We start from the raw sequence: 47923 nt of genomic DNA, 5'->3' as shown, positions 1-47923 counted from the left end.
TGGAAGCTCCTGCGCCAAACCGACAAGCCCGCCAGTCAGCAGGCCGCTTGACCTTCACCCAACCGATCATAGAGCTCGCTCTGCCCGCGCGCATGCGTCAATCTGGCGGTCTTCATCGTATGCGTACAGCGCCGTCGCCAGTCTGTCTCCAGCAACGTCAAGCCATTCGACTGGGGCACTGCGCCTATCCCTGTCCATAAGGACAGTACTCAACAACACGCCGCATTCGGCAAGGCGGCCTTCACCGAGCCGGATACTCATCATCAACCGAGCGAAAATGTGATCGCTCGCAAGCAGCCAGTTGCCGGAAATATGGGAAGGGATCGGCTTAGGTAAAGCGGCACGGGCGATGAGTGCTTGCGCGACAGTACCCAGGCGCTACAAAAAATTCGAGCACGAAAAATTATTGCGAAGTCAGTCGGTTTGACGCGGCAGATTTATGTCACTGCATGAATGATTGATCAAGGCCACCCGAATTTGTCCAACCCTGCATATGTCATCCACTGGCCTCTTAAACGGCAGCTGGTCCGCAAACAGTGGGTATGAGCTCACAACTGCTATGCATGCGTCAACCGGTATCACGCTATTTACGTCACGCATGTCGCCGGGAATGAAGACGGCCCTGTTGAAATAATCGTAGTTAAACAAGACACGACCAAACGAGAGGCGAATTGCATCATCGTAGAACGCCACCTGATCATCGTTTCTATTGGCGTACAGAAAGCCGAAGATAATCGGATACTCAAATATTCCGACGCTGTAGCTCGGCAACACATAGCAAGTTGAGCGCAAAGCTATAAGCGGCTTCTCAACCGTCGCCTCAGCCTCCTTCAGGGCATTTGCATCAGAGTAAAATTGATAGGTAGTCCAAACCCGCCCAGCGACAAGATGAATGATAACAACTCCAATGCAAATGGAAGAAAAGCGAACATAAGAGCAAATCTTGCGCTCTATCCGCGAATAAGTGAGCGCCACCCCCAACATGAATGGCGCAATGCTGATAGCTGGAACTAAATAATATGCATAATACTGTTTGGTAACTATCGCAATTGAAGCGAATAACACCAACACCATTGCAAAGACCGTGCGACCGATCAAACTTCCCTCAACTGACCCGAGGGGGCGCCTCAAAATGAGTAATGAGATAGCAGCAGTAAGGAGATCGACCCAGTAATCCCGTCCTATCCTTGAAAGAGCTAAGAACGCAGCTCCGTAGTCAATAAATCCAGGCTCTCCACTCCCATAAGCCCCCTTGGCGTGCGCAATGCTGTCGATATAGCCTGTAAATATTTGCAGCTCCTTCCAAGCGGGAAACAGCGCCAAAATCAATGATATGCTCGTAGCAGCCAGGTACGTAACTTGGGGGCTCGCGCGGAATCCTGCTGCGACAGGATAGATCAGGATAAACGGCAGAAAGAGGATCTTTGTGGCCAATCCGATGGCCGCAAGAACTCCTGCAACGATACTCAATCGCATCGAGGCGAAGTTTTTCAAAGCGGCGCAAAATGTAACGGCGACGAGAAGTGACGCAATGCCGACCAAAAAGGGCTCGGGCATCAAACGTGCACCGAAAGTCACGGCTTGAGCTGAAGAGAATAGCCCTGCTTGGAGAACCAATCCTAGCGGAACCGACCCGCTTGCCCGCGCAACCATGATTCCCGCAATAAGACTGCAGGAGCTCGTAAAGAGAGCCACAGAGAAGCGTGCGATTAGCATCAGCGAATCGAAATGAAGCAACGCGTTCGCACCGAATGAACCGGGATAAAGAAGCTTGCTCGCCCCTCCGATCACTGCGCCGCCAAACACAATGAGACTCACGCCTGGATGGAAGAGAAACCGAATGCTAATGCCCGCATCGAGATTGATTGCAGCAAAATAGTACGCGGCGTCAGGATCAATGAAGGGCCCAAACGACCCGCCCAGCCAAATCAATCCGACTGCTTGTACGCTAAGAAAGACAGTCGGAAGGCTTATTAGAATAAGCCAGCAGCGCATTCCCAACCGAAGAGTCTGCCTCGAGGTAGTCAACGGCGCTCACCTTTGACGTTTCCAACGCGGAGTCTTTGGGCGAAATGAGTAACGAACAACCTTCATCTCGTTTTTTCAACTACGATCAGGACACGGAAGCCAAAAAGCCGCCCGAGCCAAGGCTCCAGACGACGTTCCAATCCAAGCGTCCATTTCGCGACTGGTTCGCTGATTAGCGACCAAGATTTGAACCCACCACTTAGGGGATATGCGGCGAGCGAAAACCAACAAATTCGCGCTATTCGTAGTGTAGGAAAGGCGTCGTGGAATTGCGCGCGATATCGAGTCACCAAAAGAGTAGGAATCGCCTGGTTGGCATCGTAGGGGTCGCGTCTAGGGTCAGGCACGCCAATGGCCAAAGGATCATGTTTCATCCTGACCGGCTCCTGATGAAACAATCGCAAGAACAAAGTGCTTCCTAAGGTGACCGCAGGCTCCGCCATCACGATCCTTCCACCAACCCTCAGCACTCTGTCGGCCTCGCGGAAGAACAGTGACGGAAACTCCAAATGATGTAAGACATCGAGCATGACGAGATTATCGAACGTGGCTTCGGCGAACGGCAGTCGCTGGGCATCCGCAACGGCATCCAGCCACGGCGCAAACTGAACATCCGTAGAAATCACATCGGCAAGCTTTTCCTTCAGATTGCCAATCCCTCCCCCAATCTCCAGCGTATTGCCCGGCCCGGTCGACGCTGCGATTCGATCAAAAAAATCGCCATAAACCAGTCTCAGACTGGGCTTGCGCTTCCATACCGCTTGATAGTCTTTGAGTAACTCCATATGCTATAGTCACCGCCCTCGTGATTACTTGCTGCCGACTCTTGCTTCCGGCCACCAACATGTGATCAAGCTAGTTGTGTCTGGCCAAGCGATAAGTTTAAGATGAGTCGAGCGAGACTGCAATTGACGTGTGTCCCAATGGTCACCCGCCAATGCCAACTGTTTGACTGACCCACACGTTTCCGCTGAAGATGAAAACAGCCGACAAAATACGTTTGGCACGCGCTGCCTACAAGTTTGTCCGATTCGGCTTGCGATTGGTCGGCAAGGACGATCGTGCGAGCGTAGTCCGCGGGCAAGTTAGGTTCGATCTTGAACTTTCCGAAGGCATAGACTTTGCGATTTTCATCGGCGCGTTCGAACGCGCCACGCAACGAGCACTTATCCAGCTCGTCAAATCCTCAAGTACTGTGCTGGATATTGGAGCCAACGTGGGAGCGCATACGCTTCTTCTCGCAAAGCTGGTGGGTGAGAAAGGGAGAGTATTGGCTTTCGAACCCACTGACTTCGCCTACGGTAAGCTCCGTCACAATCTCGCACTCAACCCGGAGCTTGCGGCGCGCGTGAGAACCTTCCAATGTTTTCTAACGAGAGAAAACAACGTCGCTGTTCCGTCGACAATCTATTCGAGTTGGCCGCTAGTTGCGAGAGGTGAAACTCACGCAAAGCACCTGGGGAGAGAGATGCCAACGACATCGGCCTCATCGCGCAGCCTGGACAGCGTTCTAGTGGAAGCCGGCGTGAAGAAGGTGGATCTTGTCAAGCTGGATGTCGATGGATATGAGTGTGACGTACTTCGGGGGGCATCGACGTTATTGACGAAGATGCGTCCGATCTTCGTGATGGAGTTGGCGCCTTACGTGTTGCAGGAACGTGGAGCTTCACTCGAGGAACTGATGTCAATCTTCATTGGATGTGGGTATCAGTTTTTTGATGAACGCACCGGTCAAGCTCTACCGTCAACCGCAGCTCAACTGCGGAACCTCATCGGCGATGGCGAAAGCAAGAACGTGATCGCTAGAATCTGAGCTTTGAGGGCGCCGACATATTGATCATGTTATCTAATCCAGGCGCAGTTGCGCGCCAAGCAGCGGATTCCAGGCTACAATATCAAGCTAACGCGCAGATGGCTTTGAAGTGACTGGCAGAAGCATACGATCATAATCGATTCATCCGAATGGACATTTGAAGGATCGTTGTCCACTGGCCAAGGTATGGTTTTGGTATGCCCAGCACTGCTATTTCTTCAAGGAAGGCGTCTATCCATAAATTCTCGGAGCGGTACGCCGGTTCACGCGACCACTGGCGGAGCAAAGCGAGCTTTTTCCATCGGGAAGACCAGATCTATTTGCGATTTCTGATTCCGCCGGCGTCAAGGGTCCTCGAGATCGGTTGTGGGACAGGTGATACGTTGGCCAGCCTCGAACCGTCATACGGCGTGGGCGTGGACTTCAGCGAAGCGATGATCGCCAAAGCAAAAGAGCGGCATCCTGCACTGACTTTCCAATTGGGCGATGCTGAAGACCTGGAGACCATAGATGCCATCGAAGGCCCCTTCGACTTCATTTTAATTCTCGACACGATAGGTTCGTTTGACGATTGCCAAGAAAGCATCTTTCATCTTCATAAATTGTGCTCGCGTGAAACGCGGCTTGTTATCGGCTACTTTTCCCATCTCTGGTGGCCAATCCTTCGGATGGCCGAAATAGTTGGATTGCGGATGCCGTATCCCGAACAGAACGTGCTCTCTCCAGCCGACGTTCGCAGTTTTGCGAGGCTTGCAGACTTCGAGCCCGTCAGGTCAGAACAGCGGGTGCTCTCGCCATTGGCGTTGCTTGGAGTGGGACGCCTCATTAATCGGTTCATAAGCATCCTGCCAGGCATCCGTGCACTGGCGTTACGGCATTTTCTGGTGTGTCGATCGACGCACGTGCATGATCCTGAACTGAAATCCGTGACGGTTGTTGTGCCAGCACGCAATGAGCGCGGGAATATAGAGCCCGCTGTGCGGCGAATCGGGGATTTCTGCAGCGATATTGAGATCTTGTTCGTGGAAGGGCACAGTAAGGACGGAACCTTCGCGGAAATGGAGCGTGTGAGGTCGGCCTATCCAGAGCGAGATATCAAGATTATGTCTCAGCCGGGCAAGGGAAAGGCGGATGCGGTCTTTAGTGCGTTTGATGTCGCACGCGGAGATGTCCTTATGATCTTGGATGCCGACCTGACGATGCCGCCGGAGCAGTTGCCCAAATTCTGGGATGCGATCCGGTCGGGCAAAGGCGAGTTCATCAATGGGTCGCGGCTGGTGTATCGCATGGACGATGGTGCCATGAAATTTCTGAACCTAATTGCAAATAGGCTATTTTCCTATTTGTTTTCGTGGATTCTCAATCAGCGCTACACAGACACACTTTGTGGAACCAAAGTCCTCCGGCGAACTGACTACCTGCGGCTGAAGGCAGGCAAATCCTATTTTGGGGACTTCGATCCGTTCGGCGACTTCGATTTGATCTTTGGTGCTTCTAGGCTCAATTTGAAATCGATCGACTTACCGATTCGATACACTGCACGCAGTTATGGCGAAACGCAGATTTCGCGATTCACGCACGGCTGGATGTTGTTGAAGATGGTGGCGTTCGCTTTTCTTAGAATCAAAGCTCAATAGGCGGCCCGCCAAGTACGCTGCCGACCGAAGCCGCCGCCGTTCGGATCAATACGTCTTGCAGCCTCCGACGTACCAGTGGCTCGCGCGCTTGAGTCACGGGACGGCGCGATCGATGATCGCGACCGGCAAATGATCTCGCTTCTTTCCCGCGAAACGAGGGGTTCTAGACCTAATCGTCCGGTAGCAAGATTCCAAGCTCGTTCCGCCAAGAACGATTGTCGTTCGCTTTAAGTGTCCTGACATCATTCTTGCATCTTTTCGATGCCATCACAGAGTGCGACCTTGGGGAAAATCTCGCCATCACGTGCAACGCAAATATTCCGCTTGCTATTTCGATACTGGAATGACGGCAAGCGGCATATGCCAAATTGAATAACCAGCTCTCCTTGATGTGGAGGGCGCAACGATGCGATAGAAGCCTTCCATCGGCGCCCTTGCGGGCTTTGTTTCGCGCTCGAAGTCAAATGCCGAGTTCGCCTGCGTGATGCCTTCTGAATGAAGATCCCCCCGAATCCAGAGTAGCGTCGATGAAAGGACGCAAGCAGCTCTCGACACTAGTCTTGTTAGAAGATTCGAAAACAACCAACTGCAGAGGGAACAATGCTGCAAAGGCGGTTTACTAAGGACGAGGCGCTTTAGCAGGACGGAGCTTTGCATTCGATCACCATGGAACATAAAAAGCCACAAGCACGAAAAGAGTGATGGCTATGACTGCCCATACGACCGCCTCGAACGATCGCAGCAGCAAAGAAATGGTTTCACGAGAAAATTTCTCCAATCAGTCTCCTCTCTCCTGCAAGCTCGATCCGACTCTGATACATACTTATCTTCACGAGGAACAGCTATCGAATGGGCCGTTATGCGCTGGGTGAACCTGCGAACGATCCTGCTCTTAATGATCGTCGTCAATATTGTTGCCATCGGAGCCGGCGAGATTCAAAGGCGAGCGCTGATGAAATCGCTGTATGGAGCGCAGGTCGATTATACAAAAACACTCGACAAGCGAATTGACCGACTTAATGACGAGCTAAGCGACAAGATCTAAGTTGGAAGTTCTGGCGAGGCGATAGCGATTTCCAGAGATAGCCTAATGAAGCACTAGCGCGAGTTCAAAGGATCCAAACCGATCTCGAGCGCGCAAATGCGCAACTAGTAGAGTTCCAAGGAAATGCGAAGTCGTCGCAAACGATGGCGCGCGAACAACGAGAGCAATTACCCGAAATCGTGGCCAGACTGAATCATCTTGAGCTGCTAGTTCAGCAGGTCTTGGCGCAATTATCAGACCTCCGCCTTAGGATCGGCCACGGAGATGCGGGGCCCTCTCGCTGAAATGACAGAAGCTTACGCATGCGCCAAGGTCTTCGAGCAGCCCCACCGCCGGCGGGTGGTACGCTCAAGAGTGCCAGATCGTAACGACTGCCTAAGCATTCGTCGCGTTACAGATTTGAAGACCCTTTTGGAGCCGAACGGCTGTAAACGATATACAGGGTGCTTTCGTCTTCTTCGTTACCATCGGCGGGGATTGCGCGAGACTACACCATGTTCGGATCGAACGGCTGATGCGTCGGCATGGCATTCGGGCGATCATAGCGCCACCCCGTCGGGTCCGCACCACCGACAGCCGTCACAATCTGCCGATCGCGCCGAACCTGATCGCGCGCGACCTTGCCGCCGCACCCTCAAACCGGGTCTAGCTTGCCGATATCACTTACATCCCGACCGCGGAGGGCTGGCTGTACCTGGCGGCTGTCACGGACCTGATCGTCAGTTGGGCAATGCGCCATCACATGCGGGTCGAACTCGTCTTCTCCGCGCTATCGATGGCGATCCGCCAACAGCGGCCGGGCGCCGGATCGAACCATCATTCCGATCGCGGCGTGCAGTACGCTTCACACGAATATCGCGCGGCACTCGCCGCCACCGGCATCACCGCATCAATGAGCCGCAAGGCTGACTGCTACGGCAATGCCCCGATGGAGAGCTTCTTCCACACCCTCGAGACCGAACTCGTTCATCATCGCCAGTACCAAACCGTGCCGAGGCCCAGCGCGACATCTTCGCCTTCATTGAGGGCTTTTACAATCAAACTGGACTCCATTCTGCCATCGGATATATCCCTCCGATCGAGATGGAGCTAAAAGCCGCTTAAACCCGTCCACTTTTTCGGAGGAAGATCAATTCCACGCCATCCGGGAGCGCATTCCCGACCCGATCCATTCGTTAGCGTACATTCTGTTCGGTGGATTTTTGCTAGCCGCTGGGCTATCCAAGGAGGATGGTGACCGACACCACCGGTCTGAACCCGGGCGGAGACACATAGTATGACAAAGAATGTTAGAGAGAGGCGGGTCGCTCTGATCACCGGAATTACGGGGCAGGACGGCGCTTATCTGGCCGAGTACCTGCTGTCGCTCGGCTATACCGTGCATGGCATCAAGCGGCGTTCGTCCTCGTTCAACACCGCGCGCGTTGATCATCTCTATCAGGATCCGCATGTCGGCAACGTGCCGTTCCAAATGCATTACGGCGACATGACGGATTCGACCAATCTGATCCGCCTGGTGCAGCAGATCCGGCCGACCGAGATCTATAATCTCGCCGCTCAGAGCCACGTCGCAGTCAGCTTCGAGAGCCCGGAATACACCGCCAATGCCGACGCGATCGGCGTGCTGCGGCTGCTGGAAGCGATCCGCATCCTCGGCATGGAGAAAGAGACGCGATTCTACCAGGCCTCTACGTCCGAGCTCTACGGCCTAGTGCAGGAGATTCCGCAGAAGGAGACGACACCGTTTTATCCGCGCTCACCTTACGGCGTGGCAAAGCTCTACGGCTACTGGATCACGGTGAACTACCGCGAAGCCTACGGCATGTTCGCAAGCAACGGCATCCTGTTCAACCATGAGAGCCCGATCCGCGGCGAGACCTTTGTCACCCGCAAGATCACCCGCGGCGTCGCCCGCATCGAAGTCGGTTTGGACAGCACACTCTATCTTGGCAATCTCGAAGCCAAGCGCGACTGGGGTCATGCGAAGGACTACGTCGAGGGCATGCACATGATTCTGCAGGCGGACAAGCCCGACGATTTCGTGCTCGCCACCGGCGAGACGCGTTCGGTGCGCGAGATGGTCGAGCTGTCGTTTGCGCATGTCGGCCGACACATCGAATGGCGAGGCAAGGGCGTCGACGAAATCGGCATTGATGCAAAGAGCGGCAATACGGTCGTGAAGATCGACCCGACCTATTTCCGGCCGACCGAGGTTGACCTCCTGATTGGCGATGCCAGCAAGGCGCGTCAGGTCCTTGGCTGGAAGCCGAAGCGGACCTTTGCCCAACTCGTCGAGGAGATGATGGCGAGCGATCTGGCGGAAGCAAAACGGGATGTGGCCCATGGCAAGCCGGTCGTTTGAACTGAAGGGCAAGAGCGTCTATGTCGCCGGCCATCGCGGCATGGTCGGCAGCGCGCTGGTACGCCGGCTGGCGCGAGAAGACGTCAAACTCGTCACCGTGGACCGGCGCGAGGTCGATCTCTGCAACCAGGCGGTCGTGTTCGACTGGTTTGCGAAGGTCCGGCCGCAGGTCGTGTTTCTCGCCGCGGCAAAAGTCGGCGGCATTGTCGCTAACAACTCGCTGCGCGCCGAGTTCATCTACGACAACATCGCGATTGCGGCCAACGTGATCCACGCTGCGCATCAGAGCGGTGCCGAGAAGCTGATGTTTCTGGGCTCCTCCTGCATATATCCGAAGCTGGCGCCTCAGCCGCTCCGCGAGGAGTCCATACTAACCGGCCCGCTGGAGACGACCAACGAGCCCTACGCGATTGCCAAGATTGCCGGCATCAAGATGGCGGAGGCTTATCGCAGCCAGTACGGCAGCGACTTCATCAGCGTAATGCCAACTAACCTTTACGGCCCCAGCGACAATTATCATCCCGAACTGAGCCACGTGGTCGCTGCCCTGATTCGGCGCTTTCATGAGGCGAAGGTCGCGAGCGCGCAGAACGTCATGGTCTGGGGCACCGGGACGCCGAGGCGTGAGTTCCTCTATGTTGACGACATGGCGGATGCGTGCATGCACCTGATGAAGACCTATTCTGGTGCGGAGCTGATCAACATTGGGACCGGCGAGGATATCGCCATCGCCGAATTTGCGCGTCTCGTGGCTGAAGTCGTCGGTTACCGCGGCGAGATCCGTTTCGACACTTCGCGTCCCGATGGCACGCCACGCAAGCTGCTCGATGTAAGTCGTCTCGAAAAGCTCGGTTGGCGCGCCACCACCTCGCTGGAGGATGGAATTCGGCGCGCCTACTGGGCGTACCTAACGGAGCACGACAACACGCGTTCAGAGCCGCAGAATTGAGTGACGAAGATCAATCTACGCATGGACAAGCCCACAACACTGATCATCGCAGCACAATTCTATCCGCCAGATAAGAGCACGACAGCCGTCTACGTCGGCAGGATCGCCGACGCCCTTGCGGAGGATCACCAGGTGGTCGTCGTTTCCGCAACGCCCGGTTCAAGCGGCGCGAACCTTTCCGGCAAAGCGGTCGTCATCGAAGTCGACACCTGGAATCCGCCAAAGTCCGCGCTAGTACGACGCGCCGTAGCCATCTGTCTGCTCGCGGCCCGGATGTTCTTTTCCGTTCTTGGGCGAGCAAGGCCGGGCGATCTTGTCTTCTGCGTCACGACACCCTTCACTCTACCCTATTCTGTACTCTTGGCAGCGAAGCTGAGAGGCGCAGCCACGATGCTGCTTATCTACGATCTCTATCCTGAGGCACTTGAGGCGGCCGGCATGGTGCAGTCCAACTCGCTTGCGGTCCGTCTGATTCGCTTTGCCAACACGCTTATGTTTAAGCGCCTGGACGCCATCGTCGTCATTGGACGGGATGTCCCTCCGCTCATCCAGAAGTATCGAGGCGTCGATGCGGGCAAGCTTCACTACATTCCCAACTGGACGCTAGTTCCGATCGGATACCGGGAGTTCGATCGCGACAGTCGATTCCGCGCGCCTGATGGGTCGCGGTTCATCGTTGGCCTTTCGGGCAATCTCGGCTTCACCCACGATCCTGCGACAGTCTTCGAGGCGGCCAGGCTGCTGCGAGACGATAAGAATATCCATTTCCTCCTCTCGGGATGGGGTGTTGGCTGGAAGGACCTGAACGATCTGTTCGCGAAGGACACACTCGAGAACGTCACAATCCTGAAGCCTGTCGCCGAGGATGAGCTCGTCGAGTTCCTGTCAGCCGCTGATCTCTGGATCATACCCTATCGTCGCAACGTCGCTGGCGTTTCCATACCGAGTCGCCTCTACAGCATCCTCGCCGTTGGCCGGCCAGTCATTATAGCCTCTGAAGTAAGTTCGGAGGCAGCTCTGGTGCTCAACGAAGAGGCAATCGGATGGGTCGTTCCGCCGGAAGATCCGGCCGAACTTGCCCGCATCATCCGCGAAGCCGCTAGAAACCGCCAGGCCACGATTGACAAGGGCATACGGGCAGCCGCTGTTGCCGAGAAATATAACGAAGATGTCGCGCTCGCCCGCTATCGCTCGGTCGTCGGTAGTATCAGGAAAGCTTGAACTGATCGAGCGGCGCGTCGCAAGACCGCAATGCGGCTTTCAGATCTTGCACGACAGGCGAGCGTATCGATCAGCCGGTCAGGGTGGAAAGCTCCTTACCAGTCCGTCTTGACACGCCGCGATGGTAATGAGCCGGCTGCTGCGGCGCGCTTGATAGCATCCGCGAAATCTTCGGCGAACTTGGCAACACGCCCCTCGACGGAGGATCCCAACTGCCTTGCATGAAAGGGCTCGTCTCTCGAAGCAGCTTCGGCAAGACATCCGGCGAGAGCCGCGGCATCGTCGACGCTGAAGTAGACAGCCGAGTCACCAGTCTGTTCGCGGTGCACGTCCAAGTCCGATACGATCATGGGTACGTCAAACGACTTCGCTTCTTCCACGGTCGTACTCCAGCCTTCAAACCGTGACGGGTTGATCAGTGCCCGGCATGCCCGGAGCAGCGCGTAGACGTGCGCGAGCGGAATCATCCCCAGGTAACGAAAGCTTTCCCTAAGCCCGCGCTCCTCAACCTGTCGCATGATGCTGTTGAAGGATTTGGGCGGTTCGTCGGGACCACCTGATACCGCGACTACAATCTTTATACCCCGCTCAGCCAAAATCGCTAGTGCATCGATCACCAATTGGTGGTTCTTGTGCCGCCAGAACTGGTTCGGCAGATAGAAGTATCGCTCAGGTAAGTCATAAAGGCTGATAATCTCGCGAGGATCCGCTGCAAGAAGATCGTTAGTAGGGTAACTAGCGAACCTGACGACCGAGATGTGATTTGTCGCGCCCGGATAAAAGCGCCTGCAGTCCTTCAATGCACTTTCGCTGCTCAGAATGATCGCTCGTCCAGCGGCAAGCTGTGCACGAAACCCGAGCTCACGACGCCAACGGGCCGTCATGGAAAACAGGTGAGGCAGGCTCTTGTGCTGCAAATCCGGAAACCAGGCGACGGTCGGCCGTGAAAGGCGCCAACCGAAAAACCGAGCATGCTCGAACACGACGTCAACTCTCTCCGCATCAAAAGCAGCAGCGGCGGCGTGGTCTATTCCGGAAACGAGCGCACTGATCAACCCGGAATGGTCGCGCTCGAACGCCTTATGCTTTACGACTTCGACACCTGGAATCCGCCGAAAACTAGCCAGATCTTGGTCATCGTCCGAAAGGCCAGCAAATGTTACTAGCTCGAGTTCGCCGGGACGATACCTGTGGAGAGCCGCAAATAGGTTTCGGAGGTAGTTGAACCCCCCTGCATGCAACCTGCGGGGAATGAATGTGAAGCCGACGCGGAGGGGCGGCCGAGTCAAAGGAATTGCTCCTTGAACCAGGTGACGTAGTCGGTAATGCCCGTCCGAACGGCAATTTCCCATTCAAAGGATAGCGCGTTGAGCCGACTGGAATCTGCAACCAGGGATAGAGGATCCCCCGGCCGTGCTACACCTGAAAACTCCACCGGAATATTCAAGCCCCAGCCATGCAAGACGTATCGAGCGATATCGACAACGGACGTAGCAATGCCCGAGCCTCCATTGATGATTTCTACTGCTTGATCCGGCGGACTGCACCCAACGTGCGCTAGCAACCTCGCCACGTCACGGACCTCTGTCCAATCGCGCAGTTCTCTCCCGGTACCTCCGAGTGTCAACGCACCAACGCCGTCGCGCAAGCGCATACAAATATCCCAAAGCAACTGCTTGCGCAAATTGGAACCGTAGACCGAAAAGAGACGCACGACTGTGCTTTGCAAGCCGAACGTGGTTGCGTAGCTACGACTGAGCTGCTCGATTATTAGTTTATGATGTCCATAGGGAGATACGGGTTCGGTCGTTGCGCTTTCAGAAATGCGCTCCACATGAGCGGCGCCGTAAACCGCCGCACTAGACACGACCACCAGGTGACACTCCGGCGCAGTTGTACGCAGCCACTCCAGAAGACGAGCCGCGGTTGATACCGTGCGCGAAAAATCCTCGTAGGGCTGCGCGATGGACACTCCAACGGAAGATCCGCCGGCCAAATGGAACACAACGTTTGGTAACCCCGCTCTCGCTGCCAACGCGTTGAGGTTGGCAGGCTCGATCTCACCGTTCAGCCAATTGCGCATTCCGAGATAGTGCCTCTCGGGCTCCTCGAGCGCGCCATGGCCAACGCCATGTACAGCGAGTCCTCGCTGGGCCAGCTCGCGCGCCAGATATCTTCCAATAAAGCCATTGGCACCGGTGATCCAAATGGTCATGGTTATGTCTCACCCATGGCATGCCAACTAGAAGGAGCGAATGCAATCGATAACGATTTCCTGCTGTTCCCTCGTCATCTCGGCATACATTGGAAGTGAGAGAATACTGTTTTGATCACGGTACGCATTCGGAAACTGATGCGCGCTATGACCGAACCGCTTGTAGGCCTCAAGAAACGGCAGCGCGGTCGGATAGTTGATCGCAGTTTGCACCCCGTTGGAACTGAGATGAGCGGCTAGCGCGTCGCGTCGCGGGTGACGGATCGTGTAGAGATGATAGACGTGGCTGCGGCCGGGGGCGACCGGCGGCACCTTTACATCTTCTATCTGATTGAGGCAGGCGTCGTAGATAGCGGCCGCACGTTGTCGCGCCTGGGTCCAAGCAGCGAGATGCGGCAGCTTCGCGGAAAGAATAGCTGCCTGCATCCCATCGAGCCGGCTGTTGATGCCCTCAATGTTATGCTGATGTTTCATGAGGCCGCCGTGGCGCGCCAACATAGTCATGCGCTCTGCAAGTTCAGCATCGTTGGTGACGACGGCGCCAGCATCGCCCATAGCGCCGAGATTCTTGCCGGGATAGAACGAGTACGTCGCAGCCGCGCCGAAAGTTCCGACCATTCGGTCCTTGTAGCACGCCAGATGCGCCTGGGCGCAGTCCTCGACGACCCAGAGGCCATGCTTGCGCGCGATCGCCATGATCGCGTCCATGTCTGCGGGCTGACCGTAGAGATGCACCGGAATGATTCCGACGGTCCGCGGCGTGATCGCGGCTTCGATTGCCGCCGGGTCGATCGTGAAGGTCTCGCCGTCGGTGTCGCAGAACACGACTTGCGCGCCAGCATGCGTAATCATCGCCGATGTTGATATCCAGGAGTGCGCGGTCGTGATGACCTCATCACCCGGCTTGACCTTGAGCCCCGCCATCGCGAGGTATAGTGCATCTGTGCCGTTCGCACAGGATACGCAGTGCTTGACGCTCGCCGCTGCCGCAAACTCCCTCTCGAAGGCATCGACATAGGGCCCCCGGATAAAAGCGCTATCGCGGATAACCGCAACGATAGCGCCATCAATCTCATCCTTGATCGACTCGTACTGAAGCCCGAGATCCGCGTAAGGTACCGGCATGGCTAACCTCTAGTTCTTGCCCTTGAGGAGACGGGCAGGATTTCCCGCATAGCTCCCGGCCCTGGTGATGTCCTTCGTGACGACCGAACCCGCCCCGATTACGACATCATCGGCGATGGTTACGGGCATAATGGTGGCGTTTGAACCGATCGATACCCGATTTCCGATCTTCGTCGCGCGCCACAATTCCCGGCGCCCGCGCGCCGGCCCGCCAGTCGAGAAGGTATCGTTGATGAACATCACGCCATGGCCGATGAAGCAATCCTCCCCGATCGATACGAGCTCGCAAACAAAAGCATGCGACTGCACTCGGGTCCGCGCGCCGATCATGGCGCCGGTTTGGATTTCGGTGAAGGGCCCGACGAAGCAGTCATCCGCGATCTCGCAGCCGTAGAGATTGCAGGGCTCGACCAATTTGATGCGCTCACCGAATTTGACGTCGCGCATGCCGACCTTGTGCACTTGCGGCTTGCCGCTCACGAGAGCACCCCGAGCCGGCTTCGTCGAGGCTCAAAGCGAAGCGCAACCTCCTGCCCGGTCTCGATCGACTCGTACAGGGCCGAGATCAGTTCGAGGCTCTTGCGGCCTTGCAGGCCGTCGACCAGCGCGGCGCGCTGATGCAATAAGCAATCCACGACGTGCTGATAATAGGCCTGATGGCCAAATCCATAAACATTGGGCGGATTGACCGAGAACTTCTCGACGACAACCTTATCGCTTGGCAGCGCATCAACGAAATTCCAGTGCCTGATCTGATTGACCGCGAAGCCCGCGATCTCCACAGTGCCTTTCTCTCCGAGGATAGAGAGGGACCCCTCAAGGTCCTTTGGACGAACCGCTGTTGTCGCCTCGATAATCCCCAGCGCACCGTTGCGAAACTTGAGGGTCGCGACAGCAGTGTCTTCAGTTTCGACCTTCACCAGAGCCGTCGTTGACCGGGCATGAACGCTCACCACGTCACCGAAAAACCACTCCAGCATGTCGATGTGATGGCTGGCTTGATTCGTGAGCACGCCGCCGTCATATGCCCAGGTGCCACGCCAAGCGTCCTGATCGTAATAAGCCTGGTCCCGACACCATCGCACCCGCACGGTGCCGAGGACGAGTTGGCCGAACCTACCGGCGTCCAGCGCCTCACGCGCTTTCACGACCGGGACGTTGAATCGGTTCTGCTTCACGACAAACAGCTTAACGCCGGCCTCGTCGCAGGCGCGGATCATGTCGTCGGCGTCCTGCAACCGAAGCGCCATCGGTTTCTCAACGACGACGTGCTTGCTGGCGCGCGCACAGGCGATGGCGTGCTCGGCATGCATGCCGCTCGGCGTCAGGACCGCGACGGCATCCATGTCGGCTTGCGCGAGAAACTCGTTCAAATCGTCGTAGGCCGGAACTGCAAATTTCGCAGCAACAGCATCGGCGCGAGTTTTGATCGAATCGCAGACCGCAACGAGCCGCGCGCCCTCGATTTGGCCACTCCCCAACAACTCCGAGTGACGCTTGGCGATACGCCCGCATCCGAGCAGGCCAAACCTGATCATTCAGCGATCCTTTCCTTTGCGCCCGGTGGTCGGACCTACGATCGTCTATATTCGAGATACCCCTTTTAGATCAAGTCCTAGGCGTGAAAAGCTGATCCATGTCGCTCCGCGCATTCCGTCAACCCGACCAAATGAATCGGAGCTCAAACTTAGTTTGCCGGACGGCCATTCCAGGATTACTAAATCAGGCTGTGGGCCAAATCATTTTTGTATGTCAAAGGAGCAAATTGATCTCGGAGAGCGGCGGAGTCGCGCTCCTCTGAGCAGCCGTCGCTCAGCCAGAGCGCTCGGACATCGTCAGCCTCCCAAGCTCCAACGACAAGTGCAGGGGGAGAGAGCCATGGGATCCGACAGGACTCATGAAAGCTCGACTGCCACCACACGGACGAGCCTGAGTAGCCATTGGCATTGGCAGTTCGACGCCCCGCATGGTAGCGGCGCTCATGTGCCTGCTATGTCCGTCGGCAATAGCATCGCACTTTGAGATCGGTGGGATTCATGAACTTTTTCCCGACCCCAACAGCTCGTTTGACAGCATAGGCCTTTCCACAGCATTCTCAAGAAGGGATTGGCTCAACAGCGCCGGGCCGCAAACCTCACAGATCCTCGACAGCGCCCATCCTCCAAGGAGGACGAACAAGATTGAGCGCCTACTTATAGGCGACAAACGTATACAGTCGACCGGGTCGATTATCGAAACGGCTAGCAACCGATAAAGTCGCTTCAATCAACATTCGTGGAGTCACAGCCCGCAAGAGTGGGGCAATAGGAAGCTTGCGCGAGCATTTTGTGATGACCTCTTCGCGAATTCGATCGATCGTATAGGGGTAGAGATTGATGGGATTCTTGAGCGGCAAAAGCACCTCAATAGAACGGAATTTTGCTTGTCTTAGCGCGGCCAGATATCGATCTAACCGAAACGCATGTTCTCCCCCATATAGATGGTGCAATGGATGCAGCGCAAGAAACCTAGGCAGGTCCGCATCCTTGGTGATCACGTGTTCTCTTGCAGCTATCAGCAAGCCATCTGGCTTGAGCACCCGATACATCTCGCTGCAAGCGTTCTCAAGGTCACGAGTGTGGTGAAGGACGGCGCGCGCAAACACCACATCAAAAGTTGCGTCGGTGAAGGGTAGGTGCTCCGAAAATTGTTCCACGACTTCGATGCCGAGCCGGCTTTCCGCCGCGAGATTGCGGATAGCGCCAGCCCCAACAATTGCGCTCGGATCAGGCTCGAGCGCAGTGACTTCGAATCCATCGCGAGCCAAGGCATAGCTCGCTATCCCCCGCCCCGCGCCAACATCCAGCGCCCTGCCCGACCTGCCGGACAGGAGGCGTGATATCTCTTGCCACTCGGAAGAATAGAAGTACCGCTCGGCTGCTGCGATGAGCGGATCGTCATAGAAGGCGTCTAAGACGAGCTGCTGTTGCTCCGGTTGTTTGCGGAGCCAGCACACGGCGTCTTCCCAGGTACCTTTTACTGCAGCATTCATGAGCGCGAGCCCGTAGCCAATTTCACTAGACTAGTTCCTGGAAGCGATCCCATTGTCTTGTCTTGCTGTACAGACTCTTCACCATGGCGTGTCCGGCCTCCGCGATCGACAATGCCCAAGATGGATCGGACAGCAGTCGATGAACCAGCGCTGGAATCTCTTCGGGGGCTGAATAGGTCACCATCGTTTCTCCATCCACGAACCCTTCCGGGTAGTTGCCGGCGTCCGTCAGCAGGACTGAACCGCAACCAGTTGCTTCAAAACAGCGCATATTTCCACGGTCGGCTCCCGCCATATCAACCGCCCCGTTCAGGACGATCCTCGCGCTCGCGAATGCCGAGTACATTTCTCGCCCGTAGAGAGGTCTCTTAGCCCGCACTGCGACTTGACGTGGGTACGCGAACTTGCTCAGGAAAGGAACAAACGGCAACGCATTCGCAATACGCGTCAGTCGGCCCTGCTCGAGATGGAAGCGCGACTTAACGCCCTGGAGGTTAGCCGCCACATTCAATATCGCCGACCTCCCGATGTGATGGCGCGAAAAACCTCCAGCGAATATCAAATCCAGCGATTTGATCGTCTCACCCGCATATTCGCTCATCGAAGGATCGTATGCAGGCGCGAAATACGCGACTCGACATCCCCTCCGCTCCCAATCCTTCAGGATCGAGGGAAAATTGCAGACGACAAGGTCGTATTCGCTTAAGTCTACATTGCCTGAGGGTGCCGCACGCCAGCATATCGCTTGTCTGACACACCCCGGCATTTTCTTTACGAAATCGGACCCATATAGCATGGGATCGAGATTGTAGAAGACCTCGGCATTGTGGTGCTCGATCTGAGCAAGAAGTATCTTCGTCAAATCGCTCGTTTGGAAACCTTGCTCTCGCGCCCAAGCTGTCTGCAATCGCTCATCATCGCCGTTTGTATAGAACGCACGTGCATCGCCCTCCAGAACCGGAGACAGAATATGCAAGGCAGCGAACCGAGTGCGCAGGAACTCAAGAATCTGTTGGCGGAACGGATCACGGTTCGGCTTGGAACGGTAGCTTCGGAATCCGCGCGAGAGACCGTTGTTTTGGAAAATCCTCATTGCTAAAGTTCGGCCTTGTCACCGTTACTCAGCATACGAATCACCCGGGCCGGATTTCCCGCAACGAGAGCATAGGGCGGAACATCTCGCGTAACAACGGAACACGCGGCAACAACAGCACCTTCCCCGATCGTCACTCCCTTCAATATTGTGACATTGAATCCCACCCACGCCCTATCGGCGATTGCCACTGGCGCGCTGGGTACGTGAGACCAGTCTTTTCGATTGCGCGACCATTCGCGCACGTCGTTCCGACGCAGATCCCATTCAAGGCTGTGCGAATCGTGGTCAACGATTGTTGCGCCCCAAGAAACGAGCACGTCATTTCCAATGGAAATCTGCCGAAAGCAAATCACGGTGGATGAGCCAACATATGTCCGATCGCCGATTAGAACGTCGCCCCCCCGGTTTTCAAAAATGATGTTCGCGTGGACAATCGAGTCTTCGCCAATCCTAAGTCGATTGCCATGAACACGACGAAGCCGGCGCCAAACTAACGAGGTTCCGTTTCCGACCGAAACCGCGCCTGACCTCCAGGCCTTCCATCCCATCAAGACATCAAGAAAGCGTATGGGCAATCCAGTCGGCATTAGCTGCCCGTCCCACTTTCCAAGACAAAAGGCGCAGCCTCGGCCCGCTCGCCACGTTCCTCGCGCCTCAAGCGTTTGCTAATTCCAAGCAAGAGGGCGACAATCAACGGCAATCCCAATCCGCCGGACAGAATCGAAGTTGGAAGCGCTGAGATCATTAAGTTGTAGATCCCAATGAACGCAGCGGCCAGAGCCGCCACCGCTACCGCAGTCTTTCCCTCCCTGAGAAAGAACGCATCTATAACGCGGCAGATCCCACCCGCGATCATACTGTATATGACCACGCCCGCATAGGAAAAGTCGACCCATGCATCTGCAATAAACATAGCAGTCGTATGCGTCCCTTCGGCCGACCGCCAAAGCCTCGCTACGACGTCGTAAGATGGGGTCCAACTCCAGTTCAACAGCGTGGCGACCCATCGGATGTTGGCTCCCCACATGTGATGAAGCTTCCAAGGGAACGCTCCAAAGTACTCCAGCAGCGCCGCGTTTGAATAATCGAACGCTCGATAATAGAAGAACCCAAGCGCTTCCGTCGCATTCATACCCGGAATTGCCAGCTGAAATATCGGAACAAAAATCAATATGGTTACCGCGAGGCCTCCGACTGCAATGCGCCAGTTCAGATTGTTTCGAAACAATAGATAACCTACGAATCCGAGCTGAAGAAGAAACAAGGCGGTAGGAGCCTTATTGAGCGTCTCGAGCTTTGCCAAGAGGGTCATCATAGCGAGCAAAGCGGTCGCCGTTAGCAGAAGCCACCATCGCTGCGTCCATCCTGCGAGAGCTCCCCAGACTATCATCATCGGCGCGATGGAAGCCGCGATACAATTGTAAAGGTAGCTTTGGCTTCCACCGTACTGCTGGCGGTAAGCGATCTTAGCAAATTCGTCCCCTGGCACGGAGAGATATCCCGACAGGATCTGAAGGTGACCCTCTCGGTACGATGTCCATCCCATGAAAATCGCGAGCGCGAGGACAATGCTGAACAGCGCCAACGACCTCTGTGATGATGACGTCAGTGACTGTTCGTTCCACGTCCCAAGATTTACCCGCATCTTCGAGACCGAGCTAGCCATCAACACGTTTAAAAGCTCCATTCCTGCAATTACAGAAATGAACATCAGCGCGATGGAAAGATTCAGATCAATGACCACCCGGTCGAAATCAACCGAATTGGAAATCAGGTAATCGACCGCCGAGATCGGCCTGCGGAACAGCATGTAGGCGATATAAGCTGGACCGTATACCAAAAATAGGAAGCAGATCAAAATCGAAGACGCAGTTATACGAGGCTCCAATCGGTACAACAGATAGAGCGCTGCGCCATAAATTGCTAAAGCGGCCACGACGTAAGCTAATGAGATAATCATGAGAACCTCGGAACCAGTCTTCGCAAAGCGTGGTTCAGCCTGTAGAGCGCGGCGTTGTTTGAATAGTGCTCGTGTGGAATGGCTGGCAAAGCCATCAGGCGTTCCAGCTCCGAGAGTTCAATTCCGAGCTTCTTTGCGACGAACCGCTTATCTCTCATCGCCTGCGCTTCGGATATCAAAGGAATACTTAGCTCTTGCATGGCACGGTCACGGGTGATTTGTCCCGCAACTATTAGGGCTGAATAATGCAGCCTACGCTTATCGAAAGAGTAGCGAGCCGGCAGATAGATCTCTTGATAGAATTTCGTAAATCGACTTTCGTGATGCTTGCTGCCGTAATCCAAGAAGCCGTAAGTTTGTATCAACAAGCGCTTGGCAGCCTCTTTATCGTAGGGCAGATAGTTGAGCGGCTTCACTATTTGCACCTGCCTTCGGAATTTCACTAGCCAAAGATACTGAAGCGAACTCATGACTGGAAAAGTTCGCAACGGAATTGCGCCATGTGTGCGATGGATCGCCCTCAGATTGCGTGCATCCATCGCTGGATAACCACCTGCAGGGATGTGGATGCTCTCGCTGCTAAAGTTAACTCCGCTAAAGAAATACTTTTGGCCGTACTTTTTGGCCAACCTGTAGAGGGTGGAAAAGAATGCATGATCTTGGGGCGCATCTTGATTGATAACCGAGGCACGGAGATACGCCAGCTGGAGATCGCGCATTTCCTCCCACTCGATCACCTCGGTATGCAAATCAATGCCTAAGCTCCTCACCAGCAATTCGATATTTCGAACAGCGGCTTGTGTGTTCCAGCCGCCATCTACATGCACCGCTAAGAGGCGAAGACCATATTCCCTTGTCAGCAGATGCGCCACATAAGCGCTGTCCACCCCACCGCTCAGCCCTATGATGGCATCATACGGCCTATTCTTCATCTCGTTTCGAACGTTGTCGATGATCGCGCTTAAGCGCGCTTGCCCCTCGTCGTTTGGCCACCATTCGTGAGGCTTGCGTGTGAGGGCGTCACGACAGCAGTTGCACTGTCCGTTGCTGTCGAAGGTGATTCCCGGATTGGTGTTATCCATCACGCAGTATGAACACACTTGATAACTTCGGTTGTTCTGCCGCATCAAACGCCCCTTTCAAGACCTGCATGCAGACGCTGTATCTCGCTGCCTGAAGGATAGGTGATAAGGACGGCTCGAAGGCGACCAACAAAAACGAAAGCGCTTCCAGAAGCTACAGCGCTGGCGCCTGCCGCCAGTCCTTCCGCCAGATGCTGCAGTTCACCGGCGCCTCCGAGCGCAACACACGGCACCTCGACGGCGCGTGAGACTTGGGAGATTAGGGTCAGGTCATAGCCGCCGCGCTCTCCGTCGCGATCCACATTTTGCAGCAAGATTTCACCAGCACCAGAAGCTTCAGCTGCCTTTGCATAGGTGGCAGGATCGAGATCGGTAACGACACGACGACGGTCCAGTGCGACTCGCCACGCGCCGTTCGCACGCGTGCAGTCGACACAGACCGTCACAGCTTGGGATCCAAAATCATTGGCAAGCGCCCTGATCGCGCTCGTGTCCGCTCCCGCACGACCAAGGACCACTTTTTCAACGCCCGCCGCGAATATAGGCGTCGCATCCGCGACAGACGTCACACCGCCACCGTAACTCAGCGGCATGAAGCACTCTCCCGCGAGCTCGCGAATGAAACCAACGTCCGGCCGCCTGTTCTCAACCGTTGCGTTGATATCGAGCAAGCAGATCTCATCTACCTCCTTTTCATTGAAGATGCGAATGACATTGAAGGGATCGCCGACATAGACCGGTTCACCAAAACGGCGCGTCTTCACAAGGCGACGGCGGCTATCAAGCAACAGAACCGGAATGACGCGGGGTCTCATACTGCGGATCTCTCGACGAAATTGCTGAGCAGCTTCATGCCAAACCGGTGGCTCTTCTCTGGATGGAACTGAACTCCATAAATATTATCGCGCTGCACAGAGCAAACAACAGGCTGATCAAACTGATAGGTCGCAGCAACATCGCCGGCATAGTCACATTCCATGCGATAGCTGTGGGTAAAGTAGAAGCGAAGCTCGCCGCCACCGTCGAATAATCTCGCGCGCGGCGCGGCTTCGATATCCGCCCATCCCATGAACGGCACCTTGAGCTTGAGTGCAGGGTCGGGCCGCATTCGGACAGTATTGGCAGGGATCCAGCCGAGTCCTTTGGTAGCTCCCTCTTCGCTGCCGCGGCCGAGCAGCTGCATGCCGAGACAAACCCCCAGCAATGGGATTCTTTGCCCAAAAGCAGCCTTCTCGAGTGCCGGGATGAGATTTGAATCGCGCAGCCGCCGCATGGCTGCATCGAACGCACCGACTCCGGGCAACAGCAGGTGACTAGCTTCAAGAATAGCCGAGGCCTGATTAGCGATTCGCGCCTCGTATCCGATAAACTCGAATATATTGACGAGAGCACCAGGATTTCCGACGCCGTAGTCAACGATAGTGATCATCGCAGATCCCTCTTAGCTCTCAATAAGGCAATGGCTGTGATGCCCCCCCCCAACGTGGCGCCCGAGACAATCACTGCCGCTGGTGCAAGCAGCTGCCCGAGTATGGTAAGCATGACATAGACCATCGCTCCAAGAACTCCGGCAATAGCAATCGATCTCAGCAATCCTGAACGGGACCAGCCCGCGGCACCATAGCAAACCCAGAGAAACGCGAGGTAGCTCAAGGTCAGCATCGTGCTTTGCAAGGCGACGGCTTCGATCAACGATCGCCCCGAAGCCAACATCGCCCAAAGAGAACCGACAGAGCTGATTGATGCAACGGCCTCGAGCCTCAGATTGAGATCCTGACGACCAATGGAATCGAGCAGTCGATCCATCCAATTCGTCATCATGAAGAGAGACGCAGGCGTCACGAGCATTGCGGAAAGCCACCCTGCGCCCTGCCATCGAGATCCGAGAACGAGCATGAAGAGCTCGTCTCCTCCAAACACGAGCAGGGCAATCCATGGACTGCTCACGATGAGCAGCCATCGTATGATCCGGTCGACCGCCTCACCTAGAGAGGCAAGTCCTTCCGTCGCTGCGCGGTGAAAGAACACGGGTCTCAAAGACGCACTGGTGAATGCGGACGGAAGATGCGTCAATCTCCAAGCTTGGCTGTAGAGACCAACAAGCGAAGCCGTGCTGAATGCTGCGACTATGAAAATAGGCGCTCGCTCGCGTAGTAAGGAAAGGACCGTGAAGGGCAGCGAGAACTGCGGGAAGCGCCTGTTGCGGATCAAGGCAGCCATCATGCCACTGACATCCATCGAAAAGGCCGGCCGCTCAGCGGAGCGTTGAACGCTATGAACATAGAACAGCGTAGCAGCTGCCTGCCCAACAACACTTCCAACGACCAGCCACACGCCATCGCCGCTAATGCCTCCTCCAAGCTGGACGAGATTAGCTGTGATCGCATTCAGCACAACGCCCGTCGAGATTCGAGCAAACGCCCCCTCCCTCATCAACCAGGCCTGGAGTACGACTGCGAGCCCCACGAGCGACAACCAGCCCCAACCCAAGGCTACAGGCGTCGGCCCGATTCCGAACTGTTGAATGGACTTCATGAATATGCCAATGACGGCGCCCAGCACTAGCGACATAACACAAACGACACCTATCGTGGCCAGGAAGAGACGACTCGCGGCCACGGAATCTCGCTCGATCACTAGAGCCACGTCAAAGCGAAACGAGAGCAGCGAGCCCACGATTATCGCCACGGCTTGGATTGCGGCCCAGACGCCGAAATCAGACGGCGAATAGAGCCGAAACAAAATAGGAACAAGCGCGATGGAGAAAGCCTGCGACGCGAGTGGACCAAATCCCGACGCGATGAGGGACTGCGCCAGTCGAGGATTAGTCAAACGTGCGAACCAGACCAATGGCCGCAACAGAAGGCAGCGCGAGAACTTCTCTTTGCTTCAGCCCGCCCAGATACGTTGCTACGAACGGTGGCGCGGGCAGCTCCCTTGACGCTCTCGTCGCCCAGCAAATCCGCATGATGGTTTGCTATGCTCCACAGCCTTTGTAGGCCAAACCTGATCATGGCCGCTCTTACCTCAGCCTTTTAGAAGACATGGTTTCGCCACAACAAAAGGCGGATGAGAGATAGCTTTTTCTCTAACAGCATCCACCTGTGCAAAGCAAGTGAGGTGTCTGTTTTTCCACCCATCGAACTATATCCACTCGCTTGAAATTGCTATAACTTTCTTGATCTAGACAGCGGACAGGACAATGGTGTCAGCGTGATGAAACCTCGCCCCCCCACCCGACGACTCATAGTCGTCGGAGGGCTCATAGGCGGGGCCGTTGGGCTCGCCTCCTATCGCCCCACGCCCGACTCGTCTTGGACAGAAGTAAGAGCGGCTGCTCCCTGGCCCCCCAGGGACAACGCAGCACTCGTGGTTCACGAAAACCGAATTTGGCTAATTGGAGGCACTCCGGCCAAGATACCCCAGGGTCTCGGGGATTGCTGGAGCTCATCAGACGGTTTGACCTGGATTAAGGAGCTGGATCAAGCTCCATGGAGACCGACCGTTCAATCGATGGTCATTGCATTCGCAGGACGACTTTGGCGAATGGCCGGCTTCTCTCAAGAAGGCGACACCTTTACGCCAGTCGCTGAAATTTGGTCATCTCAGGACGGCCGAAGCTGGACCCGAGTTGGTGAGGCAGAATGGTCCCCACGCGGAGGCGGCGCACTCGTATCTTTTTCCGGAAGGCTTTGGCTGCTCGGCGGCGCTCGCCATCCGAGAAACGAAGGCACAGATTCAAACTTCAACGACGTCTGGGTCACTGACAATGGGACAACCTGGACGCAGGCCCTTCAGCATGCACCTTGGCAACCCCGTGCGTTCCACAACGGCGTTGTTCACGAAGGACAGATTTGGATGTTGGGGGGAGGAAATTGGGGCAAGCGAGCCGTCGCTTACCAAGACGTGTGGAGTAGCCGCGATGGTCATTCCTGGACTAGAAGAACAGCGATGGCGGAATGGCCTGGCCGAATCTGGTCAGCCAGCACATCGTTTCGCGGCGCTCTATGGACTATGGGAGGGCTGATTCCATCGACCCGGTCGGGATCAAATGAGATTTGGTACTCGAAGGACGGAGCAACATGGTACCCCTACCTTGCAAACAAAGCGTGGACACCCCGAATGGCGCATTCAGCCCTTGTATTCTCTGATAAACTTTGGGTTGTGGCCGGTTCTAATTATGACTTCCTCAATGATGTGTGGACACTAGCACTACCAACCGATTGGACGGGTGAAAGCACTTTCAGTCGGACGTGGCGCTTCCTCCTGGCGCAGCGCAACCGGATAGGCGGCTCTTGATGGTGGCGGAAGCTCTCTGACGACTACAATCGACCGCCCAGTGGACATCATCGCAGAGATCCAATTCAATTCTTCCCAAGACACAGATACCTTTGTTGGCTTAGGAGACCTGGAGTGCCCTACGGTCCTGCGAATGGGTGGAAAACTGCAATGGCCTCAATGAGTCGGGAGGTGTCGAATGGAAAGAACCTCATCGCCAGTCGTTCATCGAAGAGTACAGGCGCCAGGTCGACCCCACGTGGCCCAACGTCGAGGCCTTTCTGCAACCGAGCCCCCTCCATTGCGCCGTTGGATGTATCACCCGATCGAAATGGAGCTAATAGCCACCTAAACTTTTTTTGGGGGAAGGATCATGAGGAACGCAATTCTTTCCTCCGAACAGCACATCGTCGAGCTAACTGGCATCAGAGGCGTCGCAGTGCTGATGGTCCTTCTATGGCATTTCATTGGAGCTATCATCTCACCCAGCCTAGGCATCGCATCCACGTGGCTCTCTAGCATCCTGGTCTTCGGTCGCACGGGGGTAGATCTGTTCTTTGTGCTCTCCGGCTTTTTAATTATCGGAATTCTTGTCGATAAACGAGAGAAACGGAACTACTTCGCGACGTTTTACCTGCGTCGGGCAGCGAGGATATTGCCCCCCTATCTCTTACTGCTCGTGGTCTTTTGGGGGTTTACGTTGTTTCTTCCCCCAAATACCTATTTCAATACAGACATAGGTCCCTTCACTTACCTTCTATTCCTACAAAATTGGTATATGTCGTTTCACAATGAATGGGGGCCGAGCGCCTCTAGCGTCACTTGGTCAGTTGCCATCGAAGAGCAATTTTACCTGGTCTTCCCTGTTGTCGTCTATCTAACACCAGTGTCCCGTCTGAGGATCATTCTTTATGCGACCGGCGCGATCTCAGCTGCTGCGCGTGCATATTTTCATCTCAAGTATCCCGAGTATCTCTTTGCTCCTTATGTGAACACATTGCTACGACTTGATGAGCTTTGTCTGGGAGGATTGATCGCCTTGGCATTTAGGCGAGAACAAAGTCTCGCGTGGCTGAACAGGCGCAGGCCCCTGATCACATTTGTTCTGGCTCTCTGGGTGGGGACGATCCCCTTGTTCCTCGTCCTTTACTCAAAGCAACCCGCAGATACGATGTATTATTGGGGGCACTTGTATCTTGGTCTGTTGTATGGGACTGCAATTTTACTCATCGTCTTGAACAGGGATCACCGGAGGCTTCGAGTGCTTCACTGCGCACCACTCCAGTTTTTTGGGACGATCTCTTATTCTGTATATCTGTTCCATCCGATGGTGATTGGGCTGTTCTTCCTCGCAAGGGGGCGAGGAGAACGTCTGCAGACTCTAGAGGATCTACTTTTGCTCATTTGCGCATTGGTGAGCACCACAGTATTCTGCTGGATATCCTACAATATGCTCGAAAAGCCTATTCTGAAGTGGGCGCGTCAACATGGCTACGGCTCCCATCATAAAAAGGGCGGTCAGTTAGACTACATGGAAATCAAGTAGTCGTGGTGACCAGCTAGATTAAGCGCGTTCTCGTGGAATTCGTCGACGCTGTCGGTGGCGAACGACCAAAAAGAGAGATGGTGCTCATCAACTGGCGAATTTGACTGCAGGGGAGCGTGCGCGGAGGCCCCTATCGTACCATCGCCATTCAGGTCCTGATGAAAGTTGGTCTCAAAAAGCTCCAAGCTGGGATCAGTGGAGGCCAATACCCCCGCATTCGAGGTATAGTTACCGCTATTATCCGTATACCAGATAGTATATTGCGAGCCGCTCTTCCACGCCACCTCATAGCCGTTCGAAATCGCTTCTACCCCGATGGGAGACCACCCACCAAACTGACCTTGGGTAACAGGACTTCCTCCGTAACCGAATTCTGGCCCCGTTGCTCCCGTTACAGGGTTGAAGAAATAATTGCTGCTTACCTGGACGAGACTGGTCGAACCGAACGACTCGATTGTCGTCACCGACGAGCCGGAAGGAAGTCCGATTGTGCCATCTCCATTCAAGTCTTGATGAAAACTTGTCTCCAAAGACTCTAGGGTCGTGCTATTGACCGCAAACACTCCGGCGTTTGAGGTGTAATTGCCGCTATTGTCAGTATACCAGACGGTGTACTGCGAGCCGCTCTTCCACGCCACCTCATAACCGTTCGAAATCGCCTCCACCGCGATCGGAGACCACCCACCAAACTGTCCTTGGGTAACAGGACTTCCACTGTAACCGAATTGTACGCCTGTCCCTCCCGCTACCGGGTTGAAGAAATAATTGTCGCCTATCTGCACGAGGCTGGTCGAGCCTAGTGACTCAATTATCGTTCCCGCCACGGCGGGAATCCCGATACTGCCATCTCCATTCAGATCTTGATGAAAGCTTGTCTCGAAAGATTCCAAACTGCTACTGTACGCCGCAAGCAACCCCGCGTTTGAGGTGTAGTTGCCACTGCTATCTGTATACCACACCGTGAACTGTGATCCACTTTTCCAAGCCACCTGATAGCCGCCTGAAATCGCTTCCACCCCGATCGGAGACCAAGTGCCAAACTGCCCTTGCGCGACGTGAGATCCTCCGTAGCTGAATTCTAGCCTCGTTCCTCCCCCAATCGGCTCGAAGAAATAATCGCTGCCGACCTGAACGAGACTGGTCGAACCGAACGACTCGACCGTGATTCCGCCCAACATTGAGCTCGCAACCGAACCGTCGGCGAATTGGAAATACTCGATCGCCATCACCGTATCGATACCGTCAGGAGAGCCTGAGCGCAGGTCGACCAGTGTGAGGGTCTGCGTCGCAGCGTTGTACGAAAATGTGTAGTTGGACCGGCTGCCCGAGTACACCGCGGTGTCGGTGCCGGCGCCGCCGGTGATCGTGTCGTTGCCGGCCCCCCCCGTGATCGTGTCGTTGCCGCCGCCGCCGTTCAACGTATTGGCGATGGCGTTGCCGATGATGGTGTCGTTGCCGGATCCGCCGATGGCGTTGTCGATGTAGGAGCGCGTGTCCCCGTTGTAGAGATAGGCGTTGTAGACGTTGCCCGATGCATAATGGCCGTTGCCGAGATAGGCCAGTTGCACGGAGGAGAACACCGACGAAGCGCCGGGATTGAGGTTGATGCTCAGGTTGGTCGTGTAGTTCGACAGGTCGTAGGTATCGACGCCGCCGCCGTCCCAGACGGTCTCGTAGATGCGGTTGGCCGAGCCGCCGACGCCGCCGCCCGGCGCGAGCTGACCGACGCCGTTGATGAACTGCTGTCCGGTGGTCGAATTCCAAGTGTAGACGGTGTTGCTGCCCTGCGTCGTGTAGTCCGCGCCGTACATCGTCTGGAGCGCGAGGATATCGTTGGCCATGTAGGTCTGCGAATATCCATAGGCTTCGTTGGTGTAGCCGCCCGTGGTCGAAGCGCCGACATAGCTGCGATAGCTCATGACGGTGTATTCGCTGCTGTCATGCGCGCTCGGCACCGCGACGTTGCCGGGGCCGCCAGCCTCCTGGCTGTGCTTGAGGCCGAGGGCATGGCCGAGCTCGTGCAGCGCGGTCGTGAAGTAATAATTGCCGAGCTTGGCCAGCGAGAAATTGTATTGGGTACCGAACCAGATGTCGCCGCCGGGCGCATAATTGACAGGATAGTAGGCGTAAGCAGTCGGATTGGCCGCCGGCGACTGCGCGATCATGATGTCGGCGCCGTTCGTGCCCGCGTACTGGATGTTGGCGTTGGTGTAACCGAGGATCAGCCCGATCGCGTAGTTGATCGCCGCCTGGATCTGGGTGGGCGCCGAGGCAAAGCCCGACGTGGTCGGCTCGCCGTCGCCGTAATAGGGATTGGGATAGTCGCTCGATACGTCGGGAAAGCTATAGGTGATCGTGCCGGTCCATTTGTAACCGGACAGCAGGCCGTCGATCTCGGCCTTGTTGGTGGCACTGACATTGACGGCGGTGGCCAATTGACTCTCCAGAGCAACGCATTGGGCGTGATTCGCGGCGAAGGCGTATGATTCTAGCCTGAGAGTTAAACGTTTGGTTTAAATGGGGCAGTGGCGTGCCTGCCGCTTCGATAAGAGTATGTTAGCCATCATAACCCGTAGTCATACGGGCGCGAACAAGAGTCTGGGTTCCCGGAACACCCGCAATTTGCAGGGTCTCATGACACGACCTCGATTCCCAGCTCGCCTGCTTGGCGCCCTGCTCGCGCTCGCCGGACTGAGCCATCAACTCTTCGGAGGACTGCCTGTCATGGTGGAGAAGGCCAAGGCCGACGACAAGGGCAAGGCGGTGCGCGCGCCCGTGATGCCGATGGCCCGCGACCCCGCTGTTGCGGTGGCAGAGGAATACGAAGCCGCGCGCCGGAAGGGAACGCGGGAAGCCCTTGAACTCTTCATCGCACGCCACCCCGACGATCCCCTGGCCGCGCAGGCGCGCGTCGAGCTGAAGCGTCTGTCGCGCTGACCTTACAGGCACCGCATCAGGCATGGCATTTCGGCAGGCGGGATCGGCGTCGGGCCGGACTTGTCGCGTGACCTTTCGGCACTATGGTAGGCCAGCAATCTGTCCCGGAGCCTTTCAAGATGCCCTTTCCGCATGCCTCGGAAGCCCTGTCGCGCTTCACCGTGCTCGATCTGACCCGCGTCCGTTCCGGGCCGACGTGCGTGCGGCAACTGGCGGACTGGGGCGCGAATGTCGTCAAGATCGACGCGTTGACCGAGGACAGCGGCGGCGAGCAGCCCGGCGGACCCCGGCGAGGTTCCGACTTCCAGAATCTGCACCGCAACAAGCGGGCCATGACGCTGAACCTGAAGGACGAGCGCGGGCTCGCCGTGTTCAAGCGCCTCGCCGCCAAGGCCGATGTCGTGGTCGAGAATTTCCGGCCCGACGTGAAGAAGAAGCTGGGCATCGACTATGACAGCCTCGCCAAGATCAATCCGCGCATCGTCTATGGCAGCATCTCCGGCTTCGGCCAGGACGGCCCCTATCACAAGCGACCCGGCTTCGATCAGATCGCGCAAGGCATGGGCGGGCTGATGTCTATCACCGGGGCGCCGGGCCAAGGCCCGATGCGGGTCGGCATTCCCGTCGCCGACCTGACGGCCGGCCTGTTTTGCGCCATGGGCATCCTCACCGCGCTGCTCGAGCGCGAGGTGTCCGGCAAGGGTCAGTGGGTGCAGACCTCGCTGCTGCAGGCCCAGATCTTCATGCTCGACTTCCAGGCCGCGCGCTGGCTGATGGAGAAGGAGGTCGCCAAGCAGGCTGGCAACAACCATCCGACCAGCATCCCGACCGGCGTGTTCAAGACCTCGGACGGGTACATTAACATCGCCACGACCGGTGGGCGGATCTGGGAGCGCTGCGCGCAGGCGATCGGCGCACCGGAGCTCTATGCCCATCCCGACTATGCGACGGCCCCTGCCCGTTCCAGGAACCGCGACGCGCTCAACGCCGAGATCGAGAAGCGCACCGTGACGAAGTCGACCGAGACCTGGGTCCGCGAGCTCAACGAGGCCGGCGTGCCCTGCGGGCCGATCTATGCCATCAACCAGATGTTCGAGGACGCCCAGGTCAAGCATCTCGGCATCGCCCAGGACGTGCCGAACGAGCAGGGCCGCCAGATCCGCCTGGTCGGTCAGCCCGTGACGCTGTCGCGGACGCCGAGCAAGATGGTGGCGCGGCCGCCGGAATTCGGCGAGCAGACCGACGAAGTGCTAAAGGAGTTTGGCCTCAGCGCCGACGAGATCACAGCGTTGCGAGATGCCAAGGTGGTGTGAGGGAGGGAAGACCTGACCATCTCTCGCGTTGGCGTTTCTATTTCAAGGCGTTTGCTTCTATAAGAGCAAAGTGAATGCGTTATTCGTTACCATACCAATCATCCCCTGAAGTGGATGTCTCATCATATGATTTTGAGTACGCATGCTATCGTCGGCGGCGCTATCGCAAGCCTGTTTCCTTTGAATCCGGCAGCAGCGGCAATCGCGGGGTTTGCAAGCCATTTTGCGATTGATGCAATTCCGCACTGGGACTATCCACTTCGCTCGATAAGTCTTGGCAAAGGTGCTGACAATCGCCGCTTGTCCTTGAGCAGCGCAACGCTGAGGGATTTTGCAATCATCGGGATTGATGCCTGCGCCGGATTTGGCCTTGCGCTTTGGTTGTTTGCGACGGAAAGATCGATTTGGGCGATTGCAATCGGCGCATTCGCCGCGATGTTACCAGATGCGCTCCAATTCGTTCACACCCTTTACCCGCGTGGCCCCCTTCACGCTCTCCAGCGCTTTCATTGGTGGATACACTCTAAGCGCGCATTGAGGGGAATATCTGGCGTGGATTCGCAGTTCGCAGGAAGCTTAAGGGCCATGACTGATGCCGCGCCTGCTCTACATTAATGAGAAGTTTGGCCACGACGCGACAATCTTACTGGAGAGCGGAGACGCCTGTTGGATCTCCGTGGGCAAGAAGGGTGTCCTAGTGCGTGCTCACAAGCACAGCTTTTGGGGCGGATTGCTGGGAAGCCTCCTTGGTCCAAAGCTCTTTCAAGAACGGGATGCTTATCAGGCGCTCAGCGTTGCTCAAGCTATCTTAGCAACGTTTCGACCGGTTCCTCAAATTCGGTGTAGCGATGTGATGCTCAAAGCCTTCTGCACGGCAGTCTGGCACTGCTCCTCCCCCGCACGCGTCAAGACCGTCTTAAATGATCCGGCTTTACTCACCGCGTGACATTGGCGCGGACCATCGCTTAACATGGTCCGTCTTTTCTGTATGCCGTAGTTGCAACTTTCTGATCCGATCATATTCCTGAAGTATGAGTACGCGTAGAAGAGCAAGTCTAGACCACGACAACGAGGGGCGGAGAACACGGTGGAAGGTGGTCTGGGGAGTTCCCGCCCGTGCCGCTGGCGGCACCGCAAGGGCGGCCGCGCTCTCGGGCGACGAGCGACGGGAAATTGCTCGGAAGGCCGCCAAGGCCCGTTGGGCGAGTCATTTACCGCAGGCGACGCATCAAGGTCTCCTTCGATTTGGAGACATCGAGATCGAAGTCGCCGTCCTCGATGATGGGCAGCGTGTGATTACTCACGGTGGCTTCATGGTGGGGCTGGGTCGTATCCGGCCACCCAAAGGGCGTCAGTATTATCGAAACGGCGCCGATCTCCCGGCTTTCTTGACTGTCGCGAATTTGAAGCCTTTTGTCGGTGAAGATCTCCTTGTGGTAGCCCGCCAGATCGAGTTCCGCACCAAGCAAGGCATTAGGGCGTTTGGCTACACGCCGAACTTCCTCCGAAAGGTCTGCGAGGTCTTTGCGCGCGCCCAAGATGCCGGGCTCTTAAAGGCCACTCAGCGCACAATTGCGAACCGCGCCGGAATTGTCGCCAAGCAGCTCGAACGTACGGATATGACGCGCCTCATTGATGAGGCCGCGGGTTATCACGAAATTCGCGAAATCTAAGTGTAGCATCCCGGGAGTGTTGTCGGCGCGAAGGAAGATTGGCTGTTAAGCCCTTGCCCGGGTTGCGCTCTCCCAGCAAGCTCCTTGCCCTCACAGATTGGCGCCCGCTTATTAACAGCGCCTAACTGACGCGCCCAAGACCAGGACCCCATTCAGAGATGAGGAACAATTGCAGAGTGATTCACAGCTTGAGTGCGCTGCCGAACTCCCGGCCGCCTCGGTCTCCAGGGTTTGGGGGCTTGTACTGCGCTCAATCAGGCCTTCGTACAGGCGGCCGGCTAGGTGGCGATTCGTTCAGATCCCGGGCCCAGGGAGCAGCAGTTGTAACGCGTGCTTTTGGAGAGGTTTCGTCGGAACTCACACACGACGTAAGAAAACTTGCTGTAACGGCAGCAGCCCCCAATAACGTGCTCATAGCGCGACCGATCGGCGGACGGTTCAAATGAAATGGAACTTCCCTCATGCAGACACCCTGGCTGAGTCAGCTCACACTAGCATAACGATGCATAAGCGGCGACTCTGCGGGTTCCCTGGATCTATTTGGCAGCGTCAAGCCGGATCACACCTGTGTCCGGTGGGTACAATTGCTCGACTTTCCTTCGCGCCCTAAACGCAGGATAGCTCGCGGCCGCCGGAATTCGGCGAGCAGACCGACGAGGTCTTGAAGGAATTCGGCCTCAGTGCGGACGAGATTGCCAGGCTCAGGGACGCGAAGGTGGTGTGACCGTCACCTCCAACGACAAAGCCCGGCGCGAGCCGGGCTTTGCTTCTCGTTGACGCCGCTGTTGTTCTCAGTACTTCGCGACCACCGGGCCACCGAACTGATAGTTAATGCCGGCGCGCAGGATATGATCGCGGAAACGGACGTCGACGTCGCTCCCTGTTCCGCTGAAGGAGGTCTTGGTGCCGAGATCGACGTAGAGATACTCCAGCTTCGCCGACCAGTTGGGAGCGAACTTCTTTTCCAAGCCTGCGCCGACGGTCCAGCCCACCCGGGTCTGGCGTTCCGACACTGTCGGACCGGTGGCGGAGATGGGAGCGCCGATCGGCGTATTGCCGTCGAACAACTGAACGGTGAGCGTCGGCGTGCTGGCGAACTTGACCTCACCGACCACCAGGCCGCCAGTGGCATAGAGCAGCAGGCTCGTCGATCAGGAAGCCACCGCGCGCACGAAACGTCGCGAACCAGGGGAAATCGATGCTGCTGGCGGTGGACGCCGTGACACCGAGTCTGCCAATTCAGATCGTTCCTAGCTCGTTGCTTGAACGGCCCCGTTCGCCGGTGCCCTGAATGTCGGCCTCGACGCCGACGACCCACTTCCGGTCCACCTGCCAATTGTAGCCGACCTGGGCCCCGCCGAGGCCGCCATCGACGTTCTGCTTGACGGTGGCCGTACCTGCAAAGGGCGCGCCGATCAACGCGGTTTCGTTCGCCCGACCCCAGCTATAACCGCCGTTCAACCCCGCGTAGAATCCGGTCCAATTATAACCGCGATCGACCATCGGCGGCGCTTTCACATACGGCTTGGCCGCCAGATCGGCGGCCAATGCGCTGCTCGCGACCAGCGATGCAGCCACAATTCCTATCACAACCTGCTTCATGGTATTGCCCCCGTGAAAAACAATAAGTCTAGGGGCAGCAAAAGCGCAAAGCCCCGCCGAGGCTGTCGCGCAAGAGCAACATTTGGAAACAACTATTGTGCGCCAGCAATAGGACTGCGGCGACACAATAACGCAAAGATATTGATTGAAATGAGCTTTTCTTGCGCCGCCCGTTTATCTCGCCGCCTTCCAGCCGACACGGCCGATCAAGCCCTCGATCAGGGGCCAGAACAGCAGCACGATCGCCAGGGTCGTGATCGAGCCGACCAGCCCGTTCGACCAGAACACCTTCAGCGTCCCGCCGGAGCCGATCATCGAGAGGCGGAAGGCATCCTCGGCGCGGTTGCCAAGCACGAGCGCGAGGGTAAACGGGGCCAAGGGAATGCCGATCTTCTTGAAGACGTAGCCGACGACACCGAAGCCGAGCATCAGCCAGATGTCGAACATCGCGTTCTGGATCGCGTAGGCGCCGATCGCGCAGGACACCACGATCATCGGCGCCACCGCCGCAAAAGGCACGCGCAGGATCGAGGCGAAGATCGGCACCGTCGTCAACACCAGCGCGAGGCCGACGACATTGCCGAGATACATCGAAGCGATTAGGCCCCAGACGAAGTCCTTGTGCTCAACAAACAGCAGCGGCCCCGGATTGAGCCCCCACACCATCAGCCCGCCGAGCAGGATCGCCGCCGTGCCCGAGCCGGGAATGCCGAGCGCCAGCATCGGCAGCAGCGCCGAGGTGCCGGAGGCATGCGCCGCCGTCTCGGGCGCGAACACGCCCTCGATGCGGCCCTTGCCGAAGCTCTCCGGGTCCTCGGCGAAACGCTTGGCAAGGTTGTAGCCCATGAAGGAGGCCGCGATCGCGCCGCCAGGGGTGATGCCAAGCCAGCAGCCGATGAAGGACGAGCGCAGCAACGTCATCCAGTATTTCGGCAGGTCCTTCCAGACGCCGAGCACGACGCGCAGCGAAATGCTCGCCGCATGTCCGCGCAGCGCCAGCCGCTCCTCCATCGTCAGCAGGATCTCGCTGATGCCGAACAGGCCGATGACGGCGACCAGGAAGTTGATGCCGCGAAGCAATTCCGGCGAGCCGAAGGTCATGCGCAGATTGCCCGACACGGTATCCATTCCGATGCCGGCCAGCAGCAGCCCGAGCGACATCGAGATGACCGTCTTGTGCTTGGCCTCGCGTCCCAGTCCGACGAAGGAGCAGAAGGTGAGCAGATATACCGCGAAGAACTCGGGCGGGCCGAATTTCAGCGCGAAGGACGAGATCATCGGCGCAAGGAAGGTGATCAGCAGCACCGCGACCAGCGAGCCGATGAAGGAGGAGGTGAACGCCGCGGTCAGCGCCTCCGCCGCCCTGCCCTGCTGCGCCATTGGATAGCCGTCGAAGGTGGTCGCGACGGACCAGGCTTCGCCGGGAATGTTGAACAGGATCGAGGTGATCGCACCGCCGAACAGCGCGCCCCAATAGATGCAGGACAGCATCACGATCGCGGAGGTCGGATCCATCGTGAAGGTAAGCGGCAACAGGATTGCGACGCCGTTGGGACCGCCGAGCCCCGGCAGCACGCCGACGAAGATCCCGAGCACCAGCCCGACCATCATCAGGACGAGCGTCTTCCACGTCAGCAGGACGGCAAAACCGTGAAGCAGGAGTCCGAAAGCTTCCATTGCAGGCCCGCCTAGCGGCCGAAGGCCGCTTCGAGCGGCCCTTTCGGCATGATGACGTCGAAGGCGACGTCGAAGGTGACGAACATGATCGCCGTGAACAGGAAGGCCGTGAGCAGTGACTTCCACAGCGCGATCTTGCCGACGAAGCGCATGAAGCCCGCGATCAGGAGGAAGCTCGCGACATAGAGGCCGAGGAACTGCATCACCAGGCAGAACAGCAGCGTCGGCACGAACACCGCCAGCACGCGGCGCGCCTGCGCGTGCGTGACGAAGGTCTCGGCCGCCTTGCGGTGCGCGACCAGCGCCGCAATCAGGCCATAGAGGCTGCCGCCGCCGAGGATGACCGAGAGATAGAATGGGAAATAGCCGGGCTCGGGCCCGGTCGAATCCCAGGACGCGCCGGTACGCCAATTGTCGTAGCCGAGCGTGACGGCCAGCGCGAGCAGCAGGAGGCAGACGACGATCTCGATCGTGCCGGAGGACACGACGGAGGGCGAGTCGTCTTCAGGCGCGGTCGGATCGTCGACGACGATTTCGATATCGGTTTGGGACATGAGGCTCTGATGCAAGTCGAGGAATTGTTCACCTCTCCCCGTTCTTGCGGGGAGAGGTCGGCGCGAAGCGCCGGGCGAGGGGCTCCCCCACGGGCTCAACTCGCGGAAGGAGCCCCTCATCCAACCCTCTCCCCGTTAAGAACGGGGCGAGGGGAAAGACTCGGCTACTTCGCGACGAAACCGGCTTCGGTCATCAGCGACTTGTTGAGCGCGTCGTCCTCCTCGAGGAACTGCACCATGTCCTTGCCGGTGAGGAAGATCGGCTTCAGCGCCTGCTTCTCCATGTACTCCTTGTATTCCGTGGTCTGCGTCACCTTGTGGAAGAGATCGACATAGAACGCCTGCTGCTCGGTCGCCACCTTGCCGGGCAGGAACATCGCGCGCAGCATCAGATATTGCACGTCGACGCCTTCCTCCTTGCAGGTCGGAATGTCGGCCCAGGACTGGGTCTCCGTCACCTTGCTGGTGTAGGAGATGCGCTCCTTGTCGAACACGCAGAGCGGACGCACCTGGCCCGCGCGCCAGACTTCGAGATTTTCGGATGGGTTGTTGACGTTGGCTTCGGTGTGGTTGCCGACAAGCTGGGTCGCGGCCTCGCCGCCGGACTTGTAGGGCAGATAGGAGAACTTCGCGCCGGTCTTCTGCTCGAGGAAGACGGTGAGCACGTGGTCCTCGCGCTTGGAGCCGGTGCCGCCCATCTTGAACGGTGCACTCGCGGCTTTCGCGGCCGCGACGAATTCCTTCACGGTCTTGGGGCCTGCGCTGTTGTCCCACAGCACGAACTGGTCGAGCGCGACCACCGAAACCGGGGTCAGCTCACGCCAGTTGAAGGGGATCTTCGCCGAAAGCGGCAGCATGTAGATCAACGAATAGGCGATCAGCACCTTGTTCGGATCGCCCTCGCTGGATTTCATGTACATCAGCGCTTCCGCACCCGAGGCGCCGCCCTTGAGCGAGACGACGATCGGCTGCTTCATCAGATTGTTCTTCTGGATCGCCGCCTGCATCATCCGCGCCATCTGGTCGGAGGCACCGCCCGCGCCTGCCGCCACCACGATCTCGACCGGCTTGACCGGCTCCCAGCCGGCAACAGCCGGCGTGCTCAACAACAGCGCCATGACGGCGCCGACGGCTTTCACTGGCATTCGCACGAGTTTCGTCCCCTGAGTTTTTAGTTGTAGCGCGGAAACTTTAATCCCTGCATTGTGCGGACTAATACCGACGAGTTCAAGCAAACCGGCCAGTCGAACCATATGACTTTCGGCTGACGAAGCCGAAAGCGCATGAGCCTTACCTGCCCTTCCAGACGGGCGCGCGCTTGTTGAGGAAGGCGTCCATGCCCTCGCGGAAATCTTCGCTCATATAGGCCTTCAGGATCAAGTCCTCGCCCTCTTCGCGCGACAGCGTACGGCGGATGCGACGCACGGCTTCCTTGGTCGCCTCCAGCGTGAGCGGCGCGTGGCTGGCAACGAGCTTTGCGGTCTCGTCGGCGCGACGCTGCAGCGTCTCGACGTCAGGCACGACCTCGTTGAGCAGGCCCAGCGCCAGCGCTTCTTGCGCCTCGACGAGGCGCGCCTTGAAGATCAAATCCTTGGTGCGGGCGGGTCCGACCAGCGCGACGACGCGACTGATATTGGACATCGACAGGCAGTTGCCGAGGGTGCGCGCAATCGGAAAGCCCATTCGCGTCGTCTCGGTGCCGATCCGGAGATCGCAGCAGGCGGCAATGCCTGCGCCGCCGCCTGTGCAGGCGCCGGCGATGGCCGCGATCACGGGCACGCGGCACTGCTCGAGCGTACCGAGCACGCGGTCGATGCGGGCCTCGTAGTCGAGCGCGTCCTGCGCAGTCTTGAATGCACGGAATTGGGAAATATCGGTGCCGGAGGCGAATGCCTTGTCGCCGGTGCCGGTCAGGATCAACGCCTTGATCGAGCGGTCGGCGTTGATCTCCAGGCAGATCTCCGCCATGCGGTCATACATGGCGAAGGTCATGGCGTTGCGCGCCTGGGGGCGATTGAAGGTGATCCGCGCGATGCCGTCCTGGACGGAGTAGAGCAGGTCTTCGTTGGCGGTCGCAGGTAGATTCATCGCGCGCTCACTTCATTGTTGGTGTTCTCAGGCCACCTGAGCCTTGGTCATCGGGACCACGTCGCGCCCCTTCAGGACGTCCATGGCCGCCAACACACCGCCGCTCCGGTGCGGAATTTTTGCGAGATCGAGGCCCATCTCGACGCCGGCGAGCGTGCCCATCAGCATCAGATCGTTGAAATGGCCGATATGACCGATGCGGAACACCTTGCCCTTGACCTTGTTCAGGCCGGTGCCGAGCGACATGTCGAAATTTTCCAGCACCACCTTGCGGAAGGCGTCGGCATCAAAGCCCTCAGGCACGCGCACGCCGGTCAGCGCCGGCGAGTGTGCGGCCGGGTCGGAGCACTGCGTCTCCAGGCCCCAGACCTTGACCGCGGCACGCGTGGCCGCGCTGTGGCGCTTGTGGCGGGTCCAGACGTTCTCCAGCCCCTCCTCTTCCAGCATCTTGACCGCCTCGCGCAGCCCGTAAAGCAAATTGGTGGCGGGCGTATAGGGGAAGGTGCCGAGCTTGTTGAAACTGATGACTTCCTGCCAATCCCAATAGGAGCGCATGCCGGGATTGGCCTTGGCGACCGCGAGCGCTTTTTCCGAGACGGCGTTGAAGCCGAGGCCGGGCGGCAGCATCAGGCCCTTCTGAGAGCCGGCAACCGAGACATCGATGCCCCAGGCATCGTGCTCATATTCCATCGATCCGAGGCCGGAAATGGTGTCGACCATCAAGAGGGCCGGATGCTTGACCCGATCGAGCAGCTTGCGCACCTCCAGCGGCGGCGTCACGCATCCGGTTGAGGTCTCGTTATGGACGACGCAGACGGCCTTGATCGCATGCTGCTTGTCCGCGGAGAGGCGCTTCTCGATCTCGGCGAGGTCGGCACCATGGCGCCAGTCGCTTGGGATAAAGTCGACGTCGAGCTTGAACTTGTCGGCGATACCGCGCCACAGCACGGCGAACTGGCCGGTCTCGCACATCAGCACCTTGTCGCCCGGCGCGAAGACATTGACCATCGCCGCTTCCCAGGCGCCGGTGCCGGAGGACGGGAAGATGATCACCGGCTGCTTGGTGCGGAACACCCGCTGCATCGCGGCAAGGACGGCAAAACCGAGCTCGGCGAACTCCGGACCGCGGTGGTCCAGCGTCGGCATGTCCATCGCCCGCAGCACGCGGTCGGGCACGTTGGTCGGTCCTGGAATCTGTAGGAAATGCCTTCCAGTATGCACGGTCATCGGCGTCCTTCCCGGTCTTTTGAAGCTGTCTTGGCTCGAGCGTCCGTGGGCCCGTATTGAGGGCTCCCGCGAGCCGCTCGCATATCACTATTCGTCGGGCTTGTCCCTCGCGCGGCGAGGTCCGTCAATGCACAAGAAGCAGGGCTCGCTTGCCAAGGGCCGTGACGGGAGGCAAGACGGTCCCGGCGAACAGACGAAAGCGGACCATGGCGGCGGAAGTGGCTGGAACATCATCGGAATCGGTCCCAACGGACCGTCTAGCGGCGCGTCTGGCCCGGGAAATGACCGGCGACGTCCTGTTCGACGGCTTCAGCCGCGGCCGCTACGCCGCCGACGCCTCATTCTACCAGATCATGCCGGTGGGCGTGGTGGTGCCCCGGACCATGAACCAAGCGCTGCGGGCGCTGGCGATCGCCCGCGACGAAGGGGTCAAGGTCACTCCACGCGGCGGCGGGACCTCGCAGTGCGGCCAGACCGTCAATGACGGCCTAGTGGTCGATCTTTCCAAGCACCTGAACCGGATCCTGTCGCTCGATATCGAGGGCCGGACCTGCGTGGTCGAGCCCGGCATCGTGCTCGACGACCTCAACCGCCAGCTCCAAAAGCACGGGCTGTGGTTTCCGGTCGACGTCTCCACGGCCTCGCGCGCCACCATCGGCGGCATGGCCGGCAATAATTCCTGCGGCGGCCGCAGCCTCCGCTACGGCACCATGCGCGACAACACGCTGTCGATGGAGGCGTCCCTCTCCGACGGCACGCTGAGCCGTTTTGGCGAGGTCTCACGCGATCTTTCCGATGTCGAGGCGCCCGACGCCACCCGCGCGCTGTTCCGCGACATGCTGGATCTCGGGGCGCGCGAGGCCGAGGAGATCGCTGCACGCTTCCCCAAGGTGCAACGCCGCGTCGGCGGCTATAATCTGGATGCGCTGGTGCCGCGCAATGCGCCGAACAACATGGCGCATCTTCTGGTCGGCTCCGAAGGCACCCTCGCCTTCACCACCAAGGTCGAGCTGAAGCTGTGGCCGGTGATCCGCAATAAAGCCCTCGGCGTCTGCCACTTCGGCAGCTTCTACGAGGCGATGGACGCGGCCCAGCATCTCGTCAAGCTGAAGCCGATCGCGGTCGAGCTGGTCGACCGCACCATGATCGCGCTCGGCCGCGACATTGCGATGTTCAGGCCGATCATCTCCGCGGCCATCAAGGGCGATCCGGATGCCGTGCTGGTGGTCGAATTCGCCGAAGAGGACCAGGCAGACAACCTCCTTCGTCTGAAACAGCTCGGCGAGCTGATGGGCGATCTCGGCTTCGGCTGGAGCAACGACACGCGCAAATGGGGCGGCGTGGTCGAGATCACCGAGCCCGCGCTACAGAGTGGCATCGCCGATTTCCGCGCCGCCGGCCTCAATGTCATGATGTCGATGAAGCAGGAAGGCAAGCCGGTCTCCTTCGTCGAGGATTGCGCGGTGCCGCTGCCGCACCTTGCCGATTATACAGCGCGGCTGAACGAGGTATTCGCCAGGCACGGCACCAGCGGCACGATGTACGCGCACGCCTCCGAGGGCTGCCTGCACGTGCGTCCCGTGCTGAATTTGAAGCTGGAGAAGGATGTCAAGGCGATGCGCGCGATCGCCGAAGAGGCGTTTGCGCTGGTGCGCGAATACAAGGGCTCGCATTCCGGCGAGCACGGCGACGGCCTGGTGCGCTCGGAATTCCACGAGACCATGTTCGGCGCGCGCCTCGTTGCCGACTTCAGGGAGGTGAAGCACCGCTTCGACCCCGACGGCGTCCTCAACCCCGGCAAGATCGTCGATGCGCCCAGGATGGACGACCGCTCGCTGTTTCGCTTCAAGCCCGATTATCGTGTTGGCGAGTTGAGGACAAAACTCGACTGGTCTGCTTATCCCGGCGCCGGCGGCGGTTTCCAGGGCGCGGTCGAGATGTGCAACAACAACGGCGCCTGCCGCAAGCTCGAGGGCGGCGTGATGTGCCCATCCTATCGCGCCACGCGCAACGAGAAGGACGTCACCCGTGGACGCGCCAACACGCTGCGGCTCGCGATCTCCGGCCAGCTTGGCCCCGATGCGCTATCGTGCGACGAAATGATGGAGACGCTCAAACTCTGCGTCTCCTGCAAGGCCTGCCGCCACGAATGCCCGACCGGTGTCGACATGGCCAAGATGAAAATTGAAGTGCTGGCAGCACGAGCAGCGAGCCACGGCCTGACGCTGCGCGACCGCCTGGTCGGCTATCTGCCGCGCTATGCCGGCCTCGCCTCACGCTTCGCGCCGCTGGCGAATTTGCGCAATCGCAGCCCATGGCTGCGACGACTATTCGAGCGCTTTGCCGGCATCAGCGCGCGCCGGGCGCTGCCCGCCTTCCGCAGCGACGTGTTCGCGCCGCCGGCCGAAAGCGTCGGCCCGGAAGCCGGCCGCGAGGTCGTGCTGTTCGCCGACACCTTCAATCGCATCTATGAGCGCGAGAACCTCGAGGCCGCGCTGCGCGTGCTCGTGACTGGCAGCTATCGCGTGCATCTGCCGAAGCCGGCAAGCGGCAGCCGCCCGCTGTGCTGCGGCCGCACCTTCCTGTCCGCAGGGCTCGTCGATCAAGCGAGGGCCGAGCTCGACCGGCTCGTGAGCGCCTTCGCGCCCTTCGCAGCGCGCGGCGTGCCGATCGTCGGGCTGGAGCCGAGCTGCCTGCTGACGTTGCGTGATGAGCTCACCTCACTGCGCAAGGACAAGGATGCCAAGGCGGTCGGCGCCCATGCGCTGACCTTCGAGGAATTTCTGGTGCGCGAGGCCGAATCCGGCCGGCTGCAACTGCCGCTCGGCAGCGTCGCCAACAAGGCCCTGGTGCACGGCCATTGCCACCAGAAATCCTTTGGCGCCTTCAAGCCGGTCGAGCAGGTACTCCGGCTCGTGCCGGGCCTCAAGGTCGAAACCATCGAGTCCAGCTGCTGCGGCATGGCCGGTGCCTTCGGTTATGGCGCCGACACCTATGATGCCTCTATCGAGATGGCCGAGCTGTCGCTGCTGCCCGCCGTGCGGAGCGCCGACCAGACCACGTTGGTCGTCGCCGACGGCACTTCCTGCCGCCACCAGATTCACGACGGCGCGGGGCGCGAGGCGCTTCACGTCGCACGCGTGCTGGCGCTGAGCCTCGATGCGCCCGATTCCACTTCAACCGCTGCAAAGGAACCCAGCCATGGCTGACCTCACGCTCGACACCGCTCGCAAGATCCTCGACGCCGCCTTCGCAAAATCCACCGAGCTCAAGCTGAAGCCGCTGGTCGTGACCATCCTCGACGCCCGCGGCGTGCTCAAGCTCGCCGCCGCACAAGACGGCACCAGCCTGATGCGCGCCGAGATCGCCCACGGCAAGGCCTATGGCGCACTCGCGATGGGCATGGGTTCGCGGGCGCTGTTCCAACGCGCGCAGGAGCAGGCCTATTTCATCGACGCGGTGAACACCATTGCCAAGGGCGCGCTTGTGCCGGTCCCCGGCGGCGTCTTGATCATGGATGGTGCGACGCTGCTCGGCGCGGTCGGCGTCTCCGGCGACACTTCGGACAATGACGAGGCCTGCGCGGTGGCCGGAATCCAGGCCGCGGGGCTGAAGGCGAACGCGGGCTAAGCGGGGTCGACCCGACGACGTCGCCATCGAAGGGAGGCCCCCGATCAAGAATTGAATAGCAATACAAAGTGGCGGTGGCCCGTCGATTCGGTACGCCGCGGCCTCACGAGTTAATCAGCGCTGCCGGTGGTTTCCGAGCGCCTCCGGGTATTTGGAGCTTGCTCAAGTGATCGGCTCAAGACATCCGAAGGGGATTTGAGAGTTGCCAGGGGCAATGCTGATTGTCAGCGTCGTCCGAGGGGGATTTCGGCCCATGCGGGCGCTTTGGCTTCCGCCGACCGCCGTGCGAAACGTGGCTTGGAGATGCGACCGGCGGCTGGAGATGTGAAGTGCGCGGATGGTTGTCCATTCCGAGCACTTCGGTGACCATAGTTGAGCTCACACCAGTTTTTCGATCGCAAAGACCCACAACTCCCACAATTTGACAGACACCTTTCAGCCGTGGCCGGCTTCCTCAACAACGAGGTGCCGCCATGGCAGATGCGCCGCTGTACGAAGAGCACGAGGTGTTTAAGCGCCTGAAGCTGAGGCCGTCTGAGCTCGAGGCCCTTCTCAACGTCGGCATCATTGCGCCCGTTGCCCGCCGGTGGAGCGAGCCGATATACTGCGCGGCAACGATTGATGCTCTCGCGACCAGCTATCACCCCACGCGGATGGGTTGCGCGATCTGGTGGGACTTCGAATTGCGGCGACTAAGCTTCCTCCCGGCGCATGCCGAGTGGTCGCCGCCAGACGGTCCCTTCTACCCTTTCGACGACGCGGAACAGCACGCGTGGGCTCGCCGCGTCTACAAGCTCAAGAAGGCCTGCGCACCGGGCCCTTACCCCTATCCCGACCGCCTGGCGCGCTACCGATCGCGCATGGAGCACAAGGCCACCAAAGCCTTCGAGCGAAAGCACGGGATCAAACGGCCGAGGAAGAGCAGAGAAATCGATGTTCGGATACGTGGCACGCACGTCAAGCTCGGCCGGGCGAAGCTTCGCGATTTAGTCGGGAGCAAGACGATAATCCGCGCGGCCCACGATCTCGGAATTAGCGAGACTACGTCACCTTTGCAAGCAATACACGACCCCATTGCCAACCCGCGGGCACTTCAACCGCAAGGATCCAAAGAAGCGATCGCCGAAGCCGGCGCTGCTGCAGCTCCTGCGGAGCAACCCGATCGACTGACACGACTGATGCTTCGGCGCGGGCGGAAGGGGTGTCCTCCTTTATCCGCCCAATGAATCGAAATCATTCAGCTATTATGCTGCTGGCCGTTCTACCTACAACCCCACAGCCAGCGTTAGCGGGTTGGAAAGAGCCGTAGAAGAGCTAGCTAGCTGCTTTTCGGCTGCTGAGGACGGTCAGGCCGAGATGTGCCGCTATGAGGGCGGCAGATCCAATGTCGAGCCAGAACCAGGTCTGTCTATCGAGATAGATTGGAGCGAGCGGATTGAAGAGGATCGCCAGGAAGGCGAAAGCGACACCCCATCGGCTGGCGCCGTCACTGAACGCGAAGAACGCGACAACTGCGCAGAACCCACAAATCGCCACTCTCAGGAAGGTGTAGTAGCCATAGGGCAGCCTCGCCGTAGCTATTAACAGCAACGCCGCAGCCACACCCAGAGGATCTTCGGCATCTTCGAGATTACCGGCGCCCTTCAACCACGGACCCCAAGCCGCCCAGAGCCATCGTGATCAACCAAAGCACGACGCCGGGAGCGGCAAGAGCAAGTGCCTGCCACCATTCCCAATCCCATCCGCTTTGCGCGCCGTAATAGACGGCCAAGCCTGCGAGCAACGACCCCACCACCGGGAGCGCATAAGACACCACGAAGAGCAGGAAACTCACGAACCCACCTACTCACAAATACAGATGCACTCCCTCCATCCCCGCGGATATCTGCGCGATTGCGATATCGCAAGCCACGCCAGAAAGAAAACGAATTGCATGAGTTTATCTCCCAATACAACCTTGAGTATGACTAACGGTATACGGCCTGCCAAGGCGAAATCACATCCGCTCCCCATCTCCCCTATCGGCAGTGGCTCGCGTACGTTCCACGCCTCTAAGAATCGATAATTTGACACTCATCGTCTCAATGGGGGCTGAGAGCAAGCCCCGCCCCGGGGAACGAATTTGAACCTTCCGGCCTATCTACCCGTCCAATCAACAAAGGAGATTGGCCATGAGTGCGGTACTGATGGGCGGCTTGATCGTCGTGGGAATCGTCGCTTTAGACGTGGCGGTTGGATACGCCCTAGTTCGATGGCATATTGATCTCTGACAATTGGCCAACTTGAACCGGCGGACGTGCCATCCACGCCCACGACAGGCAGCTTGCGCAAGTTCCGAGCGCTGGCCGGACGATGTTCGTCTATCGGATATCGAGCCGCGCTTCGTATGTGCTGGATGTGGCCACCGGGGCGCTGACGTCAGGCCGGATTTGGACAGCGGCAAACCACCGCAATTCGCGGCTTCGATACCAAAATAGGTCGCCGACTGCCCGGCCCCTGCGTCCTCTGCATCGGGCGATCGGTCCAGAGATGTAACACTTTGGCTACAGCATTTGCCGACGAGGATTGGTAAGCCATCCGTGGTCAACGGAGGCCACCATGTCGACCCATGTCGCTCAAAGGTCCAAACGGGACGAAGACCAATCTAAGGTGGATCCTCGCGGGACTTCGCCGTCCGGCTTGAACTCCGCTGAGGCGGCTCAGTCTGGGGATGCTTCTGTTGATCGTTACTTGCCGGGTAGATGGAGCTGGGGCCCGGTGAAGCCTTCATTCGATTGGTAGAGAGCTGCTCCAGCCATCTATTCCCATGCGCCCCGGTCCAGCAAAAATGCGGCCGAAGCGCAACACTAACATCGCCTCTTGCCAGTTCCTCCCGGTTCCTATTGCGCTCGCCTTGCGGTTGCGCGAAAGTCAGGCACGCCTATCGCCTAGGGGGTGAAGCCTTGACTGAAAAGCATTGGTTTCGACTCACTGTCCTTCTGACGATCCCATCACTAGCGATGAACGCGGCTACGCTGGTCATAGCCGGAGGCCTGCTCATTAATCTCAAGAAACCAGACGATCTGGATCCGCGTCGCTTTGATACCCAGATTTCCGACCTCATGATTTCGACAGCGAGGAAAATGCGGCAGGAACAGGCAGATTCAAATGCGGAGTTGAGACGTACGATAAGTGAATATCTCGATCGACTTCCAAAGAGAATCGAGGCCGAGGCACGGCCCATCCGTTAACCGAGCGCGCGCAAACAGGCCCGCCAGCGTGAACCGGCGGGGGGGCGCTCCTGGCCATGCTACGTGGATTGTTGGCTCAGAAGTTCGATTTGAATGCCCTCAAGGCTAGCGAGGCCCACTCCGGTAAGCACTACCGACGGCGACTCGGAATTGCTCGACTACTCCCCTACGCCATGGTTGTATAGGGCCGTAGTAAAAGCCTTGGGCGTAAAATGCGAAACAGCCGCTTGCTGACATTTCTATCATTGGCGTTCATAATTTCTCCAACCGCCGCCTTAGCGGGTTGCCCGCCCGAATGAGTGCAAAAGGCCACCACATTCAGCCCTCCCAAGCGGAATGCAAAAAAATGGCATGAAGGGCAAGAATGTGATGCTAATTTCCGTTGGCAACGACCTAGTTGGCTCATGTTTCGTCGCAAAATCTTCGGACGGTCCACCAAAACGAACTTGCAGCTGGCAACCTCAGCCGAGATCAGACTGAGCTGGCCCCGGTTGTCTGAACAGAATATCCGCGTCGATAAGTGGAGCCTCTGCCGGGGTTAGGCTGCCGTGCGGAGCGGCAGCGGGGTGAAGTAGGCTTGATCCGGTGTGCTGCCGTCAAGGCT

At 58.1% G+C, this 47923-nt stretch carries 40 protein-coding genes and 1 pseudogene; 16 read left to right on the top strand and 25 right to left on the bottom strand.

All coding sequences use genetic code 11. The features are described from left to right. Window positions 1-414: 414 nt before the first annotated feature. On the bottom strand, window positions 415-1932 hold the full coding sequence (locus tag AC066S_RS34950; RefSeq protein ID WP_478271774.1) for a hypothetical protein: 1518 nt from the start codon (window positions 1930-1932) through the stop codon (window positions 415-417). A gap of 158 nt (window positions 1933-2090) precedes the next feature. Next, entirely contained in the window at window positions 2091-2813 is a 723-nt protein-coding gene (locus AC066S_RS34945) for a class I SAM-dependent methyltransferase (protein WP_478271773.1), read from the bottom strand. Window positions 2814-3004: 191 nt separating this feature from the next. Here AC066S_RS34945 and AC066S_RS34940 point away from each other — a divergent pair, with 191 nt between their 5' ends. From AC066S_RS34940 to AC066S_RS34910, 7 genes and pseudogenes are all read left to right on the top strand, one after another. Continuing rightward, the gene (locus AC066S_RS34940; RefSeq protein ID WP_478271772.1) at window positions 3005-3841 is read left to right on the top strand and encodes an FkbM family methyltransferase; all 837 of its coding nucleotides are present in this window, start codon (window positions 3005-3007) and stop codon (window positions 3839-3841) included. A gap of 197 nt (window positions 3842-4038) precedes the next feature. Next, window positions 4039-5478 carry a glycosyltransferase gene (locus AC066S_RS34935; protein WP_478271771.1) on the top strand — a complete coding sequence of 480 codons (1440 nt, stop codon included), beginning with the start codon at window positions 4039-4041 and terminating at the stop codon, window positions 5476-5478. An 859-nt stretch (window positions 5479-6337) separates the two neighbouring features. After that, the gene (locus tag AC066S_RS34930; protein ID WP_478271770.1) at window positions 6338-6523 is read left to right on the top strand and encodes a hypothetical protein; all 186 of its coding nucleotides are present in this window, start codon (window positions 6338-6340) and stop codon (window positions 6521-6523) included. 499 nt (window positions 6524-7022) lie between these two features. Further along, window positions 7023-7627 (top strand): annotated as a pseudogene (locus AC066S_RS34925) (IS3 family transposase); the annotation flags it as partial. Between the two features lie 172 nt (window positions 7628-7799). Next, window positions 7800-8885 carry a GDP-mannose 4,6-dehydratase gene (gmd, locus tag AC066S_RS34920; RefSeq protein WP_478271769.1) on the top strand — a complete coding sequence of 362 codons (1086 nt, stop codon included), beginning with the start codon at window positions 7800-7802 and terminating at the stop codon, window positions 8883-8885. Further along, complete coding sequence (fcl, locus tag AC066S_RS34915; protein WP_478271768.1) at window positions 8866-9834, top strand: GDP-L-fucose synthase; 969 nt, start codon at window positions 8866-8868, stop codon at window positions 9832-9834. Before gmd ends, fcl begins: the two co-directional genes overlap by 20 nt. Next, the gene (locus AC066S_RS34910; RefSeq protein WP_478271767.1) at window positions 9835-11055 is read left to right on the top strand and encodes a glycosyltransferase family 4 protein; all 1221 of its coding nucleotides are present in this window, start codon (window positions 9835-9837) and stop codon (window positions 11053-11055) included. A 95-nt stretch (window positions 11056-11150) separates the two neighbouring features. On the opposite strand, the gene AC066S_RS34905 is transcribed toward AC066S_RS34910, so the two are convergent. The 13 genes from AC066S_RS34905 to AC066S_RS34845 all read right to left on the bottom strand — a co-directional run bounded on the left by AC066S_RS34905 (window position 11151) and on the right by AC066S_RS34845 (window position 24414). Beyond that, window positions 11151-12110: a glycosyltransferase family 4 protein gene (locus AC066S_RS34905; RefSeq protein ID WP_478271766.1), complete on the bottom strand. Its 960-nt coding sequence runs from the start codon at window positions 12108-12110 to the stop codon at window positions 11151-11153. A 230-nt stretch (window positions 12111-12340) separates the two neighbouring features. Beyond that, window positions 12341-13270, bottom strand: a complete 930-nt coding sequence (locus AC066S_RS34900; RefSeq protein ID WP_478271765.1) for an NAD-dependent epimerase/dehydratase family protein — start codon at window positions 13268-13270, stop codon at window positions 12341-12343. A 27-nt stretch (window positions 13271-13297) separates the two neighbouring features. Further along, on the bottom strand, window positions 13298-14395 hold the full coding sequence (locus AC066S_RS34895) for a DegT/DnrJ/EryC1/StrS family aminotransferase (RefSeq protein WP_478271764.1): 1098 nt from the start codon (window positions 14393-14395) through the stop codon (window positions 13298-13300). A 9-nt stretch (window positions 14396-14404) separates the two neighbouring features. Then, a complete protein-coding gene (locus AC066S_RS34890) occupies window positions 14405-14842 on the bottom strand; it encodes an acyltransferase (protein ID WP_478271776.1) in 438 nt (145 codons plus the stop codon). Between the two features lie 29 nt (window positions 14843-14871). Further along, on the bottom strand, window positions 14872-15933 hold the full coding sequence (locus AC066S_RS34885) for a Gfo/Idh/MocA family protein (protein WP_478271763.1): 1062 nt from the start codon (window positions 15931-15933) through the stop codon (window positions 14872-14874). 650 nt (window positions 15934-16583) lie between these two features. Beyond that, window positions 16584-17426 (bottom strand): class I SAM-dependent methyltransferase, encoded by an 843-nt coding sequence (locus tag AC066S_RS34880; RefSeq protein WP_478271762.1) that lies wholly within the window; start codon window positions 17424-17426, stop codon window positions 16584-16586. Between the two features lie 25 nt (window positions 17427-17451). Further along, a complete protein-coding gene (locus tag AC066S_RS34875; protein ID WP_478271761.1) occupies window positions 17452-18519 on the bottom strand; it encodes a glycosyltransferase family protein in 1068 nt (355 codons plus the stop codon). 2 nt (window positions 18520-18521) lie between these two features. After that, window positions 18522-19070: an acyltransferase gene (locus tag AC066S_RS34870; RefSeq protein ID WP_478271775.1), complete on the bottom strand. Its 549-nt coding sequence runs from the start codon at window positions 19068-19070 to the stop codon at window positions 18522-18524. A gap of 38 nt (window positions 19071-19108) precedes the next feature. Next, window positions 19109-20482, bottom strand: a complete 1374-nt coding sequence (locus AC066S_RS34865) for a hypothetical protein (RefSeq protein ID WP_478271760.1) — start codon at window positions 20480-20482, stop codon at window positions 19109-19111. Next, window positions 20479-21609 (bottom strand): N-acetyl sugar amidotransferase, encoded by a 1131-nt coding sequence (locus AC066S_RS34860; RefSeq protein WP_478271759.1) that lies wholly within the window; start codon window positions 21607-21609, stop codon window positions 20479-20481. The genes AC066S_RS34865 and AC066S_RS34860 overlap by 4 nt, the downstream gene beginning before the upstream one ends. Beyond that, the gene (locus AC066S_RS34855; protein WP_478271758.1) at window positions 21609-22379 is read right to left on the bottom strand and encodes a HisA/HisF-related TIM barrel protein; all 771 of its coding nucleotides are present in this window, start codon (window positions 22377-22379) and stop codon (window positions 21609-21611) included. Before AC066S_RS34855 ends, AC066S_RS34860 begins: the two co-directional genes overlap by 1 nt. Beyond that, on the bottom strand, window positions 22376-22993 hold the full coding sequence (gene hisH, locus AC066S_RS34850; RefSeq protein WP_478271757.1) for an imidazole glycerol phosphate synthase subunit HisH: 618 nt from the start codon (window positions 22991-22993) through the stop codon (window positions 22376-22378). Before hisH ends, AC066S_RS34855 begins: the two co-directional genes overlap by 4 nt. Further along, window positions 22990-24414, bottom strand: a complete 1425-nt coding sequence (locus AC066S_RS34845) for an oligosaccharide flippase family protein (protein ID WP_478271756.1) — start codon at window positions 24412-24414, stop codon at window positions 22990-22992. The genes hisH and AC066S_RS34845 overlap by 4 nt, the downstream gene beginning before the upstream one ends. A 1801-nt stretch (window positions 24415-26215) precedes the next feature. Here AC066S_RS34845 and AC066S_RS34840 point away from each other — a divergent pair. After that, the gene (locus AC066S_RS34840) at window positions 26216-27388 is read left to right on the top strand and encodes an acyltransferase family protein (protein WP_478271755.1); all 1173 of its coding nucleotides are present in this window, start codon (window positions 26216-26218) and stop codon (window positions 27386-27388) included. On the opposite strand, the gene AC066S_RS34835 is transcribed toward AC066S_RS34840, so the two are convergent. After that, a complete protein-coding gene (locus AC066S_RS34835; protein ID WP_478271754.1) occupies window positions 27370-29823 on the bottom strand; it encodes a M10 family metallopeptidase C-terminal domain-containing protein in 2454 nt (817 codons plus the stop codon). The two genes, AC066S_RS34840 and AC066S_RS34835, sit on opposite strands and share 19 nt — an antisense overlap. A gap of 289 nt (window positions 29824-30112) precedes the next feature. Between AC066S_RS34835 and AC066S_RS34830 the strand changes: the two genes are divergently transcribed. The 4 genes from AC066S_RS34830 to AC066S_RS34815 all read left to right on the top strand — a co-directional run bounded on the left by AC066S_RS34830 (window position 30113) and on the right by AC066S_RS34815 (window position 33311). Beyond that, window positions 30113-30325 carry a hypothetical protein gene (locus tag AC066S_RS34830; RefSeq protein WP_478271753.1) on the top strand — a complete coding sequence of 71 codons (213 nt, stop codon included), beginning with the start codon at window positions 30113-30115 and terminating at the stop codon, window positions 30323-30325. A gap of 119 nt (window positions 30326-30444) precedes the next feature. Next, window positions 30445-31638: a CaiB/BaiF CoA transferase family protein gene (locus AC066S_RS34825; protein ID WP_478271752.1), complete on the top strand. Its 1194-nt coding sequence runs from the start codon at window positions 30445-30447 to the stop codon at window positions 31636-31638. 126 nt (window positions 31639-31764) lie between these two features. Next, entirely contained in the window at window positions 31765-32253 is a 489-nt protein-coding gene (locus tag AC066S_RS34820; RefSeq protein ID WP_478271751.1) for a hypothetical protein, read from the top strand. Between the two features lie 479 nt (window positions 32254-32732). After that, window positions 32733-33311: a hypothetical protein gene (locus tag AC066S_RS34815; protein ID WP_478271750.1), complete on the top strand. Its 579-nt coding sequence runs from the start codon at window positions 32733-32735 to the stop codon at window positions 33309-33311. Window positions 33312-34102: 791 nt separating this feature from the next. On the opposite strand, the gene AC066S_RS34810 is transcribed toward AC066S_RS34815, so the two are convergent. The 7 genes from AC066S_RS34810 to AC066S_RS34780 all read right to left on the bottom strand — a co-directional run bounded on the left by AC066S_RS34810 (window position 34103) and on the right by AC066S_RS34780 (window position 40459). Beyond that, a complete protein-coding gene (locus tag AC066S_RS34810; RefSeq protein ID WP_478271749.1) occupies window positions 34103-34426 on the bottom strand; it encodes an outer membrane protein in 324 nt (107 codons plus the stop codon). Between the two features lie 124 nt (window positions 34427-34550). Then, window positions 34551-34913 carry an outer membrane protein gene (locus tag AC066S_RS34805; protein ID WP_478271748.1) on the bottom strand — a complete coding sequence of 121 codons (363 nt, stop codon included), beginning with the start codon at window positions 34911-34913 and terminating at the stop codon, window positions 34551-34553. 174 nt (window positions 34914-35087) lie between these two features. Then, window positions 35088-36590, bottom strand: a complete 1503-nt coding sequence (locus AC066S_RS34800; RefSeq protein ID WP_478271747.1) for a tripartite tricarboxylate transporter permease — start codon at window positions 36588-36590, stop codon at window positions 35088-35090. Between the two features lie 11 nt (window positions 36591-36601). After that, window positions 36602-37144, bottom strand: coding sequence for a tripartite tricarboxylate transporter TctB family protein (locus AC066S_RS34795; RefSeq protein ID WP_478271746.1), 543 nt, complete (start codon window positions 37142-37144; stop codon window positions 36602-36604). 164 nt (window positions 37145-37308) lie between these two features. Further along, window positions 37309-38289, bottom strand: coding sequence for a Bug family tripartite tricarboxylate transporter substrate binding protein (locus tag AC066S_RS34790; protein WP_478271745.1), 981 nt, complete (start codon window positions 38287-38289; stop codon window positions 37309-37311). Window positions 38290-38434: 145 nt separating this feature from the next. Then, entirely contained in the window at window positions 38435-39232 is a 798-nt protein-coding gene (locus AC066S_RS34785; protein ID WP_478271744.1) for an enoyl-CoA hydratase/isomerase family protein, read from the bottom strand. Window positions 39233-39259: 27 nt separating this feature from the next. Beyond that, window positions 39260-40459 carry a pyridoxal-phosphate-dependent aminotransferase family protein gene (locus AC066S_RS34780; RefSeq protein ID WP_478271743.1) on the bottom strand — a complete coding sequence of 400 codons (1200 nt, stop codon included), beginning with the start codon at window positions 40457-40459 and terminating at the stop codon, window positions 39260-39262. A 206-nt stretch (window positions 40460-40665) separates the two neighbouring features. Here AC066S_RS34780 and AC066S_RS34775 point away from each other — a divergent pair, with 206 nt between their 5' ends. From AC066S_RS34775 to AC066S_RS34765, 3 genes are all read left to right on the top strand, one after another. Then, the gene (locus tag AC066S_RS34775) at window positions 40666-43668 is read left to right on the top strand and encodes an FAD-binding and (Fe-S)-binding domain-containing protein (RefSeq protein WP_478271742.1); all 3003 of its coding nucleotides are present in this window, start codon (window positions 40666-40668) and stop codon (window positions 43666-43668) included. Beyond that, on the top strand, window positions 43661-44089 hold the full coding sequence (locus tag AC066S_RS34770) for a GlcG/HbpS family heme-binding protein (RefSeq protein WP_478271741.1): 429 nt from the start codon (window positions 43661-43663) through the stop codon (window positions 44087-44089). The genes AC066S_RS34775 and AC066S_RS34770 overlap by 8 nt, the downstream gene beginning before the upstream one ends. A gap of 473 nt (window positions 44090-44562) precedes the next feature. After that, window positions 44563-45315, top strand: coding sequence for a hypothetical protein (locus AC066S_RS34765; protein ID WP_478271740.1), 753 nt, complete (start codon window positions 44563-44565; stop codon window positions 45313-45315). An 88-nt stretch (window positions 45316-45403) separates the two neighbouring features. Here AC066S_RS34765 and AC066S_RS34760 read toward each other — a convergent pair whose 3' ends face one another. Together AC066S_RS34760 and AC066S_RS34755 are read right to left on the bottom strand one after the other, a co-directional pair. Further along, window positions 45404-45736, bottom strand: a complete 333-nt coding sequence (locus tag AC066S_RS34760; RefSeq protein ID WP_478271739.1) for a DUF6804 family protein — start codon at window positions 45734-45736, stop codon at window positions 45404-45406. After that, entirely contained in the window at window positions 45720-45923 is a 204-nt protein-coding gene (locus AC066S_RS34755; RefSeq protein WP_478271738.1) for a hypothetical protein, read from the bottom strand. The genes AC066S_RS34760 and AC066S_RS34755 overlap by 17 nt, the downstream gene beginning before the upstream one ends. Before the next feature lie 1108 nt (window positions 45924-47031). Here AC066S_RS34755 and AC066S_RS34750 point away from each other — a divergent pair. Then, window positions 47032-47319 carry a hypothetical protein gene (locus AC066S_RS34750; RefSeq protein WP_478271737.1) on the top strand — a complete coding sequence of 96 codons (288 nt, stop codon included), beginning with the start codon at window positions 47032-47034 and terminating at the stop codon, window positions 47317-47319. The last annotated feature ends 604 nt before the right edge of the window (window positions 47320-47923 follow it).

The organism is Bradyrhizobium sp. CFUWI, assembly GCF_056429085.1.
This window is presented reverse-complemented; position numbering and strand designations above follow the sequence as displayed.

Excerpts from the sequence above, each read along its gene's own strand:
- AC066S_RS34945 (WP_478271773.1), bottom strand. The coding sequence starts at position 2,813 with ATGGAGTTACTCAAAGACTATCAAGCGGTATGGAAGCGCAAGCCCAGT.
- AC066S_RS34940 (WP_478271772.1), top strand. The coding sequence starts at position 3,005 with ATGAAAACAGCCGACAAAATACGTTTGGCACGCGCTGCCTACAAGTTT.
- AC066S_RS34935 (WP_478271771.1), top strand. The coding sequence starts at position 4,039 with ATGCCCAGCACTGCTATTTCTTCAAGGAAGGCGTCTATCCATAAATTC.
- AC066S_RS34930 (WP_478271770.1), top strand. The coding sequence starts at position 6,338 with ATGCGCTGGGTGAACCTGCGAACGATCCTGCTCTTAATGATCGTCGTC.
- gmd (WP_478271769.1), top strand. The coding sequence starts at position 7,800 with ATGACAAAGAATGTTAGAGAGAGGCGGGTCGCTCTGATCACCGGAATT.
- fcl (WP_478271768.1), top strand. The coding sequence starts at position 8,866 with ATGGCAAGCCGGTCGTTTGAACTGAAGGGCAAGAGCGTCTATGTCGCC.
- AC066S_RS34900 (WP_478271765.1), bottom strand. The coding sequence starts at position 13,270 with ATGACCATTTGGATCACCGGTGCCAATGGCTTTATTGGAAGATATCTG.
- AC066S_RS34895 (WP_478271764.1), bottom strand. The coding sequence starts at position 14,395 with ATGCCGGTACCTTACGCGGATCTCGGGCTTCAGTACGAGTCGATCAAG.
- AC066S_RS34890 (WP_478271776.1), bottom strand. The coding sequence starts at position 14,842 with ATGCGCGACGTCAAATTCGGTGAGCGCATCAAATTGGTCGAGCCCTGC.
- AC066S_RS34885 (WP_478271763.1), bottom strand. The coding sequence starts at position 15,933 with ATGATCAGGTTTGGCCTGCTCGGATGCGGGCGTATCGCCAAGCGTCAC.
- AC066S_RS34880 (WP_478271762.1), bottom strand. The coding sequence starts at position 17,426 with ATGAATGCTGCAGTAAAAGGTACCTGGGAAGACGCCGTGTGCTGGCTC.
- AC066S_RS34875 (WP_478271761.1), bottom strand. The coding sequence starts at position 18,519 with ATGAGGATTTTCCAAAACAACGGTCTCTCGCGCGGATTCCGAAGCTAC.
- AC066S_RS34870 (WP_478271775.1), bottom strand. The coding sequence starts at position 19,070 with ATGGGATGGAAGGCCTGGAGGTCAGGCGCGGTTTCGGTCGGAAACGGA.
- AC066S_RS34865 (WP_478271760.1), bottom strand. The coding sequence starts at position 20,482 with ATGATTATCTCATTAGCTTACGTCGTGGCCGCTTTAGCAATTTATGGC.
- AC066S_RS34860 (WP_478271759.1), bottom strand. The coding sequence starts at position 21,609 with ATGCGGCAGAACAACCGAAGTTATCAAGTGTGTTCATACTGCGTGATG.
- AC066S_RS34855 (WP_478271758.1), bottom strand. The coding sequence starts at position 22,379 with ATGAGACCCCGCGTCATTCCGGTTCTGTTGCTTGATAGCCGCCGTCGC.
- hisH (WP_478271757.1), bottom strand. The coding sequence starts at position 22,993 with ATGATCACTATCGTTGACTACGGCGTCGGAAATCCTGGTGCTCTCGTC.
- AC066S_RS34840 (WP_478271755.1), top strand. The coding sequence starts at position 26,216 with ATGAGGAACGCAATTCTTTCCTCCGAACAGCACATCGTCGAGCTAACT.
- AC066S_RS34830 (WP_478271753.1), top strand. The coding sequence starts at position 30,113 with ATGGTGGAGAAGGCCAAGGCCGACGACAAGGGCAAGGCGGTGCGCGCG.
- AC066S_RS34825 (WP_478271752.1), top strand. The coding sequence starts at position 30,445 with ATGCCCTTTCCGCATGCCTCGGAAGCCCTGTCGCGCTTCACCGTGCTC.
- AC066S_RS34820 (WP_478271751.1), top strand. The coding sequence starts at position 31,765 with ATGATTTTGAGTACGCATGCTATCGTCGGCGGCGCTATCGCAAGCCTG.
- AC066S_RS34805 (WP_478271748.1), bottom strand. The coding sequence starts at position 34,913 with ATGAAGCAGGTTGTGATAGGAATTGTGGCTGCATCGCTGGTCGCGAGC.
- AC066S_RS34800 (WP_478271747.1), bottom strand. The coding sequence starts at position 36,590 with ATGGAAGCTTTCGGACTCCTGCTTCACGGTTTTGCCGTCCTGCTGACG.
- AC066S_RS34795 (WP_478271746.1), bottom strand. The coding sequence starts at position 37,144 with ATGTCCCAAACCGATATCGAAATCGTCGTCGACGATCCGACCGCGCCT.
- AC066S_RS34790 (WP_478271745.1), bottom strand. The coding sequence starts at position 38,289 with ATGCCAGTGAAAGCCGTCGGCGCCGTCATGGCGCTGTTGTTGAGCACG.
- AC066S_RS34785 (WP_478271744.1), bottom strand. The coding sequence starts at position 39,232 with ATGAATCTACCTGCGACCGCCAACGAAGACCTGCTCTACTCCGTCCAG.
- AC066S_RS34780 (WP_478271743.1), bottom strand. The coding sequence starts at position 40,459 with ATGACCGTGCATACTGGAAGGCATTTCCTACAGATTCCAGGACCGACC.
- AC066S_RS34775 (WP_478271742.1), top strand. The coding sequence starts at position 40,666 with ATGGCGGCGGAAGTGGCTGGAACATCATCGGAATCGGTCCCAACGGAC.
- AC066S_RS34770 (WP_478271741.1), top strand. The coding sequence starts at position 43,661 with ATGGCTGACCTCACGCTCGACACCGCTCGCAAGATCCTCGACGCCGCC.
- AC066S_RS34765 (WP_478271740.1), top strand. The coding sequence starts at position 44,563 with ATGGCAGATGCGCCGCTGTACGAAGAGCACGAGGTGTTTAAGCGCCTG.